Below are 57,281 nucleotides of genomic sequence, written 5' to 3'. Positions count from 1 at the left end.
GGCGACCTCGTGCGCACGACCGGGTACGCGGCAGCCGGAGACGGCGGCGACGGGCTGTACCGGTTCGTGAAGAAGGATGCCCCGAAGGCGAACGGCGGCACCGTGCTCGCGGCCCCCAAGGGCGGTGCCTGGCTGCTCGTGCACGACGGGGTCGTCGACTTCCGCCTGTTCGGCGTGATGGACGCGAAGGTCAACGCCGACGACGCCCTCGACGCGATGGTGAACGATGCGAGCATCCATCGGATCGAAGCCCACAGCGACCTGAACTTCGTGCGCCGCCACAAGTTCTCGCGTTCGAACATCGCGTTCGACTTCGGGGGACACCTGATGACGACGGTCGGCATCGAGAACGCCGGCAAGGACGACCCCTTCGCCGCGGTCATGTTCTTCCGCGGCGAGGTGACGGATGCCGTGCACGAGGCGCGGCTGAACGAGGTGGTCCCCGACCTCGGCGACGTCTTCCCGGTCGCCGACTCCTCGTTCTTCACGGTCGGCGACTGGTACGCCGCCGAGGTGAACGCCCTGTCGGGCCGCTGGGAGCGCGAGCTGCAGCGGCTCGTGCAGGTGACGCAGATCGTCGACGGCACGCACATCCGCATCAACTACAAGAACGGCTGGCCGCTCGGCAAGGACCGCACGATGACCTGGCGTCGGGTGGTGCCGGTGCAGGACGTGACCGTGTCGAACCTGAAGTTCCTCGGCACGGGGAGGGACGAGTACACGGGCTCGCACCCGCTCGCCTTCGAGTACGCGGTGCGCTGCGACGTCGACCACATCGACGGCACGGGAACTTTCTGGCCGCTGATCCAGCGCCGGTGGAACACCTACTTCTCGACCGTGAGCTGCACTCTCAAGAACCCGACGTCGGTCACCTGGGGCGGCGCCGGCTACCTGACGCAGCAGATCTACTGCCTCTACGGATACGTCGCCAACTGCCACACCGCCAACTCGCGGCACCTGAACGACTTCACCGCGAGCGCCTACTGCCTGGTCGAGAACTGCCACGGCGACGGCGACGACCAGGGTCCGTTCGTCACGCACGGCCAGTACGAGCACGACCTCACCTACACCGGCAACTCCGGGCTGATGACGTTCGCGAACTCGGGGGCGGCCTGGGGCTCGGCCGCCAAGCGCATCACGGTGCGCAAGCACGTGTGTTCGTGGTTCGTCGCCCGCGTGCGCATCACCGACCTCACCCTCGAAGACGTGCAGGTCATCGGCAAGCCCTCGCTCTCAGGCTCCGGGATGCTGTGGATCAACGCCGACGGCGCGCAGCTGCGCGGGTGCACGGCATCCGACACGCTCGTGATCACGCAGGCATCCGACAACTCAGGGCGCCCGACCGTGATCGCCGACTCGCACTTCACGTTCGTCGCGCCGGGAGAGCTCACCAACGCCACCGTGAAGACCCCGGTCACCTTCGTCGACACCGTGCTCGACCGGGTCGGCGGAATGAAGATCGCGGGCTCGGGGGCGGTCACGTTCCGCGGTTCGACGCTGAACGCGGCGGATGACGCGGCGCCGATCGTCTCGTCGTCGGCGCAGCTGCGGTTCGAGGGGTCGACGCTGCGCAACGCCCGCCTCGCCGCGGCGCGGGCGGAGCGCCAGGTGGTCGAGATCGCGGGATCGGACGTGTCGATCAAGGGCGGAACCGGTGTCTCCCGGACGGGCGACGGCGAGCTGCATCTGACACTGTCCGACAGCAGCTTCCGCGCCGAGGGATCGTCGACCCATGTCGCGGTCACGAAGGGTGCGACGCACTATCGCGCGGTCGGCAACCGGTTCGAGGGCGGCGCGCTGGAGCTGGCGGATGCCGCGTTCGGCGGCTCGTCGACGCTGCTGCACACCGGCAACGTCGAGTCGGGCGTCACGCGCACGGCCTTCCCCGCCGAGGGTGACCGCGTCGTCGACACCGCCAACCTCGTGGTCTGAGCCCGCACTCCGGCATCCGTCGGCCCTGTGCATCCGTCGGCCCTGTGTATCCGTCGGGCGTGTGCATCCGTCGGGAGAATGTCCGGATGTCGGAGCGGAAACCGTGTTCCGGTCCGACATCCGTGAAAACTCCCGACAGGTGTGCGGCCGCGCGCGCGGGAGTGGTCGAGCGAGGGCCGACGCGGTGGTCAGCGCGGGCGGCGGGGGCTGTCGGGGTTCATCAGCGAGTGGCGGCGACCGTAGGCGAAGTACACGACGAGACCGATCACGAGCCAGACGCCGAAGCGCAGCCACGTCTCCCAGTGCAGCTGCGAGATGAGGAACAGCGAGAAGCCGACGCCGACGATCGGCACCACCGGCATGAACGGAAGCCGGAACGTGCGCGGGGCATCCGGCTTCGTGTACCGGAACATGACGACGGCGATGCACACGACGACGAACGCCGCCAGGATGCCGATGTTCGTCAGGTCGGCGACAGCCCGGATCGGGAAGATTCCCGCGAAGAACGCGGACCCGATGCCGGCGATCCAGGTCACCCGCTGGGGCACACCGCGACCGTCGACCTTCGAGAACCAGCCCGGGAGCAGTCCGTCGCGGCTCATCGAGAACCACACGCGGGTCGCGCCGAGCAGGAACGTGAGCATGACCGTGAGGATCGAGAGCACCGCGAACACGGAGATGATCGAGGCGATGACGGGCAGCCCGACGCTGGAGAACGCCGACGCGAAGCCGGCCTTCGGATCGATGTCCTGGTAGTTCTGCATGCCGGTGAGCACCAGTGTCGCGGCGACGTAGAGCAGCATGGCGATGACGAGCGACAGGATGATCGCCTTCGGCATGTGCTTGCGCCCGTCCTTCGCCTCTTCGGCCGCGGTGCTCATCGCGTCGTAGCCGAACACCGCGAAGAACACCGTCGCCGCCCCGGTGAAGACCGGACCGAAGCCGGAGGGCATGAACGGGGTGTAGTTGTCGGTGTTGATGTAGAAGATGCCGAGCCCCACGATGAACAGGATCAGCAGGATCTTGATCGCGACCGCCACCAGCTCGAATCGGCCGAAGGTCTTGGTGCCGCGGCTGAGGAGGAACGTCACGAGCAGGCAGATCAGGATCGCCGGGATGTTGACGACGCCGCCCGGCTGGTCGAACGTCTCGGTGACCGTGGTCGGCAGGTGCACGCCGAACCCGGAGAGGAACGCGTCGAGGTAGCCGGAGATCCCGATCGCCACGACGGCCACGATGGCCACGTATTCGAGGAGCAGGTCCCAGCCGATGAACCAGCCGGTGATCTCGCCGAGCGCGACGTAGCCGTAGCTGTACGCCGATCCGGCACGGGGGATCATCCCCGCGAACTCCGCGTACGAGAGGGCGGCGGCCGCCGAGGCCAGCCCGGCGATGAGGAACGAGATCACGACCGCGGGTCCGACCCCGGGGTTCGTGGCATCGCCGTGTGCGACGAGGCCCGCGAGCGAGAAGATCCCGACTCCGACGATGCCGCCGACACCGATCGCGGTGAGCTGCCACAGCCCGAGGGATTTGAAGAGACCGCTGCTCTCCGCCTCTTCGTTCAGATCGCCGACGGGCTTGCGCCGCCAGACGGAGTACGCCGGATTCTTCGGATTCGTGCGGGGCATCCTTGCCTCCCTGAGTGGCCGCCCTGGTGGGGCGGCGTGCGAATGGCTGAGCTGTTTGAGCGGTAACACGTTACGCTCGCCGTGCGCGGGGCTCAATCAGACTTCTGGCCAGGGTTCACGTCGGCGCATCCGAGCTCCCGAGTTCCCGAGCATCCGAGCTCCCGAGCATCCGAGCTCCCGAGCATCCGTCGGGAGAATGTCCGGATGTCGGATGGATCGCCGTGTTCCGGTCCGACATCCGTGAAAACTCCCGACAGGTGTGCGACCGGGCCGGGCTGAAGGGTGCGGGACCGGGGGCGGGAAGGGTGCGAAAGGGTGGGGACGTGCTAGGGCGCGGGGATGCCGACGAGGGCGGCGCTGCGCTGCCAGAGGGCCTCGGCGAGATCCGGGTCGTGCACCTGCGGATTGACCTTCGTGGTGAGGGTGCGCTCGTCGTAGTACGCGCCGGAGAGCCACGTCTCGCCGGGAGTGCCCTCGATGAACCAGCGGAGGGTGTCCCCGCCCTTGTCGGCCCCGATCAGCAGCAGGTGCTTGAGGGGCGTGCGGTAGAGCAGCCGCATGACGCTCGACGAGTCCGACGCGAAGTTCGTCTGCACGGTGCCCGGATGGAATGCGACCGCGCTGAGCCCCTCGGCATGGAACTTCGTGTGCAGGCTCTTCGCGAACAGCACGTTGGCGAGCTTCGCGTCGCCGTACGCCTTGTTGGGGCTGAAGCGGCGGGTGTTGTCGAGGTCATCGACGTCGATGTGTCCGAAGAGGCGGTGGGCGATGCTCGAGGTGTTGATGACCGCACCGCCGGATGCCCGCAGCTGCGGCAGCAGCAGGTTCGTGAGCAGGAACGGTGCGAGGTGGTTGACCTGCATCGTCTTCTCGAAGCCGTCGACGGTGGGCGTCCGATCCCCGAAGATGCCGCCGGCGTTGTTCGCCAACACATGGATGCCGTCATCGCCGACGGCATCTGTGATCTTCGCCGCCAGAGCCCGCACGTCGTCGAGGCGGGCGAAGTCGGCGGTGAACCACTCCGCCCCGGTCTCCTCCGCGATCGCGCGGGTCTTCTCGACGGACCGGCCGATCAGGATGAGCCGGTGCGGTGACGCCGCGAGCTGGCGGGCGGCCGCAGCCCCGATCCCGTCGGATGCTCCGGTGAGGACGATCGTCTTGTGAGGCACGGGTCGCGTCACTCGGCCGTCGGGGTGATGCGACGGACGGCCCGGGTCACGTGCTCGGCGATGACCGCCTGCGCCTGTTCGGGGTCTCCGCTGGCGATGGCGTCGACGATCTGCTGGTGGCTGTGCACGTGCTCCTCCTGCTCGGCAGGGTCGAGCGCCGCGTTCGCCGCGTGCAGGAAGCCGGTGATGCGGCCGCGCAGTTGCCCGCTCAGCTCGTCGAGGAAGCGATGCTCGGCGAGGTCGGCGAGGGTCTCGTGGAACAAACGGTCCTGGCGCAGGACCTCGTCGATGTCGCCGGGTGCCGCATCCGACATCGCCTGGATGATGGCCCCGAGTCGGGCAGCGGATTCCTCGTTCCACCGCTCCTGCACACGGATGGCCATGAACTGCTCGAGCACGATCCGCAGGCTCGAGATCTCTTCCAGATCCTGGGCACTCAACTGCGCGACGCGGGCGCCGCGGCGTGGCTCGCGGGTGATCAGGCGCTCCTCGGCGAGGCGGGTCAGGGCTTCGCGCACCGGGATGTGACTCACGCCGAGGCGGTCGGCGAGCTTGCGCTCGACGAGGCGCTCGCCGGGGGCGAGCTCTCCGGAGTGGATGGCAGCGCGCAGCTCGTCCGCGACCTGTTCGGCGATGTTCTGATCCGAGACGCTGCGCACCGTGGCTCTCCTGTCTGTACCGGAACCCGCCAGCGGCTCGCGGCCGAGTTCCTGCATCGACCGATGCTATGGCAGATTCGCCGCCGCGCTGGGATACGGCTCCGAACGGCGTAACGAGAACGTAATCGCAGCGCCTCGATTCGCACTAGACGAAGTGCCTGTTTTGCTACATGCTATAGCGAAACCCTTCCACCCGAACGCATCACCCGACACTTGGAGGCACCCATGTCGCGTCGTCGTGTATTGCTCGGCGGAGCAGCGTTGCTCACCGCCGCGCTCATCACCGCTGGCTGTAGCAGCACCCCGTCGACTCCGGACGGCCAGGCGCAGGAAGGCGGCACCCTGACCGTCGCCGCGGCGCAAGGCATCCCGCAGCTCAACCCGGCCATCCGCACCTTCGCCTGGGAGGAGGTGCTGTTCCCCCTCCTCTGGAACGGTCTGACCAAGACCGACGAGTCCGGCGAGATCGTCGGCGACCTCGCCGAGAAGTGGGAGGCCTCGCCGGACCAGAAGACCTGGACCTTCACCCTGCGCGACGGCGTCACGTTCTCGAACGGCGACCCGTTCACGGCCGAGGACGCGGTCGCATCGTTCGACTACTACCTCGACCCCGAGACCGCCACCCAGGAGAAGAACAAGATCGACATGATCACGGATGTCACGGCATCCGACGACAAGACCGTGGTCATCAGCCTCTCCGAGCCGATCGCCACCTTCGCCGCTGGCATCGTGTGGGTCAAGATGCTCGACGTCGACGCGCTCGACACGATCGACAAGGAGCCGATCGGCACCGGGCCGTACATCGTCGACGCCTTCACCCCCGACGACAGCCTGACTCTCGTGCCGAACCCCGAGTACTTCGGTGAGGCGCCCGCCCTCGACGAGATCACGGTCGTCAAGGCCGCCGAGTCCACCGCCGCCGTCACGGGTCTGCGCTCGGGCGACATCGACGTGCTCTGGTCCGTGCCGCAGGGTGACGTCGCCGGCCTCGAAGGCGGCGGGGACATCGCGCTCGTGAAGCCCGACAACCCCAGCCAGTGGCCATCGTGGGAGGTCGACACGCAGTCGGCTCCGTTCAACGACGTGCGCGCACGCCAGGCGCTCGCCTACGCGACCGACCGCGAGGCGATCCTCGAAGCGGCGTACTACGGGCAGGGCACGGTCTCGCCCACGAACAACGCGCTCGGCGAAGTCAACCCGTGGTTCGGCGGCGACCTGACCGACTACTCGTACGACCTCGACAAGGCGAAGGAGCTCTTCGCCGAGGCGGGCATCACCGAGGGCAGCACCCTCACCTGGTGGGGCATCGCCGGGCAGTACCCGGAGTGGAACACGAGCGGTGAGATCCTGCAGGCGAGCCTGAAGGAGATCGGCATCACGCTCAAGATCGACAACAACGACATCGGCACCTGGGTCGACTCCTTCTACCCGGCGGGCAAGAGCTTCCCCGGGTACATCGTGCCGAACTTCCAGTCGACGCCTCCGGAGCCCGCGTACTCGCTGAACTTCTATCTCGAGGGCCGTTGCGAGTGCAACTGGGTCGACCCCGACTTCCAGACCGCGTTCGCCGACGCCGTGGCCGAGCCGGATGAGGCCGCGCGCGCCGAGAAGTGGGGCACGGTGCAGACGATCATCAACGAGCAGGTCCCGCTGATCGTGCCGCTGCAGTCCACGGTCGTGACGGCGACCAGCACGAAGGTCGACGGTGTGTGGGTCGAGGGCGGCGGACAGCTGCACCTCGAGAACGCGCAGCTCAAGGGCTGACGTGGCTCTGTCCATCCTTCGGCGGGTGGCGATCAGCATCGCGATGCTGATCGCCACCTCGCTTCTCGTGTTCGTCGTGCTCCGGCTGCTGCCGGGCGACCCTGTGATCACCCGTCTCGGCTCGACGCCGGGCGTGGATGCCGAGATGCTCCAGCGCCTCCGCGAGGAGGCCGGTCTCGACGCGCCGATCATCGAGCAGTACCTGCGCTGGATCGGCGGCGTCTTCACCGGCGACTTCGGGCAGTCGTACTTCAACCAGTACTCGGTGTCCGAGCTCATCGCACAGCGGCTTCCCGCCACGCTCGAGCTCACGCTGATCGGCATCCTGCTGGCTGTGCTCATCGCGACGCCGGCCGCTGTGATCGCCTCGCTGCGTCCTCTCGGCGTCGTCGACCGCACCCTCACCGCGATCTCGACCGCCGGCATGGCGCTGCCGCAGTTCCTGATCGGCATCGTGCTGATCGTGGTCTTCGCCGTGCAGCTCAAGGTGCTGCCCGCCCGCGGCTACACGCCGTTCAGCGAAGACCCGGTGGACAACCTCGTGCGGATGATCCTCCCCGCCTTCACACTCGCCTTCGCCGCAGCGCCTCTGCTCATGCGGTTCCTGCGGGCATCGATGGTGGAGGTGCTCGACGCCCCGTACATCCGCACCGCCCGCGGCAAGGGGCAGTCGGCGAGTGGCGTGGTGATCGGGCATGCGCTGCGCAACGCGCTGATCCCCGGGCTCACCATGCTCGGCCTCATCGTCGGCTACACGCTCGGTGGCGTCGTGATCGTGGAGTACGTGTTCGGCGTCCCCGGGCTCGGCTCGCTCGCGATCGACGCGGTCTTCAAGCGCGACTACGCCGTGCTGCAGTCGGTCGTGCTGCTGATCTCCGCGATGTTCATCCTCACCACGCTCATCGTCGACCTCCTCTACGGCGTGCTCGACCCGCGTCTTCGTGCAAGGAGCAGCCGTGGCTGACACCCTCACCCTCGCCCTGCGATCGGCCCGGCCTCGCCGCCGTCTCGCCCTCGCGGCGTGGATCCCGCTCGCCCTCCTCGCCGTGATCGTGCTGGCCTGCGTGCTCGCACCGCTGCTCGCGCCGTACGATCCGTCGGCGCAGTCGCCCGACCGGTTCGCCGGGCCTTCGGCGGCGCATCTGTTCGGCACCGACGAGCTCGGCCGCGACCTGTTCAGCCGCGTGCTCTACGGAGGGCAGCTGACGATCTTCATCGCGGGCGGCGCGACCCTGGTCGCCATGGTGCTGGGCATCGCCTGGGGGATGGCGGCCGCTTTCGCCCGCGGCATCCTCGACGAGATCCTCATGCGCCTCGCCGACACGGTGATGGCGATCCCGCAGATCCTGTTCGCACTCGTGTTCATCTCGGCGTTCGGCGCCGACCCGGTCAAGCTCGCCGTGATCATCGGCATCCTGCTCACGCCGACCACCGCCCGCCTCGTACGCTCCTCGGTGCTGAGCGAGCTGCAGGAGGATTACTTCACCGCCGCCGTGGCTTTCGGATCGAAGCGCAGCCGTCTGCTGTTCGCCGAGGTGCTGCCGAACGCCCGCGGGCCGATCGTGGTGCAGGCGGCCATCAACGCCGCCAACGCGATCCTGCTCGAAGCGTCGATGAGCTTCGTCGGGCTCGGTATCGCCCCGCCCGAGGCGACCTGGGGCACGCTCGTGCAGCAGGGCTACCAGAAGATGTACCAGTCGATCGGTTACGTGCTGTTCCCCGCGCTGTTCATCTTCGTCACCATCTGGCTGCTCAACGTGCTCGCCGACCAGTTCGGCGGCGATCGGAAGGGGAAGGGCCGATGATGGATGCCACGCCCGTCCTGCAGGTGCAGGACCTCACCGTCTCCTACGGCGATGCGATGCCGGTCAAGGGCATCTCGTTCTCGGTGCGTCCCGGTGAGCGGATCGGCCTGGTCGGCGAATCCGGTTCCGGCAAGTCGCTCACCGCGCTGTCAATCATGCGTCTCAACGACGGCGCGAAGCTAGACGGCAGCATCCGTCTGCGCGATCGGGAGCTGCTAACGCTCAGCAAGCGCGAGATGACGCGGGTGCGAGGCGGCGAGATCGCGATGGTCTACCAGGATCCGATGTCGTCGCTCAACCCCGTGCGCACGATCGGACACCAGCTCATCGAGGCGATCCGGCTGCACGACCGGGTATCGAAGGAGGCCGCCCGCACCAGGGCCGTCGAGCTGCTGACCGAGGTCGGCGTGCCGCTCCCCGAGGAGCGTCTCGCGCAGTACCCGCACGAGTTCTCCGGTGGCATGCGGCAGCGCGTCATGATCGCGATGGCCATGTCGTCGCGGCCCGCCGTGCTGATCGCCGACGAGCCCACGACGGCGCTCGACGTCACCACGCAGTCGCGCATCATCGACCTGCTCGACCGCCTGGCCGACGAGCACGGCACCGCCGTCGTGCTCATCACGCACGACCTCGGCGTGGCGGCCGGCTTCTGCGAGCGCATCCACGTGATGCGGCACGGGCGGGTGATCGAGGAAGCCCCGGTCGACAAGCTCTACGCCGAACCGGAGCACCCGTACACGAAGGCGCTGCTCGGCGCCGTGGTCGATCTCACGATCGACGTGCACGAGCCGATCCGCACGGCCACCGAGGTGCTCGAACGCGGCACCGAGGCGGTGGTCGATGCGGGCTCGATCAGCGCGGTCGACCGTGCGCGCGAGTCGGGTGACGTGCTGGTCGACGTGCAGGGCGTGTCGAAGGTGTTCACGCTCGGCTCCGGCCGCCGCGTGACCGCGGTCGACGACGTGTCGTTCCAGATACGCCGTGGCGAGACGGTGGGGCTCGTGGGCGAGTCGGGCTCGGGCAAGTCGACGGTGTCGAAGGCGGTGCTCGCACTTGGCGGGATCGATGCCGGGTCCGTGGTGTTCGACGGGCATCGCCCGCATGAGATGCGCGGCGAAACGCTGCGGCAGCTTCGGCGGCGGATGCAGATGGTTTTCCAGGATCCATTCTCCGCTCTGAACCGGCGCCAGACCGTCGCCCAGATCATCGAGGCGCCGCTGCTCGCGCACGGCATCGGCAACCGGTCGACCCGCGCCGAGAAGGTGCGCGAGGCCATGCACCGGGTGCGCCTCGACGAGGAATTCGCCCACCGGCTGCCCCGCTCGATGTCGGGCGGCCAGTGTCAACGCGTGTCCATCGCACGCTCGCTCGTGCTCGAGCCAGAGTTCCTCGTGCTCGACGAGTCGGTGTCGGCGCTCGATGTGTCGATCCAGGCGCAGGTGCTCAACCTGCTGCGCGAGCTGCAGGCAGAGCTCGGGCTCACGTACCTCTTCATCAGCCACGACCTCGCGGTCATCCGGTACATGTCATCGACCGTGGCGGTGATGCAACAGGGCCGGATCGTCGAGATCGGCGCCCGCGACGCGCTGTTCGCGAACCCGCAGCACGAGTACACGCGAGGGCTCATGGCCGCGATCCCGGTGGCCGACCCGGTGCTGGAGCGCCGGCGTCGTGCCGAAGCTGCGGCGCTCTGGCAGGCCCAAGGCGCGGTGACGGGCGCCGTTCCGGCCGGAACCATCCGATGACGAAGGGGTTGTCATGACCGATGGATCGCCCGTTGTGGCGGATGCGCCCGCGGATGCGCCCGCGGAGGCGATGTCGCGGGAGGGGAGCGTGCGCTCCACCGGTCGCCGCGCCCTCATGGCCGGGCTCGGTGCGGTCGCGCTCGGCACTGCCGGCTCCCTCGCCGCCACGACACCCGCGCAGGCGGCGCCCGTCGCCATGGGGGCGAAAGACATCACCCGGGCGGAATCCGTCGCCGAGCTGTCGCGGCTCCGCGCGCGGGACGGTGAGGTGGCGATCGTCGCCGGGTACCGGACGCCGGGCGACGCGGGGCTGCTCGTGTACGTGGGCAGCGAGAACGCGAAGAGCAAGCCCAACGGTGGCACGGTGATCGCCGGCAAGCGCGGCACCAGTTGGCTGCTGCAGCACGACGGCACCGTCGACTTCCGGGTCTTCGGCATCACGGGGCCGAAGACGGCGGCCGACGATGCGCTCGCCGCGATGGTGAACGATCCCCGCATCGCCCGGATCGAGGCGCACACGGATCTGCTGTTCCAGCGGCGGCATCGCTTCACGCGGTCCCACCTCGAGATCGACTTCGGTGGTCATGTCATCTCGACGGAGGGCATCGAGGCGAACACCCACGACAACCCGTTCGGTGCGGTGATGTTCTTCACCGGGGAGTCGCGAGACGTCGTCGTCGAGCATCCGCTGGCAGAGGCCTGGCCCGAGCTCACGGATGCCGTCGCCGTGCCCGATGCGGCGAAGTTCCCGGTGGACTCCTGGTGGGCGGTGCAGTGCGACTCGGTCGCCGGCGGCGGAGCCGATGAGCGCGAGATCCAGCGATTCGTCCAGGTGACGCAGCAGATCGATGGGACGCACATCCGGATCGATTACCTCAACGGCTGGCCGCTGGACAAGGGCCGCAAGCTCACCTGGCGGCAGATGGCCCCCGTCGACGGAGTGCGCATCTCGAACATGCGGTTCCTCGGCGCCGGGCCCTTCGCCGGACCCACCGACGGCTCGTTCCCCGACTCCCGCGAGCTGACCGGATCGCATCCGATCGCCTTCGAGTACGCCATCCACTGCGATGTCGCCGACGTGCACGCGAGCCGCACTTGGTGGCCGGTCGTGATGCGGCGGTGGAACACCCACTTCACGACCGAACGCTGCTCGGTCGAGAACCCGCCCACGGTGTTCTACGGGGGCGCGGGGTACCTCACGCAGCAGATCTACTGCCTCTACGGGCGGGTGAGCGACTGCACGTCGTCGAACGCGCGGCACCTCAACGACCTGACCGCCAGTGCGTACTGCATCGTCGAGAACTGCCACGGTGACGGCGACGATCAGGGCGGGAACCCGTTCACCACCCACGGTCAGTACGAGCACGACCTCACCTTCATCGGCAACTCGGGGCTCATGGACATCGCCAATTCCGGCGCGCAGTGGGGCACCTCCGCCAAACGGATCACGGTGCGCGACCACGTCTGCTCGTGGTTCGTCGCCGGCACCAAGATCAGCGATCTGACGCTCGAGAACGTCCGGGTCATCGGACGGTCGACCTTCGACCCGCAGGCGACCATGACGATCAACGCCGACGGCGCCCAGCTGCGCGGATGCACCGCCGGACTGCTGGCCATCGGTCAGCGCTCGGCCCGATCCTCGCGGCCGACGACGATCGAGGACTGCACCTTCGCGCTCCCCAAAGACCAGGTGCTGATCCAGACCCCGGTCACGGTGCCCGTCAGCTTCGTGCGCTGCACGATCACGGGGATCGACGGGGTGAAGGCGCGCGGCGCTGGCGCCGTCGAGTTCGTCGACTGCCGGTTGAGCGGTCCCGCGAAGGGTGCTGCGGCCGAGTTCGGTGCGTCGCGGGTGACCATCCGAGGCGGCGCGGTGCGCGATGTCCTGCTCACCGCGACCGCGGTGCGCGACCAGGTCATCGCGGTGGACGGGGTCGAGCTCAGCACTGAGCGCGGCGAGGGAGCCATGCTGTCCCGAGCCGCCGGTTCCGGGGTCATCACCTGGCGTCTGAACGGCGTGACCTCGACGGCGCCGAAGGGCGTGGCGCACGTCGACATCGGCACCGGCGTCAACCACGCGCGCGTCACCGGCAGCCAGTTCGTCGGCGGACGGCTGCGGCTGGCCGACGGCTTCTCGGACCCGTCCACGCTCCTCTACAGCGACAACGTCGAGCGTGGCGTCGAGGCGGATCTCCCCGAGGCCGGAGACCGTGTGCTGATCGCCGACGTGCTGACGGTCGGGTGAGCGGCGGCATCATGGAGCACATGGAGGACTTCGAGTGAACGACACGGCATCGGCCACCCATCTCGGCGATCGCATCCGCATCCCCCGCACCCAAGCGCGCATCGGCGTTGCCCGGCAGGACATCACGCCGCCGCTCGGCATCCGTGCGAAGAACTGGGGTCCGGCCGACTGGGAGCGCTCCGAGGGCGCGCATCGTCCGTTCGAGCTGACCGCGCTCGCCGTGATCGGCGGTGACGAGCGCCCGCGGCTGCTGCTCGCCGTGGACGGCACGTGGTGGCGTCGGGTGGCCGACGAGCAGGGCGTCCGCGGGGCGATCCTCGACGGGCTCGGGCTCGATCCCGACCAGCTGATGCTCTCGCTCTCGCACACTCACGCCGGTGCCGTGCTCTGCGCCGCCGATGCGCACCTGCCCGGCGGCGAGCTGATTCCCGGGTACCTCGAGGCGCTCGCCGCCGCGGGCATCGCCGCCGGGCGGGAGGCGCTCGACGGGGCGGTCCCCGGACTCATCGAGTGGACCAGCGGGCGCTGCACGCTCGCGGCCGATCGAGAACTCGACGTCGACGGTCGAGCACTGGTGGGGTACAACCCGGCCGGCTCCGCCGACGACACGGTCATGATCGGCCGCCTCAGCGTCGACGGGGTCGTGCGCGGGACGCTCGTGAATTACGCGTGCCACCCGACCACGCTCGCCTGGCAGAGCCGGGAGGTGTCGCCGGACTACGTCGGCGCGATGCGCGAGATCGTCGAGGCCGCCACGGGTGCGCCGTGTCTGTTCGTGCAGGGCGCCTCCGGCGAGCTGGCCCCGCGCGAGCAGTACACCGGCGACGTCACGGTCGCCGACCGGCACGGACGCTCGCTCGGGCACGCGGTGCTCGCGGCCCTCGACTCGCTGTCGGCGCCCGGGGAGGAGTTGACGCTCGAGGGCGTGGTGGAGTCCGGTGCTCCGTTGGCGATCTGGGCGGGGCAGGCTGCTCGGGGCGGGGAGGGCGCGGCCGGTTCGGTGACGAGCGTCGAGTTGCCGCTGCGCGACCTGCCGACGCTCGACCAACTCGCCGAGGAGTGGAAGGACATCGATCCGCGTTCGCGCGAGGAACGCCTCGGTCGCGCGCGCAACCTGCGCGACGGCTACATCGACGGCCCGACCGTGCAGCATCCGGTCTGGGCCTGGCGGCTCGGGGATGCGGTGATCGTGGGGCACCCCGGCGAGGCGTACTCGCGGCTGCAGACCACGTTGCGGGCGCGGTTCCCTGAGGCGCCGATCGTCGTGATGAACCTCACGAACGGCCCCGGCTTCGTGTACCTGCCCACGCGCGACGCCTACGACCGCGGCGCGTACCAGGCGTGGCAGACCCCGCTCGCTCCCGGTGCGCTCGATCTGCTCGAGGAGCACGTCACCGCCGTGGTGACGGGCCTGCTCGACCGCTGAGCTGCCCCGCCCACTACACTTGCTATAGCAAATCTCGAACCTGAGGAGAGCAATGACCGCCCCCGTCGCCATCGTCACCGGAGGATCCGCCGGCATCGGCTGGGAGATCGGCCAGCGCCTCGCCGCCGACGGCTACACGGTCGTCGCCGCCGACCGCGTGGCCGGACTCACCGCGGGAGAGAACCCTGCCGGCATCCTGTGGCGCGAGCTCGACGTGACCGACCACGCCGGCGTCGACCGGGTGTTCGGCGAGATCGAGGCCGAGCTCGGGCCCATCGAGGTGCTCGTCAACAACGCCGGCATCCAGCGCCATCGCGGCATCGAAGACCTCAGCTGGGACGAGTGGTCGGCGGTGGTCGACGTCAACCTGCACGGCGTCTTCGCGGCACTGCAGGCCGCAGGCAAGCGGATGCTGGAGCGCGGCGAGGGCCGCATCGTGAACATCTCGTCGATCTCCTCCCGTGGGTCGGCGGGGCGCGCGCCGTACGCCACCACGAAGGCCGCGGTGATCGGCCTCACCTCGACCGCCGGTGCCGAGTGGGCCTCGCGCGGTGTGCGGGTCAATGCGGTCGCCCCCGGCTACGTCGACACGGGAGTGTTCCGGCAGGGCGTCGAAGCGGGCACCCTCAGCCTCGACACGATCCTGTCGCGCATCCCCGCGAAGCGCCTGGGAGAGGCGAGCGAGATCGCCGCGGCGGTCAGCTTCCTCGTCTCCGACCAGTCGCGGTACATGAACGGTCAGACCCTGTACGTCGACGGTGGCTTCATGGTCGACTACGGCGTGCCCCTGGCGAAGAAGCCCGAATGAGCGCGATCGCCCGCATCGACACGGCCACGGCCGCGCTGCCCCTGCCCGCCCCGCTGCAGCTCGGCGCGATGACCGTGACCCGCCGCGAGTACAGCGCGGTGCAGGCGACGGCCGACGACGGCACGACCGGCGTCGCGTACTGCCTCTCGCGCGAGGCGCCGATGGCCGAGATCGTCGACCGGCTCGTCGCGGGGCATGCGGTGGGTGCGGATGCCGACGACCCTGCGTCGACGTGGGAGCGGATGCTGCGCGGGAGTGCCATCGTCGGCCGGGTGGGTCTGGTGCGCCGCGCGATCGGCCTGGTCGACATCGCGCTGTGGGATATCGCGGCCCGGCGGGCGGACGTGCCGCTGTGGAAACTGCTCGGCACCGGAGACGCTCCGCGGGACTCGATCCTCGTCGCCGCATATCCGTCGCCTGATCGGGCTCCGCGCGAGGTCGCCGACGAGGTGCTCGCGCAGGCGGGCGGCTGGACGCACGTGAAGATCTCGCGCATTCCGGATCCGGCATATATGCGTGAGCTGCTCGCGCTGCTGAACGCCGAGCTTCCCTCCGCGACCGGTCTGATCGTCGACGTCGGCTTCGGCTGGCCGGATGCCGATGCCGCCTTGGCCGAGATCGCGCAGTGGGGCGACCCGCAGCTCGCCTGGCTCGAAGACCCGCTGCTCCCCGAAGACGCCGCGGGGGTCGCGCGCATCCGTCGGGAGTCGGGACTTGCCGTCTCGGTCGGCGATGAGGTCACCGACCCTGCGGTGCTGAAGGCTCTGGTCGAGGTCGGTGAAGTGGATGCGCTCCGGATCGACGTGGTGGCGATCGGCGGTGTGACGCCCGCGCGCGAGCTGATCGCCTGGGCGACCGAGCGCGGTGTGCCCGTGTCGGGGCACGTCTATCCGGAGGTCACCGTCCACCTCGACATCGGCGTCGAGACCTTCGCGCGCGGCATCAACCCCTATGACCCGGCGCCGTCATTCGTGCACGGCGGTCCGTCGTTCGAGGGGCGGATCCGGCCGACGGATGCTGCGGGCCTCGGCTTCACGCTCGATCCCGGCGTGTTCCGGCTCGGGAAGGGCTGAGGGGCGGCCGCCGCACGTTCTGAAGGAGAACTCGCGGAATGAAGGCCGTTTGCGCTGTCGGCTCCTTCATTTCGAGAGTTCTCCTTCGCGACGGGTGGCCGCGCGGCCGGGGAGAGTGACCTAGCGCCGCACGCCGCACGGAGCCGGACGCTGCTCGACGCCTGGCATACCTAGACCCACATCACCGCAGATACGCGTCGACGAGGAGCGCGCCGCGAATGACCCGCAGCTCGTCGAGAATCCGCGCCATACTCTTCCCGCTCACCGACGACAGCGCGAGGTCGTGCGGGCCGAGAGGCTCGAGCTTCCCGGTGCGGATGCGGATGACCTCCCACCCCGCGGCGCGGAGAGCGCGGTCTTTGCGCAGATCGGCATCCTGTCTCTTGCCGACGTGCTCCAGACCGTGACGGCCGACCGTGTCGTACTCGAGCGCGACCCGCAGCTCGGGGAACACGATGTCGGGCCAGACCTCGGTGTGGCGGAAGAACGGGCGGGACAGCTTCACCGCGTTCACCGCCGCGTCGAACTCGATCCTCGCCGCGAGCTCTGCCCGCAGGCGTCCTTCCGCCGCGGAGGCCGGGCGCGGCGCGCACTCGCTCACGAACGCGGTGCCGGTGGGGAGGTCGGGAGTCTTGGTGCAGAGCGTGGACATGGGGCGACGGGGTTTGCGGGGGATGGCTCGTGCTTCGCCGAGCACGACCGGTTGCGGGCGGGCGAGCGCCGAGCACTCGGGACACCACGCGGAGCGGCGCCGCACCTGTCCGGGCCGCTCGCGCTGCTCGGTCGGGGTGGCGGCGAACCGATGCCCGAGTGGGCACTCCCAGCACAGGAGCACGTCGGCGGCGAGGGGGATCTGCGAGAGGGCGATGCCGTGGTTCAGCTCCGGGTGGTACTGGCGGATCAGCTCGGGGTACGCCGCCCATCCGGCGCGGTAGGTGCCCACGTCATACGGAACGGCGCGACCGCGGGAGAACTGCCGTCGCGCCCACCACTGCATCACCGGTTCCGGCACGCGCCTACGATATCCGCGAGCACCGACATCCCGCCGCCCCTGCTCGATCCCGACCCGGATGTCCCCGGTCCGTGCGACGATCCGCACGTCGACGGGAGAACGGATGCGCGGGGAAGCCACGGTGCTGCACGCCGACCTCGACGCGTTCTACGCCTCGGTCGAGCAGCGTGATGCGCCCGAACTGCGCGGGCGTCCCGTGATCGTGGGGGGCGGTGTCGTGCTGGCCGCGAGCTACGAGGCGAAGGCGCGCGGGGTCCGCACGGCGATGGGCGGCCGACAGGCGCGCGAGCTCTGCCCCGACGCCGTCGTCGTCCCTCCGCGCATGGACGCCTACTCCGCCGCGAGCAAAGACGTGTTCGCGATCTTCCGCGACACCACCCCGCTCGTCGAGGGCCTCTCGATCGACGAGGCGTTCCTCGAGGTCGGAGGTTTGCGACGCATCGCCGGTACGCCGGAGCAGATCGCGGCGCGGCTGCGCGAACGCGTGCGCGCGGAGGCCGGGCTGGCGATCTCGGTCGGGGTCGCTCGCACGAAGTTCCTCGCCAAGGTCGCCAGCGCCGTGAGCAAACCCGACGGTCTGCTGGTCGTCGAGCCCGAGCGGGAGGAGGAGTTCCTGCTGCCGCTCCCGGTCGAACGGCTGTGGGGTGTGGGGGCCGTGACGGCCGAGAAGCTGCATCGCTACGGCATCCGCACCGTCGGCGAGCTCGCCGAGCTCGAAGCCGCGACGGCCGAGCGGATGCTGGGCAAGGCGACGGGCGCGCATGTGCACGCCCTGGCCCGGCTGCGGGATCCGCGACCGGTCGACGCCACCCGGCGGCGGGGATCCATCGGCTCGCAGCGTGCGCTCGGGAGTCGCCCGCGATCTGCCGAGGAGCTCGACCTCATCCTCACGCAGATCGTGGACCGGCTCGCTCGGCGGCTCCGCGACGGCGACCGCGTCTGCCGCACCGTCGTGCTGCGTCTGCGGTTCGGCGACTTCACGAAAGCCACCCGTTCCCGCTCGCTCCGCGCACCGACCGACCGCACCGCCATCGTGCTCACGGTGGCCCGCGCCCTGCTCGCCGCGGCGCAGGCCGACATCACCGCGCGCGGCATCACCCTGATCGGCATCTCGCTGTCGCAGCTCGACCGTGCCGGCAACGTGCAGCCCGAGCTGCCGATCGACTGGGGTGATGAGGCGCGACTCGACTCCGTGCTCGACACGCTGCGCGAGCGGTACGGCTCGACCTCGGTCTCGCGGGCGGCGCAACTGGGTCGCGACCCGGGGTGGTCGTCGCCGATCCTGCCCGAGCACGAGTGAGCCGCGCCGGGCCTCGCACGTTCGGCAGCTGCGCCCGCGCGTTCGGCCGCTGTGACCGCGCGTTTGGCCGCTGTGACCGCGCGTTCTGAAGGAGATCACACGATATGAAGGAGGCTTCTCGCGGATGGCTCCTTCATTTCGCGAGATCTCCTTCATGTCGGGAGGGCTGCTTCACGCGCGACCACGGGATCACGGGTGCGCGCGGAGTGCGAATCGAGCGGCTGAGCCCGGAGATCTAGACTGCCGGGATGGACGCCCTCGCCCTGGTCTTCTCTGCGCTGCTGCTGCTCACCGCGGTGTTGACGGAACTCGCCGGCCGCGGTCGACTGCGCCGCAATCGGCTCGCCGGCATCCGCACGAACGCGACGATGCGAAGTGACGCGTCGTGGGCAGCATCCCACCGCGCGGCGGCCAAGACCGTCTGGATCGGCTTCGTCGTCAGTCTCGCTGTAGCCCTCATCGCGCTCGTCACCGAAGGCACTGTCTCCCTCGTCGCTGGCATCGTGGTCGCGGCGGTCTTCCTCGCCACGTCTGTCGTCGCACTCGTTCAGGCGAACCGCGCCGGTGCGGCCGCGCACGCGGGGTAGGGGCGCACTCCTCTGATCCGGGTGACGCGGCGTGGGGAGGAGAACTCCATGTCGGGAGGACTTGTCGCCGCGAAGGGTCCTCCCCACGCGGAGTTCTCCTCCCGGGCGAGAGGCGAGAGGGGATGCCCCGCAGGGCAACACCTCTTTCAGCGACCCCAGCTGTGGCCAGAATATCGGCCCATAAACAGGCCTGAGTTTAGGCTATATTTATGGATGTGCAGACGATCTCGGTCAGCGAGGCGAAGGACAGATTCTCGCAGTTGGTGGAAGCAGTGGACACCACGCATGAGGCGGTGACCATCACGCGCCACGGGCGGCCTGCGGTCGTCATGCTCAGCGTCGACGATCTCGAAGCGCTGCAGGCCACTCTCGCGCTGCTGCAGGATCCGCAGCACGCCGAAGAGGTGGCGGAGGCCGACGCCGACATCGCCGCGGGTCGCACGTTGAGCCTCGCAGAAGTGCGAGAGCAGCTGACCCGCCGGTGATGCCGGAGCACTACGACATCCAGCTCACCGGCCCCGCTGTTCGCGCACTGCATCGACTGGAACCGAAGCTCGCCGATGCGGTGCTCCGATTCCTCGAAGGACCGCTCGCCGAAAACCCGTTGCGGACGACCAAGGCGCTCGGCGCCGAGCTCGACGGGCAGCGCAGCGGCTACATCGGTATCGCGTACCGCGTCGTCGTTCGCGTCGATGAGGACGCGCGTACCGTGTATGTGCTGCGCATCGCCCACCGCTCGGACGTCTACCGCCGAATGTGACGCCGCGTCCTGCGCAGCCTCAGGCCTTGAGCATCGAGGCGCGGGAGATCAGCCCGTCGACCACGTCGAAGGTCGCGACGGTCTCGGTGGCGACGCCCCCGTTGATGACCTGCTCCTGCGCGACGACCCACCGGGCACCGAACAGCACGCTCGTCTCGATCACGCACGACAGCTCGGGGTTCTGCAGCCGCGGCTCGTAGAACGCGCGGATCGCGACCGACCCCACCACGGGTTCGGGGGCGACGCCGGTGATCACGGCATCCGGTGCATAGGTGGCCACGAAGGCGTCGAGGTCGTGCGCGTTGAACGCGTCGAGCTGCGCCTGCACGGTGTCGAGGGCAGAGCGGGAGACGGCAGCGCGGGAGGGGGCAGAGAGGTCAGTCAATGCGAACGCCTCCGTTGACGTCGTAGGTGGCTCCGGTGATGAAGCGAGCGCGCTCCGACGCGAGCGATGTGATGATCCAGGCCACGTCTTCCGGCTGCCCGAACGCCCCGAGCGGGATGCCGGCTTCGAGCTTCTCGCGGCCCGCGCCCTGCAACTGGTCGGTGATCGCGCTCTTGACCGGACCGGGAGTGACGGCGTTCACGCGGATGCCCTCGGATGCGAGGTGCCGGGCGAAGCTGCGCGTGATGGCGAGGATCGCTCCCTTGCTCGCGGCGTAGTGGATGCCGGTCTGCAGTGCGCCGACCTGGCCGGCGATCGAGGCGATGTTGATCACGGAGCGATCCCCCTCGGCCGCCCGGAGCAGCGGAAGGGCGCCGCGGGTCAGGAAGAACGTGCCGCGGGCGTTGGTCTCGAGGACCATGTCCCACTCGTCGAAGTCGATGTCGTCATAGGGGGTGTACGGGCAGACGCCGCCGTTGTTGACGAGCACGTGCAGCGAGCCCCAGGCGGCCGTGATCTCGGCGATCAGCGCGTCGATCGACTCACGTTCGCGCAGGTCGAGGCGCGAGACGTTCACCTCGGGCGACCCGGCAGCGCGGCACTCCTCGGCGATGCGGAGGGCTTCAGCCTCTCGCCCGGCATACGTGATCCAGAGGGCGGTGCCTTCCCGGGCGAGGTCGAGGGCGGCGGCGGTTCCGATACCGGAACTGGCCCCCGTGATCAGAGCGCGGCGCGTAGTCATGCCCCGATGCTATAGCAAAATGCGGGTGCGGCGCCGCGGCCAGAACAGAGACGATCGAGGGCGGCTGCGGCGCGCCGAGCCTCGACACGCGGATGCCGCATCGGTTCGTCTGGGTTTTCGCCCCGGTGGCCTCGATCCGAGCGACCCCCACAGCCCCACCCCACAGCCCCACCCCACGGCGCCAGCTCGCCGCAACGCCGTGCAGACATTTGCTAGATGCTATAGCATCGCTGTCATGACTGAGCCCTTCATCCTCGTCAGCGACTGCGACCTGCCAGGAACCGTCATCGAAGACACCCTCCGCCAGGCGAGGCTACGTGCCTATCGCGCCGCATCCGGCAGCCGCGAAGACATCGCCGCGGCCGGTTCCGACGCCGAGGGGCTCGTCGTGCAGTGGGCGCAGATCACCGGCGAGGTGATGGACCGGATGCCGAACCTGCGCATCATCAGCCGCGTCGGCATCGGCTACGACATGGTCGACGTCGAGGCCGCCACCGCTCGCGGCATCGCGGTCGCGAACACCCCCGGCTATTGCATCGAAGAGGTCGCCGCGCACACGATCGCGATGATCATGACGCAGGCCCGCGGCCTCCCCGCCTACGACCGCGCCGTGCGCGCCGGCACCTGGAAGGCCGTCGACGCCCGCCCGCTCGCCGTGCGCCCCTCGGCCACCACCGTCTCGGTGCTCGGCTTCGGTCGCATCGGTTCGATGGTCGCCCACGGATGCCGTGCGCTGGGCTTCCGCGTCCTCGTCGCCGACCCGTACGCCCCCGCCGACGCCGTGCGCGAAGCCGGGTGCGAGCTCGTCGAGATCCCGGATGCCGTGGCCCGGGCCGACATCCTCACCCTGCACGTGCCGCTGACCGACGAGACCCGGCACCTGATCGATGCCGCGGCCATCGAGACCATGAAGCCGGGCGCCGTCGTCGTGAACACCTGCCGCGGCCCGCTCATCGACGAGGAGGCGCTCGCGGCCTCACTCCGCACCGGGCACCTGGGCGCCGCCGCCCTCGACGTCTTCGCGGGCGAACCCCTCGCGGCCGACTCCCCGCTCCGCGACCTCGAGCAGGTGCTGCTGACCCCGCACGCCGCCTGGTTCTCTCCCGAGGCGCTGGCGGATCTCCCCGTCCACGCGGCCGAGAACATCATCCGGTACCTCGCCGGCGAGTCCGTGCCGATCGTCAACCCGACCTACGCCGCCGCGCGCTGACCGAAGGATCATCATGGAACTGCTGCGACTGGGCGCCCCCGGCCAGGAACGCCCCTACGTCCGAGAGGCCGGCGCCGTCTACGACCTCGCCCCTCTCACCGCCGAGATCGACGGCGCCTTCCTCGCGTCCGACGGCATCGGGCGCGTCCGCGCGGCACTGAGCCGCGGCGAGCTGCCCACGGCGGACGTCGAGGGGCTGCGCATCGGCGCGCCGGTCGCTCGTCCGACCGCGGTGGTCTGCATCGGCCAGAACTACGCGGCGCACGCGGCCGAGTCGGGATCGCTGCCGCCCGAGCATCCGGTGATCTTCTTCAAGCATCCGAACACCGTCGTCGGCCCGAACGACGTCGTGCTGCTGCCGCCGGGCGCCGAGAAGGTCGACTGGGAGGTCGAGCTGGCGATCGTGATCGGCAACACGGCCCGGTACCTGTCGTCGCCGGATGCCGCGCGCGAGGTGATCGCCGGCTACACGATCTCGAACGACGTGTCGGAGCGGGCCCACCAGCTCGATGTCTCGGGCGGCCAGTGGTCGAAGGGCAAGTGCTCCGAGACGTTCAACCCGCTCGGTCCCGCGCTCGTCCCCGCCGACGAGGTCGACCCGCAGGCGCTGCGGCTGCGCGCCTTCGTGAACGGCGAACCGCGTCAGGACTCGTCGACCGCCGACATGATCTTCCCGGTGCTGCAGATCGTGCACGAGCTGAGCCAGTACCTCGTGCTCGAACCCGGCGACGTGATCAACACCGGCACCCCGCAGGGCGTCGCGCTCTCCGGCCGCTTCCCGTACCTGCAGGACGGCGACGAGATGACGATCGAGATCGAGGGTCTCGGCCGCCAGCACCAGCGCACCGAGCGGGTGCACCTGGGCTGACTGCCCGCCCCACCCGGCGGCCTGTGTCCGGGGCACGGTTCCTTTTGCTGAGTGCACCGTGCCTCGGGCAGAGGTCGTCGGTGGTCCGTCCGTGCCGTCGCATTCACTCTGGACTCATTCCTTCGCCCGAAGCTACGTTCCGTCTCAGACGCGACGATGCGGAGGACGATTCATGGTTCAGCTCACACGACGCACCCTCCTTCGGGTGTCCACAGGCATGGCTGCGCTCACGCTCGCGGAGTCGATCTTCTCGACGCTCCCCGTATCGTGGGCGAGCGCGACGAGCATCGACCCGGCACTCCGAGCGCGATGGGCCGACATCATCACGGGCAGGCACCAGGTCGTCCCTTCCGACGCGAGGTTCGCGACGGCGTTGTCGGCGCTGGACGCCCGTGTGACGGGGTGGCGGGCGATGCTCGATCCCACCGCGGTGTCGGTGTTCACCGATCTCCCTGTGACCGGCGCGAATCCCGATGCTCAGGGTGTGCGCACTGCGCAGAAGATCCGTCAGTCGTATACGCGGCTGCTCGACTTCGCCTTGGCATGGGCGACCCCGGGCTCGATTCATCATGCCGATCCGACCCTGGTCGCGCAGATCTCGTCGGGTCTCGGCTCGCTCACTGCGGCGGGGTTCGCGTCGGGCACGGCGATGGTGGCCGCGGACAACTGGTGGGACTGGCAGATCGGGTCGCCGCGAGCGCTCGCGAGCGTCCTTGCGCTCGTCAGCGACGAACTGCCGCCTGCTCAGATCACCGCGGGGTGTGCGGCGATCGACCACTTCGTGCCGGACCCGTGGTTCCTGGACCCACTCAAGGGGCTTCCCGTGAAGGAGTCGACCGGGGCGAACCGGATGGATATGTGCCAGACGGTGATCGTCCGCGCTCTTCTGGCCGGAGACGTCCCGAGACTCGAGAGAGCGCGCGCGGGTCTGGCGCCGGTGTGGGCGACCGTGCTCGAGGGCGACGGCTTCCACGCCGACGGCTCGATGATCCAGCATGCGAGCGTCCCGTACACGGGCTCGTATGGAATCGAGCTGCTCCTCGCGGCCTCACGCCTGTTCGCTCTTCTCGACCTGGGGGAGGCCGGACCGGAGTATGAGGCGTTCTTCGGCCTGGTCGGAAAGAGCTACCTGCCGGTCGTCTACCGCGGGAGGGTCATGGACCACGTGCGGGGCCGCGCTGTCGCCCGCCCGCTCGCCCGCAGTCAGGATGCCGGTTTCCAGGCGGCGGAGGGGCTGCTCCTGCTCGCGGAAGCTGCTCCTGCGCCGGTGGCGGCGCAGATCCGTGGGCGCGTGCGCTCCTGGGTGGAAGAGGACTCCACCGGGCGGATCTTCGAGACGGGGTCGGTGGCGAGGACGGGCCTGGTCGTCACGCTGACGAACAGCGCGGTGGTCGCCGTTCCCGAGCCGTCGGCCGGCTCGACCGTCTACAACTCGATGGCCAGATGCATCGTGCGCAACGCGGACCATGCGATCGCGATCGCGGCGTCGAGCCCGACGATCGCCTGGTACGAATGCAGCACGCTGGAGAACATCCGCGGCTACCATTCGGGCAGCGGCATGACCTACGTGTACGACGCGGACACGACCCACTACGACGACGAGTTCTGGCCGACGGTCGATCGCTATCGGCTTCCCGGCACGACCGTGGAGCAACTCGCTCTCCCCGATCGGATCGGCGGCACATCCGGAAAGGGGCGTCCGCCCGGCGAATGGACGGGCGGATCGACCGTGACGTCAGACTCCCCGGGCGCGGCGACGGTCTTCGCGCAGGATCTCCATGCGCCGCACGATCACGCGGGGACCGGGGGAGCGTTCCGTGGGAGCGACATGCATGCCCGCAAAGCCTGGTTCGCTCAGGACGGCGTCCTCGTCGCCCTGGGCGCCGACATCTCCTCCACCACCGGGGGCATCGTCGAGACCGTCGTCGAGAATCGGAATCTCCACGCTGCGGGGGCGGCGACACTACGAGTCGACGGTGTCGTCCGCATCGGGACGCTGCCGAGCTCACGCACGGAGAACGCGACCGGACCGCTGAGCGTCCACATCGACGGTGTCGGCGGCTACTTCTTCCCGGTCGGCGGCAGCGTGAAGATGAAGCGCGAGGAGCGCACCGGCTCGTGGGCCGACATCAACACCACTGCGGGCATCGATGCGACTCCGCAGTCGCGCCGCTATCTCACGCTGTGGCTCTGGCACGGCCAGAACTTCTCCGGCCGGTCGTATCAGTACGCGGTGCTGCCCGGAGCGTCCCTCACCGAGACGCAGGCGTTCGCCGCCGCACCGAACTTCGCGGTGCTCGCGAACTCCGCTGAGTGCCAGGCGCTGCGGTTCGACGCGCGCGATACGCGTCTGTTCGCGTTCTGGCGGGCAGTGACGGTGGACGGGGTGACGGCGAGTGCGCCGTGCACCGTCGCCGTCAGCACCCGTGCCGATGGTGCGGTGATCATCGCGATCGATGCGCACGCGGGATCCGTGACCGCGCTGAGCGTGACGTTCGATGGCCTCGGAATCCCAGCGAGCTCGTCCTGCACGGGCGGGTCCGTGGCGATCGTGGGCTCCCGCGTGGCGGTGACCCTCGCCTCCGGGGCGCGCCACGCGGAGTGTGAAATCCACTTCTGAGAGCGCCCACCCTTCACACGCTTCACGGGCGTCACCCTGCGGTCGCGCGCTCTCCGGCGCGCTCGCGTGATCACCCTCGAATCAATCGGAATTCATGCTTGATTCATTCTTCTGTGGACCCGTTGAATCAGAGAACACCGCGCATCCCGAGCGGATCCTGAAGCTACGTCACAAAGGAGTACGTAATGAATTTGAGTTCGAATCGCGCTCGCCGCCGCGTTGCGGCCGCGGCAGGAGCGCTGCTCGTCACCACTCTCGTGACGGCCGGCTGCGGCACACAGATCCGTGGGGGCGACGATGACGACACGAAGGCGACTCTCACCTACTGGTCGGCGTGGAACGTCGGCGAGGCGCAGCAGGAGATCTTCGAGACCGTGCGCACCGCCTTCACCGAGGAGACCGGCATCGAGGTCGAGGTCGAGTACCTCGGCCGCCAGGTCACGCAGAACCTGATCAACGCTCTCGGCAACGGGACCGGACCGGACCTCTTCGACGCGGGAAGCCGGAACATCCTGGATTACGAAGGCCGTGGCTTCCTGGCCGACCTCGACGGGCTGATGGAGACCGACATCCCCGGTGAGGACATCTCGGTGGGCGAGAGCTTCACGGACGCCGTCCGAGAGGCGGCATCGGGTGAGGAGGGCGTCGGGATCCTGCCGACCTACGTCAACTCCTCGGCGATCTGGTTCGACGCGTCGCAGTTCCCCGAACTCGAGAGCGATCCTCCGCAGGAGTGGGACGACTTCATCGCCCTCCTGGACGAGCAGAAGGCGGATGGCCTCACCCCCCTGGGCGCGGACGGCACGGTGCCCAGCTACAACGTGTTCTGGCTCTATCAGCTGCTCGTGCAGGCTGAAGGGCCGAGAGCGCTCCGCTCCCTCGCGGAGGCGCCGGAGAACTGGGATCAGCCGTACGTCCTCGAGGCGGCGCAGCGCGTCCAGCAGATCGTCGACGGCGGCTACCTCCAAGACGACTACATGGGCACGAAGTACCCGGATGCGCAGAATCAGTGGGCGCAGGGAGCGCACTCCTTCATGCTGGGTGGGTCGTACATGGAAGGGGAGACGAGAGACCAGCAGAAGGACGGCTTCACGGCTCGGACGTTCATGTTCCCGGCGGTCCCGGGCGGCACACCGACGGTCGAGGTCACCGCGAGCGGGCTCGCGATCAACGCCGACAGCAAGAACATGGATGCGGCGAACCAGTTCCTCGCCTTCGCCGCTCAGGAGAAATTCCAGAAGCTGTACGCGTCCGAGGCCGGGTTCATCGCGGCACGCGCGGGCGTGGAGCAGCCGGAGACGCTGCGCGGGCTGGTCGAGCAGATCGAGAACGCCGACTCCGTCACGCAGTCGCACGATCTCGCCGCAGCGCTCCACCCGTCGTGGTGGAACGACATCCTGCTGCCTCTGGATGACGCCCTCTTCTCGGGCACCATCACCGCGGAAGAGTTCGTCGCACGCGGCAAGGAGCAGACCGCCGCATACATCGCAGCCAACGGCTGATCGGCAGGCTCCCCATGGCGACCCCTCTCCTCCTCCACCGGCGCACTGCTCGGCAGGGATCGACCGATGCCACCGGTGTCGATCGGCTCGCGCTGCCCTTCCTCGTCCCCGCGGTGGCGATGATGACGATCACCCTCGTCATCCCGTCGGTTTTCACGGCCGTCATCTCGCTGACCTCGTGGTCGGGACCGGGAGACGAGGTCGTCTGGGTGGGCCTGCGCAACTACATCGGACTGTGGGCGTCGGACGCGTTCCGCTCGTCGTTCGTGAACACGGCGGTGCTGCTGATCGTCGGCGGCATCCTCGTGTTCACGGTGGTCTTCGCCTCATTGATCGCACTGCGCGGGATGCGGGGCGGAGCGTTCATCCGGTCCGTCGTGTTCGTGCCGGTGATCATCTCGCCGATCGCGATCGGTGTGGCTTTCGGCTTCCTCCTCAATCCGAACGGCGGCTTCAACCAGATCCTCGAAGCGCTCTCGCTCGACGCCTTGCGAAGAGCCTGGCTGTCACCGGACGTCGTGTTCCAGGTGATCATCGTCGGCCTCGTGTGGAGCGTCAGCGGGTACTACCTCGCGATCGTCGCGACGGGCGTCGATCAGATCCCCGCGCACCTGTATGAGGAGGCGGAACTTGCGGGAGCGACTAGCACGCAGCAGTTCCGGATGATCACCATCCCGCTGAGCTGGGAGTCGCTCTCGGTCGCGATCGTGCTGTGGATCATCAGCAGCATGAAGACGTTCGAGATCGTGATCGCGTTCGTCGGATCCCAGGGCGTGCCGCCCATCCAAGCGCGCACCGCGTCAGTGCAGCAGTACCTCGCCACGACCGGCGGTCCGGACGGAAGCCCGCAGCTCGCCTACGCGTCGGCGATCGGCATGGTGCTCTTCCTGCTCACCTCGGTCCTGGTGATGCTCGTGCGGAGACTTCTGAAGAGAGACAAGGTGGAACTGTCGTGACCATCATGACCAGGCCTCCTCGCGCCCCCGAGGCGGCGGAGCAACCGGTGCAGACCGGCCGCCACCCCCGCCTCCGGCGTACCGGGCACCGACGGTGGACCGCTCCCATCGGCGACATCGTCATCCCGCGCGGCATCCAGGTCGCGCTGTGGCTGTGGGTGTCGTTCAACCTCCTGATGGCGGTGTGGGTGGGAATCACGTCCCTGAAGTCGGACAGCGAGATCTTCGCCACACCCTTCGGTCTTCCCGCGTCGCCGGAGTGGGAGAACTTCGTCAGCGCGTGGACGGTTTCCGGTTTCGGCGGCGTGACACTCAACACGATCGTCATCGTGACGATCTCCGCCTCCCTGACGATCGCTCTCGGAGCCCCCGCCGCATATGTGCTCGCCAGGAGTTCGCGACGGTGGATCTCGGGCATCAACACCTATACGGCGCTGTGTGTGGCCCTGCCGGTGCAGACCATCCTCGTCCCGCTCTTCATCGCGAAGACGGAGGTGCACCAGTTCGCCGTGGAGATCCTCTTCGGGTGGTGGGATGACCGGATCACGCTCATCTTCATCTATGTCGGCACTTCTCTGCCGTTCACGATCTTCCTGCTCACGGCCGCCTTCAGGGGGCTTCCGTCTGCGCTTCCCGAGGCTGCGGCCCTCGACGGGGCGACACCCGCGCGCACGTTCTGGAGCATCATGATGCCGGTCGCCTGGCCGGCGGTGAAGAGCGCGTTCGTCCTGAACTTCCTGCACATGTGGAACGAAGCGCTCCTCGTGCTGGTGCTGATCAACTCGCCGAGCGAGCAGACCCTGCCCGCTGCACTTCTCCGCTTGTACGGCACCATGCAGTACAACTCCAACTGGGGAGGCCTGTTCGCCGGAGTCGTGATCGTCATCTATCCGATGATCCTGCTGTATCTGTGGGTCGGTCGCCGCATCATGGAAGGAATGACCTCCGGTGCCGTCAAGTGATCGTGGAGGTCGCGGGCTGCTCCCGACCATCGTCATCAGCGCCGACGACGGCGACGCCGACAGACTGTTCCCTGCGAACGTGCTCGCGCCGTTGCGCGAGCACGGCCGCATCGTGCACGTGGGTGGCGACCTGAGCGTGCTCGACGGGGAGGACAGGCGATCCGCCGAGGTGCTCCTGACGAGCTGGGGGACGCACGAGATCTCTGCCGGCGTGCTCGACGGGTTCCCCTCGCTCGAGGCGATCATCCACACGGGGGGTTCGGTGAAGCGGCTCCTCACGGACGACGCGTGGGAGACGGGCGTGCGCGTCTCGACCCAGGTCGAACGCAACGCGGAGGCGGTCGCCGAGTATGCCGCAGCGATGATCGTCGCGAGCCTGAAAGGCGTGTTCCGACTGCGGCGGGACTACGTCCGCGAAGGCTCGGCGCTCGATCGGGCGTCTCGACTCGACACGCTCGGGATCACAGCCAAGACCGTCGGCCTGGTGGGAGCGTCCCGCGTCGGCCGTGCGGTGGCGCGACTCATCGCACGGCACGATCTCCAGGTGCTCGTCTACGACCCGTACATCGATGACGTCGAAGCGGACTCCCTGGGCGCCCGGCTGACGTCGTTGGAGACTCTGATGCGCGACAGCGATGTGGTGTCCCTGCACGCCCCGGCCACTCCGGGCACGCACGGGATGATCACCCGCTGGCTGCTGGAGAGCATGCGGGCGGGTGCCACACTCATCAACACCGCCCGCGGATCGATCGTCGACCAGGACGCCCTCATCGACGTGCTCCGCACCCGCGACCTCTTCGCGATCCTCGATGTCACCGAGCCCATGGTCCCCGCCGCCGACTCGGCGTTGTGGGCGCTGGAGAACGTCTTTCTGACGCCCCATCTCGCCGGTGCCACGGGGTCGGATCTCCAACAGCTCGGCCGAGGAGCAGTCGACGAGGCGATCCGAATGCTCACGGGCGAGGAGCTCGCGCACCGGGTGCGGGCCGAAGACCTTTCGCGAATCGCGTGAGCCCCGGGGAACCGGGAAGAACGGAAGAGGGATCATGAGCAATCGGACGAGGCACGATGTCGACGTCGCCGTCATCGGCGGGGGGCTCGCCGGTGTCGCGGCAGCGATCGCTGCGGCGCGCAACGGAGCGACCGTGGCGTTGGTGCAGGATCGTCCGGTGCTCGGGGGGAACTCGAGCAGCGAGGTGCGGGTCTGGGTCTGCGGTGCGACGGCGACGGGACATCATCGCTTCGCGCGCGAGACGGGAATCATCGGCGAGCTCTATGTCGAGAACGAGTACCGCAATCCACTCGGCAACCCGTACTACTGGGACCTCGTCGTGCTCGATGCCGTGAAGGCGGAGCCGCGAATCACCCTGCTCCTGAACACACACATCACTGAGGTGAGGATGCGTGGAGACCAAATCTCGTCGGTGGGCGGGATCGTCCTGGGCTCGGAGGGCGAGGTGACTGTGGTCGCGCACACCTTCGTGGATGCCACCGGGGACGGATCCGTGGCAGCCCGGGCCGGCGCTCGGACGCGACTCGGCCGGGAGTCGAGTGCGGCGTTCGGTGAAGACCTGGCACCGGAGGAGGAGGACGAGCTCACGCTGGGCAGCACGCTGCTGTTCTACACGCGTAAGGAATCCGAACCGGTGCCGTTCGTGCCGCCGGCGTTCGCGATTGACCTCGCGGCCACGACGATCCCGGAGAGCCGGGTGCTTCGCACGGGTGACAACGGCGCAGACTATTGGTGGATCGAATGGGGCGGCGAGTTGGACATCGTCGCCGACAATGAGCGGATCAGGGACGAGCTGTGGGCGGTCATCTACGGCATCTGGGATCACATCAAGAACTCCGGGCGGTTCCCGGATGCCGAGAACCTCACTCTGGAGTGGGTCGGTTCAGTTCCCGGCAAGCGAGAGTATCGCCGCATCGTCGGCGCGCACACCATGACCCAGGAGGACGTCGCGTCGGCGATACAGAAGTCGGATGCGATCGGGTTCGGCGGATGGTCGATCGACCTGCACCCGTCGAAGGGCGTGTACGAGCCGCGCTCGGCCGCGCAGCAGATATACCCGCGCGGCACCTACGACATCCCGTTCGGCATCCTGCGCTCCATCGACGTCGGCAATCTGCTAATGGCCGGCCGCAACGTGAGCGCGACGCACATCGCCTTCGGCTCTCTGCGCGTGATGGCGACGTGCGCGGTGATGGGTGAGGCCGCCGGAACCGCAGCGGCTCTGTGTGCCGCATCGGACTGGACTCCGGAGGAGCTTCACGATGAGCACATCCGAACCCTGCAGCGCCGGTTGGTGCGACAGGACGCCGCGCTCATTGGCGTGCGCGACGACGACCCCGCCAATCTCGCTCTGCAGGCGGCGGTGACGGTGACGTCGGAGCTCCGGTGGGATCAGCTCGACGACCCGAGTTCCTCTCTCCCGCTCACCGACGACACCGCCTTCCTGGTTCCACGAGGGCAGTCGGGGCCGGTGCAGGTGCACCTCTCGTGCGAGGAGGCCGCCACCGTCTCGTGGACGGTGCTCGAGACTCCCGACGGCCGCACCTATTTCCCGGAGGTGTCGCTCGATTCCGGGAGCATCGACCTTCCGGCCGGACACGCCGGGTGGGTGGCGTTGACGGATGAGCTTCCGGTCGGCGAGAGCCCGGAAGCGTCGACGGTCATCGTCCTCGAAGCGACCCCGGGCGTGCGGTGGGGGATCAGCGGTCAGTACCTGTTCGGCGCGGTCTCGATGACGCGTCGCGGCACCGACCACGTCGACGAGATCGACGCCCACCTCGTCGACGATCGACCGGACGACGTGGTGCGGTGGGGGATCAAGAAGCTGTCGCGCGTTCGACTTGCCATGCGATGCGAGGGTGCCGTCGTGGGCTTGGAAGCGGCCAACGTCGTCGGAGGGTACGGGCGACCTTACGGCGGACCGCGGATGTGGTCGTCGCGTCCGCGACGAGACCTGGGCGCTGATGAGCCGGAGATACTCACGCTCGAGTGGGAACGCGAAGTCCAGGCGTCGGAGGTGCGCGTGGTGTTCAATGACGACGTCAACGCCTACCTGAACAATCTCCACTACGTCCGGAGTGAGTACCGGATACCGCCCGAGATCGTCGCCGACTTCGATCTCGAAGCATTCGTGGATGGGCACTGGCGCACCCTCGGCACGGTGCGGGACAATCGTCGACGTCACCGAACCGTGGCGTTCGAACCCGTTGCGACGACGCGAATCCGGCTCGTCTGCCACCGCACGAACGGCTCCGACCTGGTCCAGGTGGGCCAGGTGCGGGTGTACTGATCGGAAGAACAATGACAGCAGTGCATCCCACCCCGTCCGGCCTCACGCCTCGTGCGCTCAAGTTCGAGGCACTCGCGCAGGAGCTTCGTCGAGGGATCGCGGCCGGCAGTTGGCCGCTGGGCAGCCTGCTCCCGACCGAGAAGCAGCTCGTAGAGTCCACCGGCTACTCGCTCAGCACCGTGCGGCGCGCCGTCGATGTCCTGGTCGACGAAGGACTCATCCTCCGCCGCCAAGGCTCCGGCATGTACGTGTCGAGTGCGTCCAGGCAGCGAACTGAACAGCGCACGATCGGCGTGCTGATCCCCGATACCCGCCTGTATTTCCCGACCGTGCTCCAGGGCATCGAGGCGGGACTCTCCGGTTCGGGAACCTCCATCGCCCTCGCGACCTCGCAATACGACTCGCGCATCGAGCAGGAAGCGATCGCCCGGTTCGTCGAGTCCGGCGTCGATGGTCTACTTATCACGCCCATCATCTCGGACGATGCCGATCCCGGCACCCTGCTCCGCCGGCTGGAGAGCATTCCGATACCGGTGGTGATGCTGGAGAGACGTATCCGGAGCCTGGGCTATTTCGATCCGACCGAGTACGTCTGCTCGAATCATGAAGCCGGTGCCTTCGAGGGGGTGTCCCACCTGCACCGTCTCGGTCATCGCCGGATCGCGCTGGCGCTGCGGGCGGATTCCGCTCCGTCGTCCGGAGTCCGCCGCGGGTATGAGGCGTCCGTCCCGCACCTGGAGGGCATGGTGAGCACGATCGTCTCGAGGACGAGTGCCGAGTGGCTGCAGACCCATGCCGACGACGTGCTCCAGGAGATGGTCGATGGTGGTTGCACCGCGGCCCTCGTCTTCGGTGACCGCGAGGCGACGCTCCTTGAGGTCGCCGCGCAGCGTCGAGGGTTGCGCGTGCCCGAGGATCTCGCAGTCGTCTCCTATGACGACGAGGTGGCCGACGTCGCCCCGGTGCCGCTGACGGCCGTGTCGCCGGCCAAGCACCGCATCGGGCGGATGGCCGCGGCGCTCCTGCTGACGCGGATCACCGAGGGAGATCAGTCGCCGGTCCAGCAGATCTCGATCGTGCCGAGGCTGACGATCCGCGATTCCTGCGGTGCCCGGACCCGCTAGGCGCAGAACCCTTCTCAACCGGCGAACAGTGCGACCGGCAGCCCACGCACACCGGGCCGCACCGCGAACACGGAACCCGCCTCCGTGCCGTGGTCGTCGGGGAGCCCCTGGGCCGAGGTCGTGATGTAGAGCGTGCCGAGGTCGTCGCCGCCGAACGTGCAGGCAGACACCTGCGGCACGGGAAGGTCGATCGTCTGCACGAGGGCCCCGCTCGCGTCGTAGCCGTGAACGGCGCTGCCGCCCCAGAGGGCGACCCACACGCTGCCGTCCGCGGCGACCGTCAACCCGTCCGGCGATCCCTGCTCCTCGGGAATCGAGACGAACGCCCGCCGCCCGCGCAGCTCGCCCTCGGCCACATCGAACACGTCGATGCGGTGGGTAGCGGTGTCGACGTAGTAGGCGCGGCGGCCGTCGGGCGAGAACCCGATGCCGTTCGAGATGGTGGCCCGGGGCAGCACGTTCGAGATCGCGAGGTCGGCGTCGAGTCGCAGCACGAACCCGGCGTCCGGGGTCGAGTCGTAGGCCATCGACCCGGCCAGCAGGCGTCCGCGCGGGTCACAGCATCCGTCGTTCATGCGCACGCGCAGGTCGTCGCCCAGGGTCGCCGCCGCACGGGTCTCGCCGTCGACGTCGTCCGCCAGGTAGAGCGTGCGGGCGCCGACGGCCACCAGCCCGCCGTTCGTGCGCGGACGTGCGAACGCCAGGTACTCGTCGTCGATGTGCTGGCGGGTCACTCCGTCGGAGCGCAGCGTGAGCAGGTCGCCGGCGTCACCGTCGACCCACCGCAGCCCACCCCAGCCGGGCCACCACACGGGACCTTCGGCGTGATGGGCGACGGGACCGGTGACGTTCTCCGGGGTCATGCTTCTTCTCTCGGCTGGGTGCGCGGGGGTGCCGGGCGGAGCGGGTCGGCGATCGGCATCCGCTCGGGTTCCGGTGCGGTTCCGGGCGCGGAGTCGGCTGCCGGAGCGGTGGCTGCCCCGGCCGGAAGCTCGCGCGCCACCTGCTTCTCGAGCACGGTGACCGCATCGTCGGAGAGCAGGATGAGGCCGTCGAGCTCTTCGCGCACCCGCTTGTAGGCCACGTTGCGCTCGGCCTGCGTGGCCGATTCGTCGACCGCGACCTTGAGCAGCTGCTGCGCGCGTTCGAGGCGCTTGCGCTCCGGCTCGGTGAACGTCGAGTCGCGCAGCCGCCGCGCATCCTTCTCGGCGATCTCGAACGCGACCGCGTAGTCGCCCACGGCCTGCAGGTACTCGGTGATCTGCTGCTCCGAGACCTTCGCCTCGGCAGATGCCGGACGCAGCGCATCCGCGGTCTTCTTGGCCCGCAGGAACGCGGCGGTCAACGGCTGACGGCCATCGCTCATGGCGGGAAAGGCGATGAGCTTCGCGACGTCGAGCTCATAGTCGAGCCAGCGTGCGGTGATCTCGTCGTGCTCGGCGAACAGTCGTGCGACGAGGTCGTTCGGGGCGACGGATGCCGTGGTGTCCACCACCGAGGGTCCACGGCGCTTGGCCTGCTGGGTGAGTGCGCGCGCCTCGATCTCGGCGGTCTTCAGCTGCGCCTTCATGCGCAGAGTCTCCAGGCGGCGCTCATGACGACGCTTGGAGCCCTGCTCCCACGCCTTCGCGGCACCGCCGGCCATCCCCATAATGGGGAAGATGAGCCACCAGTAGTTGCCCGCGAAGTTCCAGAAGCCCTGGATGAACTCGTCCATGATGCGTTCAGCCTACTGCGCGGGGTGGTCGCGACCGAGGTCTCTCCCGGGCGCGACCACCGCGCGTTCACCAGTCGTGGACGGTGCCGTCGAGGAGGCGGTTATAGGGGAGGTAGGCCTGCTCGTACGGGTACTTGCCCGCTTCGTCGACGTCGAGCTCGACGCCGAGGCCGGGGTTGTTCCCGGGGTGCAGGTATCCGTCGGTCCAGGTGAACGACTGCTGGAACACCTGGTCGGTGCGGGAGCCGTGCTGCATGTACTCCTGGATGCCGAAGTTGTGGATCGACAGCCCCAGGTGCATCGCGGCGGCCATGCCGACCGGGGAGATGTCGGTGGGCCCGTGCATGCCCGACTTGATCTGGTACATCGCCGCGTAGTCGAGGGTCTTCTTGAGGGCGGTGATGCCGCCCATGTGGGTGACGGCCCCGCGGACGTAGTCGATGAGCTGGTCGCGGATGATGTCCTTGAAGTCCCACACCGTGTTGAAGATCTCGCCGATCGCGAGCGGGGTGGTGGTGTGCTGGCGCACCAGGCGCAGTGCCTCCTGGTTCTCGGCGGGGGTGCAGTCCTCGAGCCAGAACAGGTCATACGGCTCGAGGTCCTTGCCGAGCCGCGCGGCCTGGATGGGCGTCATCCGGTGGTGGCCGTCGTGCAGCAGGGGGATGTCGGGGCCGAACTCGTTGCGCACCGCTTCGAACACGCCGGGGAGGTGGTTCAGGTAGGCGCGGGTGTCCCAGTCCTCTTCCACCGGCTTCGCGCCGCGGCGGGCCGGTTCATGGTCGTACCGGACCGATGCGTCGCCGACGTCGGCGCCCTGCGCGGCGATCCCGTAGATCGCCTTCAGCGTCGGCACCCCGGTCTGCACCCGGATCGCCTTGTACCCCTGCTCCTGGTGTGCGCGGATCGAGTCGAACAGCTCGGGCAGCTCCTTGCCCGACGCATGTCCGTACGCCATCAACCCGTTCCGCGACGCCCCACCCAGCAGCTGGTACACAGGGAGACCTGCGACCTTGCCCTTGATGTCCCACAGGGCCATGTCGACCGCCGCGATCGCCGCCATGGTCACGGGTCCGCGACGCCAGTACGCACTGCGGTACAGGAACTGCCAGGTGTCCTCGATGCGCGACTCGTCGGCGCCGATCAACAACGGCACCACGTGCTCGGTCAGGTAGGCGACCACCGCGAGCTCGCGCCCGTTCAACGTCGCATCCCCCAGCCCCGTCACCCCGTCTGCGGTCGTGATCTTCAGCGTGACGAAGTTGCGGTCGGGACTCGTGACGATCACGTCAGCTCTGTCGATGGTCATCGGCGTCCTCCTGCGGCGGTGCGGGTGTCGGTGGTGCGGGCGTCGGTGGCGTCGGCATCGTCAAAGGACTCGATGGCGGACTCGCCGGCGACGAGAACCTGTCGCGGTGTGATCGCGCGGTCGCCGGGCGCCCAGTCGAAGAGCAGCACGTCGGCGCGGGCTCCGACCCTCCAGTGCGGTCCGTCGTCCAGGACGGATGCGGGGGCGGCGCTCGCCAGCCGCAGCGCCGCCGACAGCGAGCCCGTGAGGCGCGCGACGGTCGCGACGCCGACATCGAGGGTCTGCACGGATCCCGCGAGGAACCCGGTCGACACGTGCCGCAGCGCTCCGTCGTCGGCGAGGTGCACTCCGCCGCCGACGGTCGAGACGCCGTTCTCCCGCAGGGCGCTGGGCGTGGCGACGGCGTCGCTCACGAGGAAGATGCCGTGGTCGCGCTTGGCGGCGATCATGGTCGCGAGCGTCGCATCCGGCAGGTGGTGGCCGTCGGCGATGACACCGGCGGCGAGCCGGCGCTCGGCGAGTTGGGTCCAGAGGTAGTTCGGATGCCGGGGGAGCACCGCGTGAGCACCGTTGCCGAGGTGCGTGGAGAGGGTGGCGCCGGCATCCACGACCGCGGCGATCTCGGCATCCGTCGCGTGGGTGTGCCCGACCGCGACCCGCACGCCGTGGGCGACGAGGAACCGCGTGGCCTCGACCGATCCGGGATGGTGCGGAGACAGGGTCACGACACGGAGCAGGCCGGGCGCGGCGTCGAGCCAGCTCTGCAGCTCGGCGACGGCCGGAGGGCGGATGTGTGCGAGTGGATGCACGCCGCGGGGGCCGTCCTGCTCCGACAGGCTCGGACCCTCGACGTGGATGCCGGCGACCGCGCGCGAGGTCGCGGTCGAGGTGCGCACGGCCTGGTCGATCGCACGGATGCGGGCGAGCATCTCGGCGGGGGCGGCGGTGATGACGGTCGGCAGGAACCGCGTGACGCCGTGGGCGGCGAGAGACCGTGCCATCGCCGAGATGTGGTCCGGCGAGGGCTCGGCCGCATTGGCATCGCCGTCGAGGTGGCCGTTGACCTGCAGGTCGATCAGCCCGGGGCCGATCCAGGGGGCGTCGGGGCCGGGGTCGGGCGTCGAGGTGAGCGCGCTGATCCGCCCGTGCTCGACGACGACCTCGAGACCGCCGAGGCCGAGGGCGTCGCGACCGTGCAGCGTGCGCGCCGTCATCGTGCCGCCTGGCCCGCCACGGCCGGCGCCGGGTGCAGCAGCGATGCCGCGTCACGGTCGACGTGCACCTCGCAGCGCGAGTGCCGCCGCAGCACGGTGCACGGCCAGTGCGCGCTGATCGGCTCCTCGACCAGGGCGCGCACGGCCTCGGCCTTGCGGGCATCGGGCACGGCGCACACGAGGTGGGCGCCGCTCATCAGCGCCGGGATCGTCAGCGTCAGTGCGTGGGTGGGCACGGCCTCGAGCGTATCGAAGCAGTCGTCGTCGACCTGCTGCACGCGGCTAGCGAGGTCGAGCTGCACGACGCGCACGGGGCAGGGGTCGCCGAGGTCGGCGTCGGGCGGATCGTTGAACGCGATGTGGCCGTTCACGCCGATGCCGAGGCAGACGAGGTCGATGGGCGCCTCGGCGAGCAGGGCCGCGTACTCCTCGGTGGCCGCCTGGGCGCCGAGCTCGGTGCGCATGGGGTGGAACGCGGCGGGCTGAACCGCGTCGACGAGGTGGGTGCGCAGCCAGTTGCCGAAGCGCTGCGGTGCCGCGGGGTCGAGATCGAGGTACTCGTCCATGTGCAGGATCGTGATGCGGTCCCACGGCACATCGGGCTCCGCCGTGAGAGCTCGGTACACGTCGAGCTGGCTGGGGGCGGCGGCGGCGATCATCCGAGCGGTGCCGCGGGCGGCCACGGCTTCGCGCAGGGTGCGCGCCGCCGATCGCGCGGCGGCAGCGCCCATCGCGGCGCGGTCGGGGTGGGCATGCAGGGCGAACGTCGTCGTGCTCATGATCCGCAAGATTAATGCAACCGCTTGCAAAGTCAAGCCCTCGCGCGGGATCGGTTCCGCGTCGTCGTCGCCCCGACGGCGCGATCCCCGACGGTTCGCACGCGCGCCGTCGCGGTGCACGGGCTTAGTGTGTGTGACGTGACAGGCAACAGGAAGACGGCATCGACGTCGGTGACGATCGGCGACATCGCCCGCGTGGCCGGCGTCTCACGGTCGACGGTGTCCCGCGCGTTCAGTCGCCCCGAGCTGCTGAACCCCGAGACGGTGCGACGCGTCAAGGCCGCGGCCGACGAGCTCGGCTACGTCGTGAACCACGCCGCGCGAGCGCTCTCCACCGGCCGCTTCGGCAACGTCGCCGTGGTCGTCCCCGACATCGCCAACCCGTTCTTCCCGCCGCTCGTGCGACGCGTGCAGACACTGGCCGACGCCGCCGGATATGCGGTGTTCCTGGGCGACTCCGACGAGATCGCCGACCGCGAGGCCAACCTCACCTCGCGCCTCAGCGCCCAGGTCGAGGGCTTCGTCCTGGCCTCCCCGCGCCTAGACGAGGAGCGCATCCGCGAGCTCGACGCCTCGCGGCCCGTGGTGCTCGTCAACCGCGACATCGACGGCCTGGCGCGGGTGCTGATCGATCCGAGCGGCGGCCTCGACGAGGCTGTCGCGCACCTGCATCGCCTCGGCCACACCCGCGTGGTGTACCTGTCGGGGCCGCGCGAGTCGTGGTCGGACCAGCAGCGTCGTGCAGCCCTCGCTCGGGCCGCCGAGCGCGCGGGCCTCGAGGTCATCGTGCAGGAGCTGGGGCGCCCCAGTTCGGCTGGCGGACGCGATGCCGTCGGCGGCATCCTCGCCTCCGAGGCGACCGCCGTGATCGCCTTCGACGACGTGGTCGCGCAGGGGGTCATGGCGGGGCTCGCACTGCGCGGCATCGACGTTCCCCGCGACATCAGCGTGATCGGATGCGACGACACCCTGGCCTCCGGCACGCATCCGGCGCTCACCACGATCTCCGCGGCATCGGCGGCGGCGGGTGATGCCGCGGCTGAGCTGCTGCTCGGCGTGCTCGCCAGTGGGGAGCGGTCGGACGCCCGCGTGACGATCGCGACGCACCTGGTCGTCCGGGCCACGACGGAGGCGGCGCGCACGATCGGCGGTTGACCATGCAACCGGTCGCATGATTTACTGTCGCCCATGCCTCGGATCGCGATCATCGGTGCCGCCCATCCGCACGTCGACTACGTGCTCGACGAGCTGACCCGCGCCGACCGCGCATCGTTCGAACTCGTCGGCGTGCAGGACTCCGACCCCGCGGTCGCCGCTCGTCACGCCGCCCGCTTCGGAGTGCCCGCCTTCGACCGCGCCGAGGATCTGCTCGCCGAGGGCGTCGACGTCGCCGTGATCGCCGGGGTCTACGGAGCGCGCGGAGCAGACGTCATCGCCGCCCTCCGCTCCGGTGCCCACGTGCTGGCCGACAAGCCGCTGTGCACCTCGCTCGCCGAGCTCGACGAGATCGAGACGGCGGCCGCCGAGTCCGACCGCACCGTGAACCTGCTGCTCGAGAAGCGCGGCTACCCCGAGACCCTCGCCGCCCTCGAGGTCGTGCGCGCCGGTGAGCTCGGCGACATCGTCGGCATCACCTCGTCGGGTCCGCACAAGCTCAACCGCGACCAGCGCCCGGCGTGGTTCTTCGAGCCGGCGCAGTACGGCGGCATCCTCACCGACCTGTCGGTGCACGACCTCGACGCCGCGCTGCTGTTCGCGCCCGCCGACGAGGGTGTGATCCGCGGAGCCGTCTCGGCCCCGCTCGACGGCGCCGCGGGATTCGCGCGCTACGGCTCGGCCACCCTCACGACGCCCAACACCGTCGTCTCCGCCGAGGTGAGCTGGCTCACGCCGCAGGCCTCCGACGTGCACGGCGACTATCGACTGCGCCTGGTGGGCACCCGCGGCACCGCGGAGATCTTCTGGGCCCGCGGTCGGGTCGAGGTCACCACAGAGGAGCAGCCGACCCGCGCGCTCGATCTGCCGCCGGGGCGACGCCCCGCCGAAGAGGCGCTCGATGCCTTCGCCGATGGACGCACCCCCGAGGTCGGCACCCGGGACTCGCTCGCGGCGACCCGGCTCGCCCTCCTCGCTCAGGCCTCCGCCGATCAGGGCGGCACCGCGCTCGCCTGGTCGCGCCGGGCTGACTGACTCATGCTCTGAACCCGCCGCCTGACCCGACACCTGCGGCATCCACCCCCACGACAGGAGACATCATGACCGAACCGCTGCGCATCGCGATCGTCGGCGCCGGGGTGATCGGCGCCGTCCACGCGCGCCTCGTCGCGGCTCTGGGCGACGCCGGGGTGCTCGCCGCGATCGTCGACGTCGACGAGGCCCGCGGCCGCGCGCTCGCGGAGCAGTACGGCGTCCCGTTCCACGCCTCCGCCACCGCGGCGTACCGCGCCGAGAGCGTCGACCTCGCCGCGATCTGCCTGCCCAGCGCCTTCCACGCCGACGCGGTGATCGACGCCCTCGACGCCGGGGTGGACGTGATCGTCGAGAAGCCGATCGACGTCACGCTCGAATCCGCCGATCGCGTGCGGGCGGCGGAGGCCGCCTCCGGTCGTACTGTCTCCGTCATCAGCCAGCGCCGCTTCCAGCCGGTGGCCTCGTTCATCCGCCGCTCGATCGACGAGGGCGCGCTCGGACGCGTGACCTCGGGTGTCGTGGAGTCGGCGTTCTTCCGCCCGCAGGAGTACTACGAGTCCGGCGACTGGCGCGGCACGGCGGCGATCGACGGCGGTGGTGCGCTCATGAACCAGGGCATCCACGCGCTGGACCTGCTGCTGTGGATGCTCGGCACCCCGGTGTCGGTGAGCGCCAAGACGGGCCGCCTCGCGCACGAGGGTATCGAGGTGGAGGACGTCGCGGGCGCCACGATCGAGTTCGAGAGCGGGGCCATCGGGCTGCTGCTCGCGAGCACCGCGGCGTACCCGGGGCTTCCGGTGCGCCTCGCCGTGCACGGCTCGCAGGGGACGGCCGTGATGGAGAACGACGGTCTCGCGTTCTTCGCCTCGGCCACTGCGCCGCAGCCGGATGCCGACACGCTCGTCGAACACGACGTGCCGGAGGGGTGGAGCGACGTCGACATGGCGCATCGCCGGCAGTACCTCGATGTCGTGCAGGCGATCCGCAGCGGGCATCGCCCCGCCATCACCACCGACGACGGCCGCCGAGCGCTGCAGGTGGTGCTCGCCGTGTACGAGTCCGCCCGCACCGGTCGTCCCGTCGACCTCCACGAGTGAAAGAGGATGAGAGACATGGAAACGAAGAACGTCGCGATCGTCGGCATCGAGAACAGCCACGCCGAGGAGATCATCCGGTACCTCAACGTCGAGCGCCCGGACGACGTGCCGGTGCGTGTGGTGGCCCTCGTCGCGGGCGAGGACGCCCGCACGCGTGAGCTCGCGGAGCTCGGCGGCATCGAGCGGATCGTCGCCGAGTCGGGCGACCTGCTCGGCAGCATCGACGCGCTGATCGTCACCTCGCGCGACGGGGCGCTGCATCGCGCGCACGCCGTGCCGTTCCTCGAGGCGGGCACGCCGGTCTGGGTCGACAAGCCGCTCGCGGCCGGTGTCGCCGACGCGCAGGAGATCGTCGCGGCGGCCGAGCGCGGCGGCACGGTGCTCACCTCGTCGTCGGCGCTGCGCTGGGTGGCCGACACCGACGCGATCGCCGAGGGCCTCGGGGCGATCGGCGAACTGCAGGCGGTCACGGTGACGGGGCCGGCGGATGCGGGGAGCCCGTACAGCGGCATCTTCTTCTACGGCATCCACATCGCCGACGTGGCGCAGCGCCTGGTGCCGGGGGAGCCCGAGGACATCGACGTGCAGAGTCTTCCCGGAGGTGTCGTCGCGCGCTACCGCGTCGGCGGCGTGCTCGTCACGCTCGAGTTCATCCGGCCGGACGACGACGGCCAGGTGCCGTTCCGCGCGACGGCCGTGGGCGGGCACGGGGTGATCAGCCGCGACATCGTGCTCGGCGCCGACTATGTGCAGCCCGGCGTGGATGCGTTCGCCCGGATGCTCGCGACGGGGGAAGCCCCGATCCCCACGGCGCAGCTGCTCGCACCAATCGCGGTGCTGGAGACCGTCGCCCGCGCCACCGCGGCGATCGCCGTCTGACCCTCTGCAACGCGGTGCAGGAATCGCGCCGTCACGCGGCGTGATCGCTGCACCGCGCTACCCGCACGCACTGATTTATCCCAGGTAATCAAACAGAAACACAACCGTTACACCCTCTTCAACGAAGAAGCTATTGTAATGCAACCGTTTGCACGTTAGCGTGAGAAACGGTGGAACCACCCGTTCATCGGGCGCCTCTCGGGGCCCGTCGAGGAAGACCATGGAGGAACGAGAATGGCACGACGCACTGTGATCGCAGCGGCCGCTTCACTGGCCGCGGTGCTGGCCGTCACCGGCTGCAGTTCAGGCACCGGCAACGACGGAGGCGACGCCGAGAGCGGAGACCTCCGCGTGTGGCTCATGCAGGATTCCGTGTCCGAGGATGCGGTCGCGTGGCTCGAAGACGAGTTCGCCGCCCAGAACCCCGGCTCCACGCTGACGGTGGAGATGCAGCCCTGGGACGACATCGTCTCCCGGCTGCAGACCTCGCTCGCGAGCGAGTCCGAGACGCCCGACATCGTCGAGATCGGCAACACCAAGACCGCGACCTTCGCGAACGTGGGCGCGCTCGCCGACATCTCCGACCTGTACGACGAGGTCGACGGCGACGACCTGATCCCCAGCTTCGTCGACCAGGCGACGCTCGACGGCAAGACCTACGCCTACCCGCTCTACGCGGGCACCAGCGTCGTGTTCTACCGCACCGACCTGCTCGAGAAGGCGGGCATCGAGGCTCCGGAGACGCTCGACGACCTGGTCGCCGCAGCCGCCACGGTGCAGCAGGCGAACCCCGACGGCGTCGAGGGCTTCAAGGGCATCTACTTCCCCGTCGTCGACGTGCACGGCCTGGAGGGCTGGCTGTTCTCGCACGGCGCGAACTACGCCGAGGAGAAGGACGGCGCGTGGGTGAGCGGGCTCGACACCCCCGAGGCCAAGGCCGCACTCGAGCAGATGCAGACCATCTGGCAGAACTCGGCCCTCGGCGCGCTCGACGCGAAGGAGACCGCCGGCAACCCGTGGGTGCCGTACAACAACGGCGAGGTCGCCATGTTCTCCTACCGCGTCTTCGCGCAGGACAGCATCTCGCCCGAACTCGCCGACGTCACCGGAGTGATGGCGCTTCCCCCGGTCGAGGCCGGCGGCGAGAGCCACCAGTTCCTCGGCGGATCCAACGTCGGCATCGCGGCGAAGTCGTCGCAGCAGGCGCTGGCGAAGAAGGCCATGAAGCTCATCCTGAGCGAGGACTTCATGACCCAGCTCGCCGAGGACTCCGGCTGGGTGCCCGGCAACACGACGTTCGCGTCGGCCATCCCCGACGGCATCGTCGACGCCGAGCTGCAGCAGCAGATCGCCGAGACGAGCGCCCTCACGCCGGCGGCCCCGAACTGGGCGATCGTGGAGGGCAACAACATCCCGGTCGACCTGTACTCGGCGATCGCCAAGGGTGAGGACATCGACGACGTGGTCACGCGCATCGGCGCGAAGATCGAATCGACCCTCAACGGCGACTGATGATGGCCACTCCCGTGATCGATGTCGAGGCCGCCCCCGAGGCGGCCCCGCAGCAGCCCGCTCCCCGCACGCGCCCGCGTCGCGTGCGGGGAGCGCTGCTCCCGTACCTCCTGATCGCGCCGCTCCTCGCGGCCGTGCTGATCGCCCTCGGCTGGCCGCTGCTGCAGCAGTTCGTGATGTCGCTGCAGAAGTTCGGCCTGGCGCAGCAGTTCGGCCAGGAGCCCGAATGGGTGGGCCTGGCGAACTACGGCAGGATCCTGACCGACCCGAACATGTGGGTCGTCTTCTTCCGCTCCGTGCTCTTCTGCGCCGTGTGCGCCTCGCTGTCGATGGTGATCGGGATGCTGATCGCGCTGCTGCTGACGAAGGTGAGCAGCTGGGCGCGCATCGCCCTGCAGGTGACGCTGCTGCTCGTGTGGGCGACTCCGGCGCTGGTGACCATGGTCATCTGGCAGTGGCTGTTCGACGCCCGCTACGGCCTGGTGAACTGGATCCTCGCGCGTATCGGATTCCCCGACATGGCCGGGTTCCCGTGGACCTCCACCCCGATGGGTGTGTTCACGATCGCCGCGATCACCGTGATCTGGGGCAGTCTGCCGCTGATCGTGTTCATGATCTACTCCGCCCTCACCCAGGTTCCCACCGAGGTGCTCGAGGCGGCGGAGCTCGACGGCGCAGGTCCGTGGACGCGCTTCCGGCACGTCACGATGCCCCTCATCACCCCGGCGGTCATGATCGTCGGACTCCTGCAGATCGTCTGGGACCTGCGCGTGTTCACGCAGATCTACGTGCTGCAGCAGGCGGGCGTCTCGATCGAGGAGACCAACCTCCTCGGCACCTACATCTACCGGATCGGCATCGGGCAGGGCGAGTACGGCGACGCATCGGCACTCGCGACGATCGTGCTCATCCTCACGCTGCTGCTCACCTGGAAGTACATCGCGAAGATGTTCGCCCAGCAGAAGGAGGTCTCGGAATGAGCGTCCCGACCATGACCAGGACCACCGACATCCCCGCCGTCGTGCCGCCGCGCTCGCGCCGGACCATCGGCAGCCGCAACGACACCCGGCGGCGCACCTGGAACGGCGTCGCGGTGGCCGCGGCCCTGCTCCTCGTGTTCCCGATCTACTGGATGGTGAACACCGCGCTCTCCGAGAACGAGGAGCTGTTCTCGCGCACGCCGCGGTTCTTCCCGTTCCCGCTGAGCTTCGACAGCTTCGCCGGCATCCTCGCCGACAGCGGCTTCTGGTCGGCGCTGGGAATGAGCGCCGGCGTGACGGCGATCGTGGTCGTGGTCGCCGTGCTGTTCGGCTTCTTTGCGGCCATCGCGGTGAGCCGCTTCCGCTTCAAGGGCGGTGGACTCATCATCCTGCTCGTGCTCATCGTGCAGATGATCCCGACCGAGGCGCTGTTCATCTCGCAGTTCCGCATGCTCGACGGCTGGCACCTGCTCAACACGGTCGGCGGCCTGTCCCTCCTCTACATCGGCACGGTCGTCCCGTTCACGGTGTGGCTGCTGCGCGGGTTCATCCACGGCATCCCCGCCGAGCTCGAAGAGGCGGCGATGGTCGACGGATGCAGCCGGTTCGGGGCGTTCATGCGGGTCACGCTCCCGCTGCTCGGACCGGGCATCGTGACGGCATCCGTCTTCGCGTTCCTGCAGGCCTGGAACGAGTACACCCTGGCACTCGTCGTGATGACGAAGCCGGGCAACGCCACCCTGCCGCTGTGGCTGCAGACCTTCAGCAGCGAGCTGTCGGCCACCGACTGGGCCGGCATCATGGCGGGCGCCACCCTGATCTCGGTGCCGGTGGTCATCCTGTTCCTCTTCGTCCAGGGTCGCCTGGGCGCCGGCATGATGGCCGGTGCCGTGAAGGGCTGATGCCTCAGACGCCGAAGAGCGCCGGTCCCTCGGGATCGGCGCTCTTCGTGTGCGAGGCCGTGCGGCGTGGATCAGCGGGCGCGGTCGGTGAGCATCCCGAGCACGGCGGGGTCGGCGGCGAGATCGGGCGCGAGCAGGTCGAGCAGGGCGCGTTGCGGATCCGCATCCGTCGCGCGCGCGGCCAGCTCGTCTGCGGCGACGTCGTCGAGGGGCCGTCCCGCCTCGACCTCGGAGATCACGAACCGCGTCCAGGCCGCGATCGCGGCGAGGCCGGCTTCCCCGGTCTCGCCGTCGGCGCGGGCGCGGCGCACCGGCTCGACGATGCGGGCGCGCAGCTTGAGACTCCCATCGGTCGCGATCTGACGCAGGCGATGGACGATCGCGGGGTTCGCGAACCTTTCGAGCAGGACGGCCCGGTAGGCGGGAAGGTCGAGGTCGACGCCGGCGCGGTGGGCGGCGGCGTCGAGACGATGCGCGGCGAGATCCCACAGGTCATGCACGAGTGTGGCGCACTCCGGGTCGGCGATGGCCTCGGCGACGGTCTCGAGTCCGCGCAGGATGCCGTCGGAGGCGAGGAGGGAGTGCGCGCCGTTGAGCATCCAGAGCTTGCGCTGCTCGAACGGTTCGATGTCGTTCACGATCGAGGCCCCGGCATCCTCCCAGCGCGGGCGATCGGCGCGGATGCGTCCGCTCAGGATCCAGCTGTGGAACGGCTCGGTCACCACCAGAGCCTCGTCGCGGATGCCTTCGCGCGCCGCGACCGCATCGATGTCGTCTGCCGTGGTGCGCGGGGTGATGCGGTCGACCGAGGTGCTGACCACGTCGACCTGCGCGTCGATCCAGGCGCCGAGGGTGGGGGAGGTGAGCGAGGCGAGGTCGCCGAGCACGGCCCGGAGCACCGACCCGTTGTCGTCGAGGTTGTCGCACGGGATCAGGGTGATCGTGCCTTCCGGGAGGGCGCGGCGTCGGGCGTCGAGCGCCCAGAGCAGGCGAGCGGGCATCGTGCGCAGGATGCCGTTCTCGATCGTGCCCGGTGCGTCGTCACGGTGGGAGGGAGCGCGATGGGAGGGAGCGTGTTCGGAGAGAGCTCGGTCGGAGAGGGCGCCGGCGAGGGAGCAGATGTCGGCGACGATGTCGGGGTCGGTGACGTCGAGGCGCCCGTCCGCTCCGCGTCGATAGCCCTTCTCGGTCACCGTGAGCGTGACGACCGTGACCTCGGGCCGGGCGAGATAGTCACGCAGCTTCCCGGTGTCGCCGCCGTCGTGTGCGGCCACGATGCTCTCGACGGTCTCGAGGTGGTCGCCGTCCGGGCCGCGCGTGAGCAGGGTGTACACGTCGTCCTGGCGTGCGAGGGTCGTCGCGGCGTCGGGTGAGCGGCCCGTGAAGGCGGCGATGCCCCACTCCTGGTCGGGATCGGCGTGGGCGGTGTACCAGGCCTGGTGGGCGCGGTGGAAGGCGCCGAGCCCGAGGTGCACGATGCGGACGGGGGCGCGCGGTAGGGTGCGGCGCGGGCTGGGGGGCACGGGAATCCTCGGGTCGATCGTCGAACCCGGGGTCGGGCCTGATTTCAACCTATGGCGCGCGACGCGATCTTGCAAGCGGTTGCAGAATGCGAGTTGATGCGACCGCCGTGGAGGCCCGCTCCCGCACGACCGGCTGCAGCAGCATCCGCACCGGGGTGCGGTCCCCGCCCCGGCCCAGCTGCCGCAGCAGCGTGGCCGCGGCGAGGCGTCCGACCTCGCGCTTCGGCGGCGAGACGGCCGTGAGGGGGAGCGGGGCGTCCGCGGCCTCCTCGTCGTCGAAGGCGACGAGTGCGAGGTCGTCGGGAATCGAGAGTCCCATCCTCCTCAGGTGAGGGCGGAGCGCCGTCGCTTCACGATCGCCGAGGCAGACGACGCCGTCGAGTCCCGCTGCGAGCGCGCGGTGCGCGTAGTCCGCGAGGGCCGCCTCGTCCCACGACTCCCGACGCACCACCGTGGCAGGGAGGTCGGCGAGGGTGAGGTCTTCGATCGCGCGATGGTAGCCGCGCACCGCGGCGTCGGCTGTCGCGGTGTCCCGTCGTCCGAGGAATCCGATGCGCCGACGGCCCTGTCGCGCCAGGTGCCGCACGGCCGCGTACCCGCCGGCGACGACATCGGTGCACACTGCCGAGAGCCCATCGTCCGGTGGGGAATCCGCCGGCATCCGCTCCATCAGTACCACCGGGATCGGCAGGGCGCGCAACAGGTCGAGCCGTGCGGAGGGGTCGGTCCGGTGCAGCGTGGGCGTGATCAGCAGACCGTCGCATCCGGCGGCCAGGATCTCCCGGATGCGGCGGATCTCGAGGGCGTCGTCGTACTCGCTCGACCCGATGCGCAGGGTCGCGCCCGCGGCCTGCACCACGTCCGTGATCCCGTCGACGACCGCGGGGAAGTAGTAGCTGCGCGACGGGACGATCACGCCGATCAGGGGAGTCTTCCCGGTCCAGCGCGCCGAGACGTAGGTGCCGGATCCTTGGCGGCGGACCACCACTCCGTCGTCGACGAGCATCCCCACCGCTCGCCGCACGGTGTTGATGCCGACCGCGTGCGTCGCCGCCAGGGTCGCCTCCGGAGGCAGGCGTTCGCCGCGGGACCACTCGCCGGCGGCGATGCGGTCGCGGAGCTGCTGCGCCAGACTCACGAACAGCGGCTGGGTGTTCGGAAAAGCTCCCATGTCGCCCTCCTCGGCCCCTGGACGCCCGTGAGACTCTGCAGTGCAACCGTATTCATTCGGGCCCGGTTCGGCAAGGTGTCTGGCTCTCGCGGCGCGTGTTGCGGGGAATCGCGCTTCCCTCGGCCGCATCCGCGTGAAAGGGCCGACGCACGTGCGATCGGCCGAGCGGAGTGCAGGGCCGACGCCGCCGCGGCCCCGATTCCTTCCTCCAGTCATTCCCTTTCGCGGACGATCCGTTGACCGCCGGATGCCCGCGCGACACGGTGGCAGTCACGACGACTCCGCACTCGGCGGAGCGGAAGGAGACACCGATGAGACGCACACGCTGGCTGTCGGCGCTGGTCGCCGCGAGCCTTCTCGCCGGAGGGGTGGTCGCCGCCGGCGGCGCCGCCTCTGCGGAGACCGTCACGACCGAGCTCACGATCACCTCCCCCGTCGACGGCGGCACCGTCAGCGGATCGACGCTCACGGTCGAGGGGACGTTCGCGAACACCTCTGAGCTCGTGCTCGTCGTGGGCGCCCAGGAGCTGATCCCGATCCCGGTGACCGGCACCGCCGGCACGTGGACCGTCGACCTCGACATCGCCGACCGCGACGGCCGGCTCGACCTCGCAGTGCGCGCCCGTGACCTCACCACCCTCTACACGACCTGGTCGGACTTCCTCGCGGTCGAGGTCGACAACCCCGCCGCATCCCGCCCCGTCGTCACGGTCGTCTCGCCGACCGAGGGTGCGTATGCCGGCTCCTCCCTCGACGTCGTCGTCGACGTGGCCTCCGACCGCGCACTCTCCGCCGTCGAGGTGCGGGTGAACGGCGGCGCCTGGCTGGCTGCCGCGGCGCAGGGAAACTGCGAGTACACAGCATCCTTCCCCGTCTCGGGCGCGGAGTTCGCGAGCATCGAGGCCCGCGCGACCGACGTGTCGGGGCACACGTCCGAGGCGCCGACCACGTACGTCGCGCTGGGCGGAGCCACCGCCGAGACCCCCGTGATCTACGACCAGGACCGCGCGATGTGGATCTGGGAGCGCGCCTCCTACGAGGCCGTGTTCGATGAGGATGCCCGTGACCGCCTCGGCGCGGTGATGGACGACACCACCACCTTCGGCTCCGACCCCATCCGCACGATCTACCTCGGCGTCGACCGCCAGGCCACGACCGACATGCTGCGCGACTCGCGGGACGAGGTCGCGGCGTTCGTGGAGTGGGCCCGCGCCCGCGGCTATCACGTGCAGGCCACCGTCGCCGGAGGGACGCGTCCGCCGTACCTGGGCGCGCTGGAGCAGTTCGAGCACTTCGCGATCGACGAGTTCGAGAAGGTCCTCGACTACAACCTCGCCGTGCCGGAGTCCGCCCGCTTCGACGGCATCAACGTCGACATCGAGCCGTACATCCTCAGCGACTGGAAGCTGCCCGGCAACGGCGGACTCCCGAACCGCTGGCTCGAGATCCTCGACACCCTCATCGATCGCCGCGACGCATCCGGGCTCCCGGTGCTGGTCGGCCCCGCGATCCCGCGGTGGTTGGACTCCTCGGCCTGCTGCACCTCGATCACCTGGAACGGGCAGACCAAGGCGCTCAGCGACCACATCCAGGACATGACCGACTACATCGCGATCATGGACTACCGCGACACGGCCGACGGCAGCGCGGGCATCATCGCCCAGGCGCAGCACGAGATCGACTACGCGAACCAGATCGGCAAGCCGAACTCGGTCGTGGTCGGCATCGAGACCAAGGACCTCTCCGGCACGGGAGACCCCGAGACGGTGACGTTCTGGGAGGAGGGGCGCACCTACCTCGAGGGCGAGCTCGACAAGACGTATGCCGCGTTCCAGGACGATGCCTCGTTCGGAGGCATCGCCATGCACCACTACGACGACCTGCTGATGCTGCCGTCGGCGTGGGACGACACTCCGCCCGTGTGCTACCCGGTTCCGGGTGCGGGACCCGGAGGGCCGGCCCTGCCGTAGGTTCCTGTCGTTGCGGGGCAGTCCCTTCGGGGGCTGCCCCGCTTCGGGCTGTCGTGCTTCGGCTGCCCCGCTTCGGGCTGTCGTGCTTCGGCTGCTGCCCCGCTTCGGGCGGAGTTCTCGCCGTCGGGCGGATGGATTCGCCCAGAATCTCCGCTCGAAGCTGAGTTCTCCTCCCGAGGCCGTGGCCCGCCGGGGCGTCGACGACGGCCTGTGATCCACGAAGACCGGTTCAGCTCTTCGTGAGGTCCTGCGCGAACATCACGAGGATGCCGCTCGGGCCGCGGAGATACGTGAGCTTGTAGACATCCTGGTAGTTCGCGACGCCGCGCAGCGGGTGGTAGCCGTGGCGGGCGGCGATCGCGAGCGACTCGTCGATGTCGTCGACCGAGAAGGCGATGCGGTGCATGCCGATCTCGTTCGGAAGGGTCGGCTCCGTCTCGATCGCGTCCGGGTGGATGTACTCGAACAGCTCGATCTGGCCGCGCCCATCGGGTGTCTGCAGCACGGCGATCTTGGCGTGGTTGCCGTCGAGCCCGACCGCGGTCGACGCCCACTCGCCGCTGACCTCGTCGCGACCGAGCACCGTGAGGCCGATGTCGGTGAAGAAGGAGATGGTCGCCTCGAGGTCGCGCACGGCGATCCCGACGTTCTCGAGTGTGATGGGCATGGGAGGGATGCTACTCGCGCGCGCCCGCCGTGTCCCCGGGCTTCCCGCACAACTTCGGATCCTGGAACCGGCGCGCCGCCGTATGCCCTTCGTGATCGGCGTGTCGCTCGCGATCTCCGAAGTTGTGCGTGCGGGGTCGGACGGGCGGGGGAGTCGGGATGGCGCGGAGATGACGGGAGCGGGACGGGGAGTCGGGGCTAGTACCCGAGCTTCTCGGCGCAGGCGACGCAGTACTCGGCGAACGGGCGCGCCTGGAGCCGGCCCGCGGGGATCGGCCGGCCGCAGTTGGCGCAGACGCCGTAGGTGCCGGCATCCACTCGGGCCAGCGCGTCGTCGACCTGGCGGAGCTCGGATGCCGCGGCCTCGGCGAGCCCGGTCAGCCGTGACCACTCCGACGACAGCGTGACGCCCTCGGGGTCGTGCTCGTCGTCGTCGTTCGAGCTCTCGCGATCATGGGTGAGCTCGTCGAGGGTCGCGGCCGTCGCCTGCACCCGCGCCTCGGCCTGAGCGCGCAGTGCGAGCAGACGTTCCCGGGCGGTCATGCCCTCACTCTAGGCACGCCCACGGACACCCGGGTCGAGGTCGGCGGGTGTCGGTTGGCGCCCGGGCCTCCGGCGGAGAACTCCCCGTCGGGCGGCGCTTTCAGCCCAGTTCGTCCTCCCGACACGGAGAACTCCGCCCGACGCAGACTGCCCGTCGACCGACACTCCTCGCCGACACCGGGCGCTCTCAGGACGAGTGCCGTGCCGTCGGCACCGAATCAGTCGTCGTCGGAACGGCCACGGCCTTCATGCCGGGGTGGTCGCGCTCGAGCGCCGCGCCTTCCATGTCGACGTTGGGCAGGATGCGGTCGAGCCAGCGCGGCAGCCACCAGGCCGAGCGGCCGAGGAGGTGCATGAGCGCGGGCATCAGCAGCATCCGCACCACGAACGCGTCGAGCAGCACACCGAACGCCAGTCCGAACCCGATCGAGCGGATGATGGTCGACTCCGAGAAGATGAACCCGCCGAACACCGACACCATGATGAGGGCGGCCGCGGTCACGACCGAGCGCCCGGCACGGAAGCCCTGCGCCACGGCATCGCGCGCCGAGGCTCCGTGCACGTACGCCTCGCGCATGCCGGAGGCGAGGAACAGCTGATAGTCCATCGCGAGCCCGAACAGGATGCCGACGAGGATCACCGGCAGGAAGCTCAGGATCGGCCCGGTGCTGTGCAGCCCGATGACCTCGGCGCCCCAGCCGAACTGGAACACCGCCACGATCAGCCCGTACGTCGCGAACAGCGACAGCACGAAGCCACCGGTGGCGATGAGCGGCACGAGCAGCGAGCGGAACACCACGATCATGATCAGCAGCGAGAGCCCGACCACGACCACGAGGTACAGCGGCAGGACTGCGGCCAGCGCCTCGGAGATGTCGATGTTGATCGCGGCCTGACCGGCGACGCCGAGAGTGATCCCGTCGCCGACCGCCGGCATCGACCGTAGGTCCTGCACGAGCTTCTCGGTGGAGGCGCTGTTCGGCCCTTCCTTCGGCAAGACCTGGAACGCGAGGAGGGTGTTGTCGTCGGATGCCGCGATCGGCGCGACGGCCACCACGTCGTCCTGGTCGGCGATGGCCTGCGCGATCGTGACCTGGGTGGAGAGCAGGTCGTCGTCGGTGACCGCGTCGTCGAGGGTGGCGGTGACCAGCAGCGGGCCGTTGGCCCCTTCGCCGAACTGCTCGTCGACGGTCTGGAACGCGCGGTAGCTGGTCGAGTCGCTCGGCTCGCTCGATCCGTCGGGCAGGCCTAGTCGCATCGACATGGCGGGGATCGCGATGATCAGCAGCGCGACCACGCTCACGAGCGTCGTGACGACGGCGCGCAGGGTCGACATCCGCTTCACGGGCTTGCCGGCCGCGTGCTCCTGACCGACCGTGGCGCGAGCGCGACGGCTGAGCAGACGGTCGCCGACGAGGCCGAGGATGGCGGGGGCGAGGGTGATCGCGACGAGCACGGCCACCGCGACGCACACGGCGCCGACCGTGCCCATGAGGCCGAGGAACGGCACGCCGGTCACGTTGAGCGCGAGCAGTGCGACGATCACGGTGGTCCCCGCGAACACCACGGCGGTGCCGGAGGTGCCCGTGGCGAGGCCGATCGATTCGCGCACCGGGACACCGGCGAGCAGCTGCTTGCGGTGCCGGTTGACGATGAAGAGGGAGTAGTCGATGCCGACCGCGAGGCCGAGCATCACACCCAGCACCGGGGTCACCGAGGCCATGTCCACCACGCCGGAGAAGGCGAGGGATGCCGTCACGCCGACACCGACGCCGACGATGGCGGTGACGATGGGGAGTGCGGCGGCGATGAGCGAGCCGAGCATCACGATGAGGACGATCGCGGCGAACACAAGGCCGACCGCTTCGCCGACGCCGAAGATCTCGGGCACGCCCTGCGCGATGTCGGTGCCGAAGTCCACCTCGGTCCCCTCGACCGGAGCGGAGGCGAAGTGATCGATCGTGCCCTGCTTGACCTCTTCCGAGAGCTCCAGGCGCGGGTCGACGAACGAGACGTTGACGATGGCGGTCGAGCCGTCTTCGGACACCACGCCGATGCCGTCGACCAGGTCGAGCAGGGTCGAGCCCAGCTCCGCCTGGTCGGCGTTCTCCTGCAGGGTGATGCGGGACTGATCGAGCTTCGCGTTCTGGGCTTCGAGTTCGGCGGCCTGGGCGTTCAGCGCCGCGACCTGGGCGTCGAGGGCGGCGAGCTGCTCGGGACCGGCGCCGGCCTGCTCCGCCTGGGTGCGGGCGGCCGCGAGCTGCGTGAGGCCGGCTTCGATCTGGGCTCTGCCCTCGTCGATCTGCGTCTGAGCGGCATCCAGCTGGGTGCGGCCGTCGGCGATCTGCTTCTCGCCGTCGGCCAGCTCCTGGGCCCGATCTGCCTGCTGCTGCTGTGCGTCGAACGGATCGATCACGGACGCGACTCCGTCGAGATCCTCCGCGCCGGCAGCGAGGTCCGAGATCTCCCGCTTCTGCTCGTCGGTGAACGCCGAACCGTCGGTGGTCCGGTAGACGACCGTTCCGGTGCCGCCGGCGGAATCCGGGAGCTTCTCGGCGAGCTCGTCGGTCACCTCGCCCGAGGCGGTGCCGGGGATGTCGAAGCTGTTGCTCAGCGTGCCGCCGAGGGTGAGGAAGGCGCCGACGCCGAGACCGAGGATCAGGATCCACGACACGATCACCGTCCACGCCTTGCGCGCAGCGAACGAACCCAGACGGTACAGCAGTGATGCCACAGTGGTCTCCTTCGGACTCGAAGATCATACGGCACGTCTCGTCTAGCGATCTGTGGCTATCCTGAACGCATGGTGAACGAGCATCGGAGCGGGCCCGTGCGTAGCACTGCGGCGCGCGAAGCGATCCTCGATGCGACATCGCGGCTTTTCCACGCGCAGGGGTACGACCGGCTCACGATCGAGGGCATCGCCAAGGAAGCCGGCGTCGGAAAGCAGACGATCTACCGCTGGTGGCCCTCGCGCGGTGCACTGATCGCCGATTGCCTCGTGGATGGCCGTCTCATCCCTGTGGACTTCGTGGTGCCCGACACCGGTGACCTGCTCGCCGACGTCGAGAGCTGGCTGCGTTCGGTGCTGTCGATCCTGGAGGCGCCCCAGGGTGATGCGCTGCTGCGGTCGCTCGTCGCCGCAGCCGCCGATGACGCCGACGTGGGTGTGCATCTCAGTGAGAGTCTCGGAGTCGAGCAGCATCTGTCGGAGCGCCTGCGCGGCGGCATCCGAGACGGGCAGCTGTCGGCCGATGCGCCGGTCGCTCAGATCGGCCGGGCCATCCTCGGCGCGATCATCGTGGAATCCCTCGGCCGCGAAGCCCGGGACTCCGCGGCGGTCGTCGAGCTGGTCGGGTACCTCCTCCGCCGCTGAGTGCCGGCGGATGGTACATGGGAGTGCGGTCACGTCAGGTGGCCTCGTTCGCCGGTCCGCGCTTCCCGACCGGACCGGTGCCCGAACGCGAACGCACCGGCATCGGGATTGCGCCGCGGCCGGGCGTGCCGGGTCGCCATCGCATCGACCGCCTCGTCCACTCGATCGCGGCGGGAGGCCAAGACGAGTGCGGTGCCGGCGCCGGCCTCCTCGACGATCGATCGTCGGCTGTCCTGGATGCGGCTCATGACGCCCCGGGCGAAGCCTCGCAGGAAGCCGCTGCGCGCGCGCCGCTTCTCGGATTCCGTGTGCCGTCCGTAGATCTCGCGGTGCACGGACCACCACTTTCGCATCGCGACCATCGCCTGCACCTCGAGGCTCGCCGTGAGGGTGCGCACCTGCGCGACGTCGGAGGCATGCCCGACCAGGAGGAGGGCCGCGCCGGGGGAGACGTCGATGCCCAGCGGCCGCACGGTGCCCAGCGCCTGCGCGACTCCCGAGCCGATCTCCTGCAGATCCCGGGCGTACACGCCGCTGAACAGCATCCGCTCGTGAACGATCTGCTCCTGAGCCTTCCCGAGTCGACCGCGACGCTCGTCGATACGGGCCTGATCTATGCCGTACTTCACGATCAGCCGCTCGGCGTGCTCGGTCAGAGCCTCCGCCTCTTCCGGCGTCGTGCTCTCGGCCTTCGCCAGTAGTTTCGTGATCAGATCGAGCTTCGCCTCGGTCATGGCATCCCCCTTGGTGGTGTGATGCTTCGTATCCTCCGCGGGGGCACCCGCATTGGGAGGGGTGATCGCGACGAGTGGGGAGAAGGCTGTTCTCGGATGACCTGTGGAGGATTGCTCCGCGGTTTCGGCGACTCGTCCGAGCGGATGCCGTGACTACTCGAGCCACTCCGTGACGAAGCGGTCGTTCGCGTGGATGTGGGTCGCCTCGTACGTGCCGCCATCGAGCACCTCGAAACGGTGGGAGACGAGTGCGGGGACGACGAGTATCTGACCGCCGACGCCGACGACCTGCTCGTCGCCGACCGTGAACAGCGCGCGGCCCTGGTGGATGACGAACGTCTCGGCATACGGATGCCGATGCAGTCGCGGTCCTCGACCGGGAGTCGTGATGAACTCGCGCATGATGCTCACGGGCGAGCCGAGCAGGTATCCCTCGATGTCCTCATCGCGGGCCACGTCTCTGGGCTGGATGGTCATGGCGCCTCCGTTCCCGCCCGAGGGTACGCGCGCGGTGCGACGGCGTCGAGAGTCAGGACTGTTCCCGCGGAGAAAAGCGCCTGCCGCGGCCTTCTCGGCGCGAAGAGGCCGCGGGAACTGTATTCTGCCGACGGAAGCGACGCGCGCTCGCCCCGTGCGACTACAGCCGCGCCGTCCTCGGCCAACTACGCCCGCTGCGGCCTTCTCGGCGCAGCGAGGCCGCGGGAACTGCTTTCTGCCGACGCAAGCGACGCGCCCCGGAGGCGCCAGCGGCCCGGAGCCGCGGCGCTCAGCCCAGGATGAGCGTGATCACGGTCGCGCCGCCACCGCCGAGGATGAGCGCGATGATGACGGTCCAGGCGACGATGCGGATGCGCCGGTTGCGCTTCTCGCCGAGGTCGCCGTAGTCCTCTTCGTTCGGGTTCTGCCGGCTCACGTCGCTCATGCGCTGACCTCCGTGACCGTCGGACCGAAGTACGAGGGGAGCGTGGCCTGCGAGCGCTCGCGCAGTTCGGCGATCGACACGGTGAAGACGTCCTGCACCTCGAGCTTCGCGCCCTCGGTGTCGGTCACGCCGATGCGCATCACCGGGTAGTCGCGTCCCTCGCACAGGCCGCGGAACTTCACGTCGTCCTCACGCGGCACGGTCACGATCACG

The 57,281-nt window shown here is 69.4% G+C and carries 51 protein-coding genes (2 of these 51 running past the window's edge); 31 read left to right on the top strand and 20 right to left on the bottom strand.

Going from position 1 to position 57,281, the window contains the following annotated elements; translation table 11 throughout:
- Positions 1-1,932, top strand: partial view of a peptidase C14 gene (locus tag AC6CHX_RS06535; RefSeq protein WP_498272137.1) — the 3' portion only. Its footprint begins 222 nt before the window's first position; the window shows 1,932 of its 2,154 coding nt (coding positions 223-2,154); the start codon falls outside the window, past its left edge; the stop codon is at positions 1,930-1,932.
- Positions 1,933-2,120: 188 nt separating this feature from the next.
- Here AC6CHX_RS06535 and AC6CHX_RS06530 read toward each other — a convergent pair whose 3' ends face one another.
- From AC6CHX_RS06530 to AC6CHX_RS06520, 3 genes are all read right to left on the bottom strand, one after another.
- Positions 2,121-3,563 carry an APC family permease gene (locus tag AC6CHX_RS06530; protein WP_498272136.1) on the bottom strand — a complete coding sequence of 481 codons (1,443 nt, stop codon included), beginning with the start codon at positions 3,561-3,563 and terminating at the stop codon, positions 2,121-2,123.
- A gap of 326 nt (positions 3,564-3,889) precedes the next feature.
- Positions 3,890-4,732, bottom strand: coding sequence for an SDR family NAD(P)-dependent oxidoreductase (locus AC6CHX_RS06525; RefSeq protein WP_498272135.1), 843 nt, complete (start codon positions 4,730-4,732; stop codon positions 3,890-3,892).
- Between the two features lie 8 nt (positions 4,733-4,740).
- Positions 4,741-5,448 (bottom strand): GntR family transcriptional regulator, encoded by a 708-nt coding sequence (locus tag AC6CHX_RS06520; RefSeq protein WP_498272134.1) that lies wholly within the window; start codon positions 5,446-5,448, stop codon positions 4,741-4,743.
- 168 nt (positions 5,449-5,616) lie between these two features.
- On the opposite strand from AC6CHX_RS06520, the gene AC6CHX_RS06515 reads away from it, so the two are divergent.
- From AC6CHX_RS06515 to AC6CHX_RS06480, 8 genes are read left to right on the top strand one after another with little or no spacing between them, the layout of a single operon-like run.
- Complete coding sequence (locus AC6CHX_RS06515; protein WP_498272133.1) at positions 5,617-7,155, top strand: ABC transporter substrate-binding protein; 1,539 nt, start codon at positions 5,617-5,619, stop codon at positions 7,153-7,155.
- Position 7,156: 1 nt separating this feature from the next.
- Positions 7,157-8,119, top strand: coding sequence for an ABC transporter permease (locus tag AC6CHX_RS06510; protein WP_498272132.1), 963 nt, complete (start codon positions 7,157-7,159; stop codon positions 8,117-8,119).
- Entirely contained in the window at positions 8,112-8,960 is an 849-nt protein-coding gene (locus AC6CHX_RS06505) for an ABC transporter permease (protein ID WP_498272131.1), read from the top strand. The genes AC6CHX_RS06510 and AC6CHX_RS06505 overlap by 8 nt, the downstream gene beginning before the upstream one ends.
- A complete protein-coding gene (locus AC6CHX_RS06500; protein ID WP_498272130.1) occupies positions 8,957-10,705 on the top strand; it encodes an ABC transporter ATP-binding protein in 1,749 nt (582 codons plus the stop codon). Before AC6CHX_RS06505 ends, AC6CHX_RS06500 begins: the two co-directional genes overlap by 4 nt.
- Before the next feature lie 13 nt (positions 10,706-10,718).
- Positions 10,719-12,950 carry a peptidase C14 gene (locus tag AC6CHX_RS06495; protein WP_498272129.1) on the top strand — a complete coding sequence of 744 codons (2,232 nt, stop codon included), beginning with the start codon at positions 10,719-10,721 and terminating at the stop codon, positions 12,948-12,950.
- Positions 12,951-12,984: 34 nt separating this feature from the next.
- Entirely contained in the window at positions 12,985-14,376 is a 1,392-nt protein-coding gene (locus AC6CHX_RS06490) for a hypothetical protein (protein ID WP_498272128.1), read from the top strand.
- Between the two features lie 52 nt (positions 14,377-14,428).
- A complete protein-coding gene (locus AC6CHX_RS06485) occupies positions 14,429-15,184 on the top strand; it encodes an SDR family NAD(P)-dependent oxidoreductase (protein ID WP_498272127.1) in 756 nt (251 codons plus the stop codon).
- Positions 15,181-16,257, top strand: coding sequence for an enolase C-terminal domain-like protein (locus tag AC6CHX_RS06480; protein WP_498272126.1), 1,077 nt, complete (start codon positions 15,181-15,183; stop codon positions 16,255-16,257). Before AC6CHX_RS06485 ends, AC6CHX_RS06480 begins: the two co-directional genes overlap by 4 nt.
- A gap of 181 nt (positions 16,258-16,438) precedes the next feature.
- Here the strand turns inward: AC6CHX_RS06480 and AC6CHX_RS06475 are convergent, their stop codons facing one another.
- A complete protein-coding gene (locus AC6CHX_RS06475) occupies positions 16,439-17,269 on the bottom strand; it encodes a putative endonuclease domain-containing protein (RefSeq protein ID WP_498272125.1) in 831 nt (276 codons plus the stop codon).
- Positions 17,270-17,372: 103 nt separating this feature from the next.
- Here AC6CHX_RS06475 and dinB point away from each other — a divergent pair, with 103 nt between their 5' ends.
- The 4 genes from dinB (at position 17,373) to AC6CHX_RS06455 (ending at position 19,916) form a co-directional block, all read left to right on the top strand.
- Entirely contained in the window at positions 17,373-18,569 is a 1,197-nt protein-coding gene (dinB, locus tag AC6CHX_RS06470) for a DNA polymerase IV (protein ID WP_498272124.1), read from the top strand.
- 248 nt (positions 18,570-18,817) lie between these two features.
- Positions 18,818-19,156 carry an SdpI family protein gene (locus AC6CHX_RS06465; protein WP_498272123.1) on the top strand — a complete coding sequence of 113 codons (339 nt, stop codon included), beginning with the start codon at positions 18,818-18,820 and terminating at the stop codon, positions 19,154-19,156.
- A gap of 209 nt (positions 19,157-19,365) precedes the next feature.
- Positions 19,366-19,641, top strand: coding sequence for a type II toxin-antitoxin system Phd/YefM family antitoxin (locus tag AC6CHX_RS06460; protein ID WP_498272122.1), 276 nt, complete (start codon positions 19,366-19,368; stop codon positions 19,639-19,641).
- Entirely contained in the window at positions 19,641-19,916 is a 276-nt protein-coding gene (locus tag AC6CHX_RS06455) for a type II toxin-antitoxin system RelE family toxin (RefSeq protein WP_498272121.1), read from the top strand. Before AC6CHX_RS06460 ends, AC6CHX_RS06455 begins: the two co-directional genes overlap by 1 nt.
- Before the next feature lie 19 nt (positions 19,917-19,935).
- Here AC6CHX_RS06455 and AC6CHX_RS06450 read toward each other — a convergent pair whose 3' ends face one another.
- Complete coding sequence (locus tag AC6CHX_RS06450; protein WP_498272120.1) at positions 19,936-20,301, bottom strand: nuclear transport factor 2 family protein; 366 nt, start codon at positions 20,299-20,301, stop codon at positions 19,936-19,938.
- Positions 20,294-21,043 (bottom strand): SDR family NAD(P)-dependent oxidoreductase, encoded by a 750-nt coding sequence (locus AC6CHX_RS06445; protein ID WP_498272119.1) that lies wholly within the window; start codon positions 21,041-21,043, stop codon positions 20,294-20,296. The genes AC6CHX_RS06450 and AC6CHX_RS06445 overlap by 8 nt, the downstream gene beginning before the upstream one ends.
- 235 nt (positions 21,044-21,278) lie before the next feature.
- Between AC6CHX_RS06445 and AC6CHX_RS06440 the strand changes: the two genes are divergently transcribed.
- From AC6CHX_RS06440 to AC6CHX_RS06400, 9 genes are all read left to right on the top strand, one after another.
- Positions 21,279-22,253, top strand: a complete 975-nt coding sequence (locus tag AC6CHX_RS06440) for a C-terminal binding protein (protein ID WP_498272118.1) — start codon at positions 21,279-21,281, stop codon at positions 22,251-22,253.
- Positions 22,254-22,266: 13 nt separating this feature from the next.
- Entirely contained in the window at positions 22,267-23,121 is an 855-nt protein-coding gene (locus AC6CHX_RS06435) for a fumarylacetoacetate hydrolase family protein (protein ID WP_498272117.1), read from the top strand.
- Positions 23,122-23,293: 172 nt separating this feature from the next.
- Complete coding sequence (locus AC6CHX_RS06430) at positions 23,294-25,741, top strand: polysaccharide lyase 8 family protein (RefSeq protein WP_498272116.1); 2,448 nt, start codon at positions 23,294-23,296, stop codon at positions 25,739-25,741.
- Positions 25,742-25,926: 185 nt separating this feature from the next.
- Positions 25,927-27,243 (top strand): ABC transporter substrate-binding protein, encoded by a 1,317-nt coding sequence (locus AC6CHX_RS06425; RefSeq protein ID WP_498272115.1) that lies wholly within the window; start codon positions 25,927-25,929, stop codon positions 27,241-27,243.
- 14 nt (positions 27,244-27,257) lie between these two features.
- Complete coding sequence (locus AC6CHX_RS06420) at positions 27,258-28,199, top strand: carbohydrate ABC transporter permease (protein WP_498272114.1); 942 nt, start codon at positions 27,258-27,260, stop codon at positions 28,197-28,199.
- 5 nt (positions 28,200-28,204) lie between these two features.
- On the top strand, positions 28,205-29,161 hold the full coding sequence (locus AC6CHX_RS06415) for a carbohydrate ABC transporter permease (RefSeq protein WP_498272113.1): 957 nt from the start codon (positions 28,205-28,207) through the stop codon (positions 29,159-29,161).
- Positions 29,148-30,173: a hydroxyacid dehydrogenase gene (locus AC6CHX_RS06410; RefSeq protein ID WP_498272112.1), complete on the top strand. Its 1,026-nt coding sequence runs from the start codon at positions 29,148-29,150 to the stop codon at positions 30,171-30,173. The genes AC6CHX_RS06415 and AC6CHX_RS06410 overlap by 14 nt, the downstream gene beginning before the upstream one ends.
- Before the next feature lie 34 nt (positions 30,174-30,207).
- Positions 30,208-32,463, top strand: coding sequence for an FAD-dependent oxidoreductase (locus tag AC6CHX_RS06405; RefSeq protein WP_498272111.1), 2,256 nt, complete (start codon positions 30,208-30,210; stop codon positions 32,461-32,463).
- An 11-nt stretch (positions 32,464-32,474) separates the two neighbouring features.
- On the top strand, positions 32,475-33,587 hold the full coding sequence (locus AC6CHX_RS06400; protein ID WP_498272110.1) for a substrate-binding domain-containing protein: 1,113 nt from the start codon (positions 32,475-32,477) through the stop codon (positions 33,585-33,587).
- Positions 33,588-33,601: 14 nt separating this feature from the next.
- On the opposite strand, the gene AC6CHX_RS06395 is transcribed toward AC6CHX_RS06400, so the two are convergent.
- From AC6CHX_RS06395 to AC6CHX_RS06375, 5 genes are all read right to left on the bottom strand, one after another.
- Positions 33,602-34,450: an SMP-30/gluconolactonase/LRE family protein gene (locus tag AC6CHX_RS06395; RefSeq protein WP_498272109.1), complete on the bottom strand. Its 849-nt coding sequence runs from the start codon at positions 34,448-34,450 to the stop codon at positions 33,602-33,604.
- Entirely contained in the window at positions 34,447-35,304 is an 858-nt protein-coding gene (locus AC6CHX_RS06390; protein WP_498272108.1) for a hypothetical protein, read from the bottom strand. Before AC6CHX_RS06390 ends, AC6CHX_RS06395 begins: the two co-directional genes overlap by 4 nt.
- A gap of 67 nt (positions 35,305-35,371) precedes the next feature.
- Positions 35,372-36,610, bottom strand: a complete 1,239-nt coding sequence (gene manD, locus AC6CHX_RS06385; protein ID WP_498272107.1) for a D-mannonate dehydratase ManD — start codon at positions 36,608-36,610, stop codon at positions 35,372-35,374.
- Complete coding sequence (locus tag AC6CHX_RS06380) at positions 36,607-37,824, bottom strand: N-acetylglucosamine-6-phosphate deacetylase (protein WP_498272106.1); 1,218 nt, start codon at positions 37,822-37,824, stop codon at positions 36,607-36,609. The genes manD and AC6CHX_RS06380 overlap by 4 nt, the downstream gene beginning before the upstream one ends.
- Positions 37,821-38,603 carry a 6-phosphogluconolactonase gene (locus tag AC6CHX_RS06375; protein ID WP_498272105.1) on the bottom strand — a complete coding sequence of 261 codons (783 nt, stop codon included), beginning with the start codon at positions 38,601-38,603 and terminating at the stop codon, positions 37,821-37,823. Before AC6CHX_RS06375 ends, AC6CHX_RS06380 begins: the two co-directional genes overlap by 4 nt.
- A 138-nt stretch (positions 38,604-38,741) precedes the next feature.
- On the opposite strand from AC6CHX_RS06375, the gene AC6CHX_RS06370 reads away from it, so the two are divergent.
- The 7 genes from AC6CHX_RS06370 (at position 38,742) to AC6CHX_RS06340 (ending at position 46,163) form a co-directional block, all read left to right on the top strand.
- Positions 38,742-39,758 carry a LacI family DNA-binding transcriptional regulator gene (locus tag AC6CHX_RS06370; protein ID WP_376102112.1) on the top strand — a complete coding sequence of 339 codons (1,017 nt, stop codon included), beginning with the start codon at positions 38,742-38,744 and terminating at the stop codon, positions 39,756-39,758.
- Between the two features lie 33 nt (positions 39,759-39,791).
- Complete coding sequence (locus AC6CHX_RS06365; protein ID WP_498272104.1) at positions 39,792-40,793, top strand: Gfo/Idh/MocA family protein; 1,002 nt, start codon at positions 39,792-39,794, stop codon at positions 40,791-40,793.
- A gap of 65 nt (positions 40,794-40,858) precedes the next feature.
- Positions 40,859-41,890 carry a Gfo/Idh/MocA family protein gene (locus tag AC6CHX_RS06360; RefSeq protein ID WP_498272103.1) on the top strand — a complete coding sequence of 344 codons (1,032 nt, stop codon included), beginning with the start codon at positions 40,859-40,861 and terminating at the stop codon, positions 41,888-41,890.
- A 15-nt stretch (positions 41,891-41,905) separates the two neighbouring features.
- Positions 41,906-42,769, top strand: coding sequence for a Gfo/Idh/MocA family protein (locus AC6CHX_RS06355; RefSeq protein WP_498272102.1), 864 nt, complete (start codon positions 41,906-41,908; stop codon positions 42,767-42,769).
- A gap of 234 nt (positions 42,770-43,003) precedes the next feature.
- A complete protein-coding gene (locus AC6CHX_RS06350) occupies positions 43,004-44,281 on the top strand; it encodes an extracellular solute-binding protein (RefSeq protein ID WP_376102122.1) in 1,278 nt (425 codons plus the stop codon).
- On the top strand, positions 44,281-45,261 hold the full coding sequence (locus AC6CHX_RS06345) for a carbohydrate ABC transporter permease (RefSeq protein ID WP_376102124.1): 981 nt from the start codon (positions 44,281-44,283) through the stop codon (positions 45,259-45,261). Before AC6CHX_RS06350 ends, AC6CHX_RS06345 begins: the two co-directional genes overlap by 1 nt.
- On the top strand, positions 45,258-46,163 hold the full coding sequence (locus AC6CHX_RS06340; protein WP_498272101.1) for a carbohydrate ABC transporter permease: 906 nt from the start codon (positions 45,258-45,260) through the stop codon (positions 46,161-46,163). Before AC6CHX_RS06345 ends, AC6CHX_RS06340 begins: the two co-directional genes overlap by 4 nt.
- 71 nt (positions 46,164-46,234) lie before the next feature.
- Here the strand turns inward: AC6CHX_RS06340 and AC6CHX_RS06335 are convergent, their stop codons facing one another.
- Together AC6CHX_RS06335 and AC6CHX_RS06330 are read right to left on the bottom strand one after the other, a co-directional pair.
- Positions 46,235-47,686 (bottom strand): mannitol dehydrogenase family protein, encoded by a 1,452-nt coding sequence (locus AC6CHX_RS06335; protein ID WP_498272100.1) that lies wholly within the window; start codon positions 47,684-47,686, stop codon positions 46,235-46,237.
- A 49-nt stretch (positions 47,687-47,735) separates the two neighbouring features.
- On the bottom strand, positions 47,736-48,857 hold the full coding sequence (locus AC6CHX_RS06330; RefSeq protein WP_498272099.1) for a GntR family transcriptional regulator: 1,122 nt from the start codon (positions 48,855-48,857) through the stop codon (positions 47,736-47,738).
- Between the two features lie 311 nt (positions 48,858-49,168).
- Here AC6CHX_RS06330 and AC6CHX_RS06325 point away from each other — a divergent pair, with 311 nt between their 5' ends.
- Positions 49,169-50,827 (top strand): Ig-like domain-containing protein, encoded by a 1,659-nt coding sequence (locus AC6CHX_RS06325; RefSeq protein WP_498272098.1) that lies wholly within the window; start codon positions 49,169-49,171, stop codon positions 50,825-50,827.
- Between the two features lie 229 nt (positions 50,828-51,056).
- Here AC6CHX_RS06325 and AC6CHX_RS06320 read toward each other — a convergent pair whose 3' ends face one another.
- The 3 genes from AC6CHX_RS06320 to AC6CHX_RS06310 all read right to left on the bottom strand — a co-directional run bounded on the left by AC6CHX_RS06320 (position 51,057) and on the right by AC6CHX_RS06310 (position 54,770).
- Positions 51,057-51,494 (bottom strand): VOC family protein, encoded by a 438-nt coding sequence (locus AC6CHX_RS06320; protein ID WP_136041806.1) that lies wholly within the window; start codon positions 51,492-51,494, stop codon positions 51,057-51,059.
- A gap of 197 nt (positions 51,495-51,691) precedes the next feature.
- A complete protein-coding gene (locus AC6CHX_RS06315; protein WP_498272097.1) occupies positions 51,692-52,036 on the bottom strand; it encodes a TraR/DksA family transcriptional regulator in 345 nt (114 codons plus the stop codon).
- A 187-nt stretch (positions 52,037-52,223) separates the two neighbouring features.
- On the bottom strand, positions 52,224-54,770 hold the full coding sequence (locus tag AC6CHX_RS06310) for an MMPL family transporter (protein WP_498272096.1): 2,547 nt from the start codon (positions 54,768-54,770) through the stop codon (positions 52,224-52,226).
- Between the two features lie 69 nt (positions 54,771-54,839).
- On the opposite strand from AC6CHX_RS06310, the gene AC6CHX_RS06305 reads away from it, so the two are divergent.
- Positions 54,840-55,412, top strand: coding sequence for a TetR/AcrR family transcriptional regulator (locus tag AC6CHX_RS06305; RefSeq protein WP_498272095.1), 573 nt, complete (start codon positions 54,840-54,842; stop codon positions 55,410-55,412).
- A gap of 29 nt (positions 55,413-55,441) precedes the next feature.
- Here the strand turns inward: AC6CHX_RS06305 and AC6CHX_RS06300 are convergent, their stop codons facing one another.
- From AC6CHX_RS06300 to purL, 4 genes are all read right to left on the bottom strand, one after another.
- Positions 55,442-56,146 (bottom strand): DUF2786 domain-containing protein, encoded by a 705-nt coding sequence (locus tag AC6CHX_RS06300; protein WP_498272094.1) that lies wholly within the window; start codon positions 56,144-56,146, stop codon positions 55,442-55,444.
- A 153-nt stretch (positions 56,147-56,299) separates the two neighbouring features.
- Entirely contained in the window at positions 56,300-56,623 is a 324-nt protein-coding gene (locus AC6CHX_RS06295; RefSeq protein ID WP_498272093.1) for a cupin domain-containing protein, read from the bottom strand.
- A gap of 289 nt (positions 56,624-56,912) precedes the next feature.
- Positions 56,913-57,068 carry a hypothetical protein gene (locus AC6CHX_RS06290; RefSeq protein ID WP_167381597.1) on the bottom strand — a complete coding sequence of 52 codons (156 nt, stop codon included), beginning with the start codon at positions 57,066-57,068 and terminating at the stop codon, positions 56,913-56,915.
- A protein-coding gene (purL, locus tag AC6CHX_RS06285) for a phosphoribosylformylglycinamidine synthase subunit PurL (RefSeq protein ID WP_498272092.1) crosses the window boundary here: on the bottom strand, positions 57,065-57,281 show its 3' portion. The gene runs 2,114 nt beyond the window's last position; only the last 217 of its 2,331 coding nucleotides appear in the window; its start codon lies beyond the right edge, outside the window; the stop codon is at positions 57,065-57,067. Before purL ends, AC6CHX_RS06290 begins: the two co-directional genes overlap by 4 nt.

This window comes from Microbacterium sp. GQ128, assembly GCF_059758615.1.
The sequence above is the reverse complement of the archived record's forward strand: the minus strand, read 5'-3'. Positions and strand labels throughout refer to the sequence as shown.

Excerpts from the sequence above, each read along its gene's own strand:
- AC6CHX_RS06530 (WP_498272136.1), bottom strand. The coding sequence starts at position 3,563 with ATGCCCCGCACGAATCCGAAGAATCCGGCGTACTCCGTCTGGCGGCGC.
- AC6CHX_RS06520 (WP_498272134.1), bottom strand. The coding sequence starts at position 5,448 with ATGCAGGAACTCGGCCGCGAGCCGCTGGCGGGTTCCGGTACAGACAGG.
- AC6CHX_RS06515 (WP_498272133.1), top strand. The coding sequence starts at position 5,617 with ATGTCGCGTCGTCGTGTATTGCTCGGCGGAGCAGCGTTGCTCACCGCC.
- AC6CHX_RS06500 (WP_498272130.1), top strand. The coding sequence starts at position 8,957 with ATGATGGATGCCACGCCCGTCCTGCAGGTGCAGGACCTCACCGTCTCC.
- AC6CHX_RS06495 (WP_498272129.1), top strand. The coding sequence starts at position 10,719 with ATGACCGATGGATCGCCCGTTGTGGCGGATGCGCCCGCGGATGCGCCC.
- AC6CHX_RS06485 (WP_498272127.1), top strand. The coding sequence starts at position 14,429 with ATGACCGCCCCCGTCGCCATCGTCACCGGAGGATCCGCCGGCATCGGC.
- AC6CHX_RS06480 (WP_498272126.1), top strand. The coding sequence starts at position 15,181 with ATGAGCGCGATCGCCCGCATCGACACGGCCACGGCCGCGCTGCCCCTG.
- dinB (WP_498272124.1), top strand. The coding sequence starts at position 17,373 with ATGCGCGGGGAAGCCACGGTGCTGCACGCCGACCTCGACGCGTTCTAC.
- AC6CHX_RS06465 (WP_498272123.1), top strand. The coding sequence starts at position 18,818 with ATGGACGCCCTCGCCCTGGTCTTCTCTGCGCTGCTGCTGCTCACCGCG.
- AC6CHX_RS06460 (WP_498272122.1), top strand. The coding sequence starts at position 19,366 with ATGGATGTGCAGACGATCTCGGTCAGCGAGGCGAAGGACAGATTCTCG.
- AC6CHX_RS06455 (WP_498272121.1), top strand. The coding sequence starts at position 19,641 with ATGCCGGAGCACTACGACATCCAGCTCACCGGCCCCGCTGTTCGCGCA.
- AC6CHX_RS06445 (WP_498272119.1), bottom strand. The coding sequence starts at position 21,043 with ATGACTACGCGCCGCGCTCTGATCACGGGGGCCAGTTCCGGTATCGGA.
- AC6CHX_RS06440 (WP_498272118.1), top strand. The coding sequence starts at position 21,279 with ATGACTGAGCCCTTCATCCTCGTCAGCGACTGCGACCTGCCAGGAACC.
- AC6CHX_RS06435 (WP_498272117.1), top strand. The coding sequence starts at position 22,267 with ATGGAACTGCTGCGACTGGGCGCCCCCGGCCAGGAACGCCCCTACGTC.
- AC6CHX_RS06430 (WP_498272116.1), top strand. The coding sequence starts at position 23,294 with ATGGTTCAGCTCACACGACGCACCCTCCTTCGGGTGTCCACAGGCATG.
- AC6CHX_RS06425 (WP_498272115.1), top strand. The coding sequence starts at position 25,927 with ATGAATTTGAGTTCGAATCGCGCTCGCCGCCGCGTTGCGGCCGCGGCA.
- AC6CHX_RS06420 (WP_498272114.1), top strand. The coding sequence starts at position 27,258 with ATGGCGACCCCTCTCCTCCTCCACCGGCGCACTGCTCGGCAGGGATCG.
- AC6CHX_RS06415 (WP_498272113.1), top strand. The coding sequence starts at position 28,205 with ATGACCAGGCCTCCTCGCGCCCCCGAGGCGGCGGAGCAACCGGTGCAG.
- AC6CHX_RS06405 (WP_498272111.1), top strand. The coding sequence starts at position 30,208 with ATGAGCAATCGGACGAGGCACGATGTCGACGTCGCCGTCATCGGCGGG.
- AC6CHX_RS06400 (WP_498272110.1), top strand. The coding sequence starts at position 32,475 with ATGACAGCAGTGCATCCCACCCCGTCCGGCCTCACGCCTCGTGCGCTC.
- AC6CHX_RS06395 (WP_498272109.1), bottom strand. The coding sequence starts at position 34,450 with ATGACCCCGGAGAACGTCACCGGTCCCGTCGCCCATCACGCCGAAGGT.
- AC6CHX_RS06390 (WP_498272108.1), bottom strand. The coding sequence starts at position 35,304 with ATGGACGAGTTCATCCAGGGCTTCTGGAACTTCGCGGGCAACTACTGG.
- manD (WP_498272107.1), bottom strand. The coding sequence starts at position 36,610 with ATGACCATCGACAGAGCTGACGTGATCGTCACGAGTCCCGACCGCAAC.
- AC6CHX_RS06380 (WP_498272106.1), bottom strand. The coding sequence starts at position 37,824 with ATGACGGCGCGCACGCTGCACGGTCGCGACGCCCTCGGCCTCGGCGGT.
- AC6CHX_RS06375 (WP_498272105.1), bottom strand. The coding sequence starts at position 38,603 with ATGAGCACGACGACGTTCGCCCTGCATGCCCACCCCGACCGCGCCGCG.
- AC6CHX_RS06365 (WP_498272104.1), top strand. The coding sequence starts at position 39,792 with ATGCCTCGGATCGCGATCATCGGTGCCGCCCATCCGCACGTCGACTAC.
- AC6CHX_RS06360 (WP_498272103.1), top strand. The coding sequence starts at position 40,859 with ATGACCGAACCGCTGCGCATCGCGATCGTCGGCGCCGGGGTGATCGGC.
- AC6CHX_RS06355 (WP_498272102.1), top strand. The coding sequence starts at position 41,906 with ATGGAAACGAAGAACGTCGCGATCGTCGGCATCGAGAACAGCCACGCC.
- AC6CHX_RS06350 (WP_376102122.1), top strand. The coding sequence starts at position 43,004 with ATGGCACGACGCACTGTGATCGCAGCGGCCGCTTCACTGGCCGCGGTG.
- AC6CHX_RS06345 (WP_376102124.1), top strand. The coding sequence starts at position 44,281 with ATGATGGCCACTCCCGTGATCGATGTCGAGGCCGCCCCCGAGGCGGCC.
- AC6CHX_RS06340 (WP_498272101.1), top strand. The coding sequence starts at position 45,258 with ATGAGCGTCCCGACCATGACCAGGACCACCGACATCCCCGCCGTCGTG.
- AC6CHX_RS06330 (WP_498272099.1), bottom strand. The coding sequence starts at position 48,857 with ATGGGAGCTTTTCCGAACACCCAGCCGCTGTTCGTGAGTCTGGCGCAG.
- AC6CHX_RS06325 (WP_498272098.1), top strand. The coding sequence starts at position 49,169 with ATGAGACGCACACGCTGGCTGTCGGCGCTGGTCGCCGCGAGCCTTCTC.
- AC6CHX_RS06320 (WP_136041806.1), bottom strand. The coding sequence starts at position 51,494 with ATGCCCATCACACTCGAGAACGTCGGGATCGCCGTGCGCGACCTCGAG.
- AC6CHX_RS06315 (WP_498272097.1), bottom strand. The coding sequence starts at position 52,036 with ATGACCGCCCGGGAACGTCTGCTCGCACTGCGCGCTCAGGCCGAGGCG.
- AC6CHX_RS06305 (WP_498272095.1), top strand. The coding sequence starts at position 54,840 with ATGGTGAACGAGCATCGGAGCGGGCCCGTGCGTAGCACTGCGGCGCGC.
- AC6CHX_RS06300 (WP_498272094.1), bottom strand. The coding sequence starts at position 56,146 with ATGACCGAGGCGAAGCTCGATCTGATCACGAAACTACTGGCGAAGGCC.
- AC6CHX_RS06295 (WP_498272093.1), bottom strand. The coding sequence starts at position 56,623 with ATGACCATCCAGCCCAGAGACGTGGCCCGCGATGAGGACATCGAGGGA.
- AC6CHX_RS06290 (WP_167381597.1), bottom strand. The coding sequence starts at position 57,068 with ATGAGCGACGTGAGCCGGCAGAACCCGAACGAAGAGGACTACGGCGAC.